The organism is Streptomyces sp. NPDC050211 (assembly GCF_040656035.1).
Classification (GTDB): Bacteria; Actinomycetota; Actinomycetes; order Streptomycetales; family Streptomycetaceae; genus Streptomyces.
Window position 1 is genome coordinate 1 of sequence record NZ_JBFALC010000021.1, and the last position, 57,671, is coordinate 57,671.

A 57,671-nucleotide genomic window follows, 5' to 3' on the forward strand; every position below is an offset into this window, starting at 1 on the left:
CTAATCCCCACCGAAGTGGTTCATCGTTCGACTTGCATGTGTTAAGCACGCCGCCAGCGTTCGTCCTGAGCCAGGATCAAACTCTCCGTGAATGTTTTCCCGGTCATCCGGGTCGACACCACGAGAGCGGAACCGTCGGGCGGAATAAGCCCGACCGTTCACAGCGTCCTCGCTGTGTTTTTCTTCAAAGGAACCTCGCCCCGACCGAACGGTCGGAGACGGGGTATCAACATATCTGGCGTTGATTTTTGGCACGCTGTTGAGTTCTCAAGGAACGGACGCTTCCTTTGTACTCACCCTCGCGGGCTTTCCTCCGGGCTTCCCTTCGGTCTTGCGTTTCCGACTCTATCAGACCTTTTCTCGACCTGATCCCCAGTCAGCGGGGTTTGCCTTCCCGGCCGTTGGGCCGTTCCGACGTCTCAAACCTTAGCGGATCCTCTCGGCGATTCCCAATCGGGCCACCGAGTTCCCATTCGAATTGAAATCGGGCATGCCGAAATCAACCCTGACGGGAGATCGTGCTGATGGTTTGGTTTGCCGCTTTCGCGGCGGGAGGTGCTGTCGCAGAACCGTTACGGCTCCGCGGCAACCCGAAGAACATTACGGATCGGGGAGGGGGCTGTCAAGCGTCGCCTGTCAAGATCTTTAGTCGAGGTCCGTGAGACGGCCGCCGGCGTCGGGCTGGGCGTGCTCCACCCTGCGCAGAAGGCGGGTGAGCACTTCACCGAGGGTCGTGCGCTCCTCCGCGGACAGGTCCTGGAGGAGGTCCTCCTCGAAGACCGTCGCGAGGCGCATCGCCTCCAGCCACTTCTGGCGGCCCTCGGCGGTCAGCTCCACGATGACGCGGACGCGGTTGGACTCGTCGCGTTCGCGGGTGACCAGGCCCTCGGTGACCATGCGGTCGATCCGGTGGGTCATCGCGGCCGGGGTGAGGCCGAGTCGCTTGGCGAGGTCGCCGGGGCCCATGCGGTAGGGGGCGCCGGAGAGGACGAGGGCCTTGAGGACCTCCCACTCGGCGTTGCTGATGCCGAGGGCGGAGGTCTGGCGGCTGTAGGCGACGTTCATACGGCGGTTCAGGCGGGAGAGGGCCGAGACGATCTTCTCGACCTGGGGGTCGAGGTCCTGGAACTCGCGCTGGTAGGCGGCGATCTGTTCTTCGAGCGTCGGCTCGGTGACGCCAGGGGTCTCGGCCATGGGCGCAGTATCGCATGCGGCCTCTTTGCTTTGAAGTCCTTCGCTATGTAGTCTTTAGCTTCGAACTTTAGTCTTGAAGTCTTCACTCCTAACTAGTGAGAGAGGTGAACGTGACCAGGGCGATGGGCGCAGCGATGCGCCGGATCCACGTGGGCAACGCACTCAGCGCGTTCGGGCTCGGTTTCACCGTCCCCTACCTGTACGTCTATGTGGCGCAGGTGCGGGGGCTGGGGGCGATGACGGCGGGTCTCGTACTCGCCGTGTTCGCCGTGGCCGCGTTGGTCGTGCTGCCGTTCGCCGGGCGGGCCATCGTCCGGCGGGGTCCGCTGCCGGTGCTGCTCGCCGCCCTGATCACCGCCGCGGTCGGTGCGCTGAGCCTGGGGCTCGCCGGCAATGCCACCGCTGTCTTGCTGTCGGCGGCCGCTCTCGGGTCGGGGCAGGCCGTGATGCAGCCGGCGCTCGCGACGATGATCGTGGACTGCTCGTCGGCCGAGACCCGGTCGCGGGCGTTCGCCACGCAGTTCTTTCTGCAGAACCTGGGGCTGGGTGTCGGTGGCCTCATCGGCGGTCATCTCGTCGATGCCACGCGCGTCAGCTCGTTCACTCTGCTGTTCTCGATCGAGGCGGCGATGTTCCTGCTGCTGGTCGTCGTGATGGTGACCGTGCGGATGCCGCACTCGCCGCAGATCGGCCAGGCGCCTGCCGGGTCGGCCAAGGGCAGCTGGAAGCAGTTGCTGTCCAACCGGGCCATGGTGCAGCTGTGCGTGCTGGGCTTTGTGCTGTTCTTCGCGTGCTACGGACAGTTCGAGTCGGGGCTCAGTGCGTACGGGGTCGAGGCGGCCGGGATCTCGACGTCCGCGCTCGGGACCGCGCTGGCCGCGAACACCGGGATGATCGTGGTGGCGCAGTTCCTCGTGCTGAGGTTCGTGGAGCGGCAGAGGCGGTCTCGGGTGATCGCCGCCGTGGGGCTCATCTGGGCCGTGGCCTGGATCGCGGCCGGGTATGCGGGGCTGGGACATGGCAGTCAGGCCATGGCGACGGCCGCGTTCATCTCGACGTACGCGCTGTTCGGGCTGGGTGAGGCGATGTTGTCGCCGACGGTTGCCCCGCTGGTGGCCGATCTTGCGCCGAGTGGGCTGGCCGGGCAGTACAACTCCGCGTTCGCGCTGGTCAAGCAGTTGGCGTTGGCGGTCGGGCCTGCGGTGGGCGGGCCCATGGGGGCGTCGCTGCATGCGCCGTACATCGTGACCTTCCTGCTGTTCTCGCTGGGGATCACCTACCTCGCGGTGCGGTTGGGGCGGCAGCTGACGGACGTACAGGATCAGCCGTGGCTGGTGAAGAGCCGGGTTGTCGCTCGGGGTGGGGCGGCTGCGGAGCCGGTGTCCGCGGAGGCGTGACGATGCGTGGCCCGGCGTTGCTGCCAAGGGGTTGGTCGCGCAGCCCGGCGCTGACGGGGTGCCGCCTGCGCCCACCCGTGCCGCCCCAGGCGGCACGCATGCCCGCAGCTAGCGGGGCAGCGCGAACTCGCACCACACCGCCTTGCCGCCGCCGGGGGTTCTGCGCGAGCCCCAGTTCGAGGCGATCGTGGCGACGATGGCGATGCCTCGCCCGGACTCGTCGCCGGGTTCCGCTCGGCGGCGCCTGGGCAGATGGTCGTCTCCATCCGTGACCTCGATGATCAGGCGCCGATCGGTACGGCGGAGCCTCAACCGCATGGGTGGGATGCCGTGCTGGAGAGAGTTGGCGACCAGTTCGCTGGTCGCCAGGACGCCCAGGTCGTGCAGGTCGGGTGGGAAGCGCCAGCTCGTCAGGACTCCGGAGGCGAAGGCACGCGCGCGTGGGGCCGCTTCTACGCCGCCCAGGAGTTCCAGGGCCGCGTTGCGGAAGAGGTCGCTGTCGGGGCCGGTGCGGGACGGGTGCTGGAGGACCAGGACCGCGACGTCGTCGTCGTGGTCGGCGGTGACGCCTGCCGTGCGGACCAGGCGGTCGCAGACGACCTGGGGTGTGCCGGTCGCGCCGGCCAGGGCGCGCTCCAGGCTGGCGATGCCCTCGTCGAGGTCCTCGTTGCGCCGCTCCACCAGGCCGTCCGTGTAAAGGACGGCCGTCGAGCCCGGGCTGAGGGCGACCGTGCCCGACGTGTGCATCCAGCCGCCGGTCCCCAGGGGCGGTCCGGTGGGCTCGTCCGCCCGGACGACCTGGCCGTTCTCGTCGCGGATGAGGATCGGCAGATGGCCGGCCGAGGCGTACACCAGCCGTCCCTCGTTCGGATCGTGGATGGCGTACACGCAGGTGGCGATCTGGTTGGCGTCGATCTCGGTGGCGAGGCCGTCGAGGAGCTGGAGGATCTCGTGCGGCGGGAGGTCGAGGCGGGCGTACGCGCGGACGGCCGTACGGAGTTGGCCCATGACCGCGGCCGCGCGCACGCCTCTGCCCATGACGTCGCCGATGACGAGGGCCGTGCGGCCGCCGCCGAGGGTGATCACGTCGTACCAGTCGCCGCCCACCGCGGCTTCCGTGCCGCCCGGCTGGTAGGTCGCGGCGACGCGCAGGTCGTCGGGCTGTTCGAGGACCTGGGGCAGGAGGGAGCGCTGGAGGGTGACGGCGGTTTCGCGCTGGCGGCGTTCGCTGGCGCGGAGGCGTTCGGCGGCTTCGGCGTGGTCGGTGACGTCGGTGGCGAAGATCAGTACGCCGCCGTCCTCGGTGTCCGTGACCGGGGTGCAGGCGAAGGTGTAGGAGCGGCCGTCGGGGGCCTTGCGGGACTTGACCGTGCGGGGCTTGCCGCTGCGCAGGACCTGGTCGAGGAGCGGGAACAGGCCGAGTTCGTCGAGTTCCGGGAGGGCCTCGCGGGCCGGGTCGCCGAGGGGGCGGGGGCCGAAGGCCGTCATGTAGGCGTCGTTGACGTAGGCGAGGCGGTGGTCGGGGCCGTGGACGAGGGCGACGAGGGCCGGGACGCGGTCGAGGACCTCGCGGACCGGCAGTTCGTCGACGGCGGGCACGGACAGCGCCTCGTCGGTGAGCTGCTCGGCGCGGGCGGCGGGCACGGAGCTCTCGCCCCGCCGGTCCGGGGGGACCGCGTCGGTCCGCGCTGCGGCGCGGCGCTGCGTTCCGGGGAGCCGGGCGCTCCAGCGCGTGAAGTTCACGAATCCTTGCCTCGTGTAGTCGTCTTCGGCCAGCTCCGGACCCGGCCGGGGGTCTGGGGGGTGGCACCCCGGGGTTGCAGCACTGTGGGTGAGCCTCGTGGGTTCGAAGGGCGAGCAGGTGCTCGTCCGTGGGGGCGGGACCAGTCTGGCAGGGTGGCCGGCCGGGCCGACATCCGTCAGACGCCGGGCCTGGCGGTGGAGTTCCCGGGTTCGGTCAGGTCGACCCCTTCGGGTCGTCCGAGGGCTTACCTGATGACTTTCCACCGGCCGCGAGTTCGAACTCCGCTCGGGGATGTTCGAGCGATCCGAGGGAGACGATCTCCCGCTTGAAGAGCCCCGACAGTGTCCACTCGGCCAGTACGCGGGCCTTGCGGTTGACGGTCGGGACCCTGCTGAGGTGGTAGACGCGGTGCATGAACCAGGCAGGGTAGCCCTTCAGCTTGCGTCCGTAGACGTGTGCGACGCCTTTGTGGAGTCCCAGGGAGGCGACCGAACCCGCATATTTGTGCGCGTAGGTCTCCAGCGGCTCGCCACGCAGTGAATGCGCGATGTTGTCGCCGAGAACCTTGGCCTGGCGCAGGGCGTGCTGGGCGTTGGGGGCGCACTCCTTGCCGGGTTCGCCGGCGGAGACATCGGGGACCGCGGCCGCGTCTCCCGCTGCCCACGCGTGCGTGGTGCCCTCGATCGTCAGCTCGGCGGTGGCTTTCAGCCGTCCGCGGCCGTTGAGGGGGAGGTCGGTGGCGGCGAGGATCGGGTGGGGTTTGACGCCGGCCGTCCAGACGACCGTACGCGTCGGGAAGCGCTGTCCGTCGCTGAGTACGGCGATCCGGCCCTCGCAGGATTCGAGGCGGGTCTGCAGCAGCACCTGGATGTTGCGGCGGCGCAGCTGGGTGACGGTGTAGCGGCCCATCTCCTCGCCGACCTCGGGCAGGATGCGGTCCGAGGCCTCGACGAGGATCCACTTCATGTCCTCGGGCTTGATGTTGCGGTAGTAGCGCGCGGCGTAGCGGGCCATGTCCTCGAGTTCGCCGAGCGCCTCGACTCCGGCGTATCCGCCCCCGACGAAGACGAAGGTGAGGGCCGCGTCGCGGATCGCGGGGTCGCGGGTGGAGGAGGCGATGTCCATCTGCTCGATGACGTGGTTGCGCAGGCCGATGGCTTCCTCGACGGTCTTGAAGCCGATGCCGTGGTCGGCGAGGCCGGGGATGGGGAGCGTGCGCGAGATCGAGCCGGGCGCGAGGACCAGTTCGTCGTACGACAGCTGCTGCGGGCCCGTGCCCTCCTCCTCGGTGGCGAGGGTGGTGAGCGTCGCGGTGCGTTTGGCGTGGTCGATGGCCGTGGCCTCGCCGATGATGACGTGGCACTGGTCGAGGACGCGGCGCAGCGGTACGACGACATGGCGGGGGGAGATGTTGCCCGCGGCGGCTTCGGGGAGGAACGGCTGGTACGTCATGTACGGGTCGGGGGTGACAACGGTGATCTCGGCGTCGCCCTGACTCAGTTCCCGTTTCAGCTTCCGTTGGAGCCGCAGGGCGGTGTACATCCCGACGTAGCCGCCGCCGACAACGAGAATGCGCGCACGTTCCTTCACCATCCCATGACGCACCCGGCGCTTGCGTTTGTCCACAGGCTCGGCAATTTGTGTGACCGGGCGCCGGGGACGCCCTTAGTTGGCCGAATTGCCGGAGTGCGGGAAATCTTCGCAGGTCAGCGGGTGCGGGAGGGGTGGGGGGTAGGGGCGGAATCAGGACGTATACGACCCGTACTCCGATCGGGGGGCGCTCCGTGCGGAACCTGCCCCTTCTGAATTGACTCCCGCTCAACTATGTTCGTGTGTCAACGGGGTGTAGGGGGATGCGCCTTCGGGTCGGCCAGAGGGCGGGCCCGTGATCCGGGTTTGTTCCCAGCGCCTCGCGTCCAATGGCGGGGAGAGTCTCCGGGGGGAGACGTCATTAACCGGGGGAACACGTATGCACATTCAGGACAATCATTGGTCGTCTGCTTCCGCCATCGCACCCGGCGGTGCGATGGGCATGGCGGCAGGCAATGGACGCGCGGACGGAGGGCGGTCGACACCGCTGCGCGTGGACGCACAGCGCAATCTGGAGCACGTACTGCGTGCGGCCCGTGAGGTCTTCGGCGAGCTGGGGTACGGCGCGCCGATGGAGGACGTGGCGCGGCGCGCGCGGGTCGGTGTCGGCACGGTGTACCGGCGCTTCCCGAGCAAGGACGTCCTGGTGCGGCGGATAGCCGAGGAGGAGACCTCCCGGCTGACCGACCAGGCACGGGCCGCGCTCGGTCAGGAGGACGAGCCCTGGTCGGCGCTGTCGCGCTTCCTGCGGACGTCCGTGGCGTCCGGTGCCGGGCGGCTGCTGCCGCCGCAGGTGCTGCGCGTCGGGGTCGCCGACGACGGCTCCGGCCTCGACGAGGCCCGGGTGCCGCAGCAGCGCAGCCAGCCGGGGGCCGGAGAGCTGCGGCTGGTCCAGGAGGAGACGTCGGCGGTCCCCGCGGACGACGCGGGCGCGGCGGCACTGCTCGAGGTCGTGGGGCAACTCGTGGAGCGGGCGCGCGCGGCAGGCGAGCTGCGGGCCGATGTGTCGGTGTCGGACGTCCTGCTGGTGATCGCGACGGCGGCGCCCTCGCTGCCGGATGCGGCGCAGCAGGCGGCGGCCTCGGCACGGCTGCTGGACATTCTGCTGGAGGGGCTGCGGTCGCGTCCGGTGTGAGCGCGGGCGCCTGCTGACCTGATCGACGAGGTGATGGTGATGCCGGGCGGGGGTGGCGCGCTGCTGCCCCTGCTCGGGCGTCCACGGAGAGTGCAACTCCTGCCCATGGGACGTCCGTTGATGCTTCCCCGTTTGGGTGATGGCTAGTACTCCCTCGCGGCAAGTCGCCACGGACGAGTGGAAGGGCCGTACTGCCGGGTCCTGACCAAAAGCCAATATGGCACCCTGGCCCGTGTTCGGGACGGGTTGGGCAGGCGGCGGGGGCTTTCCGCGATGAGCGTTGACGGGCGGGACGAGTCACTCGGTGACGGCGAGGCGGAGCCCAGTGGGCTGACGTCGCCGCAGGTGCCGAGCCAGGGCGGGCGGGCGAGTGTGCCGCCGGTCGGAGACCCCCCGGAAGGCGGTGTTCCGGCGCAGCGCGACTGGCGTGCGGGCGAGTGGCGCGAGGACGGCGTCCTGCCGCCGCCGATCGACTTGCCGCCCTCCGACGCCGACCTGATCGAGCGGATGCGCTCGGGCGACGACACGGCGTACGAGGAGCTGTACCGGCGCCATGCGGACGCGGTGCGCCGGTACGCGCGCACCTGCTGCCGGGACGCCCACACCGCGGACGACCTCACCGCCGAGGTCTTCGCCCGCATGCTGCAGGCGGTGCGGGGCGGCTCCGGGCCCGAGCACGCCGTACGGGCGTATCTGCTCACCTCTGTCCGCCGGGTCGCTGCGAACTGGACGAAGTCGGCGAAGCGGGAGCAACTGGTCGACGATTTCGCGGTGTTCGCCACGCAGGCCGCGCGGGCGTCCGAGGTGTCCGATGACGACACCCTGGACCTGGGCGCCGATGTGCGCGCGATGCACGAGGCCGAGCAGTCCATGGCGATGCAGGCCTTCCGGTCGCTGCCGGAGCGCTGGCAGGCCGTGCTGTGGCACACCGAGGTCGAGGACGAGTCGCCGAGCGAGGTCGCTACCCTCTTCGGGCTGGACGCCAACGGCACGCGCGTGCTCGCCAGCCGCGCCCGCGAGGGCCTCAAGCAGGCCTACCTCCAGGCCCACGTCAGCGCCACCCTCGCCACCGACGAGGAGTGCGCCCGCCATGCCGACCGGCTCGGCGCCTACGCCCGCGGCGGCCTGCGCACCCGGGCCGAACGGGGCCTGCGCAAGCACCTGGAGGAGTGCGCCAAGTGCCGGCTGGCCGCGGGCCAGATCAAGGAAGTCGCCGGTGGCATCCCCGCCGTCGTACCGGTCGCGGTCATCGGTTGGTTCGGCGCCGCGGGCTACGCCAAGGCGGCCGCGCTCATCGCCGGAGGCACCGGAGCGGGCGCAGCAGGAGTCGCCGGTGCGGCCTCGGCGGCGAGCGGCGGTTCGTCCGGCGGGTCGGGGGCCGGTGGCGGTGCGGCGGCCTCCGAAGGGCTGGGCGCGCCGGTCAAGGCCGGTATCGCGGCCGGTGTGGTCGCGGTGGCCGCCGCCGCGGTGGCGCTGGCACTGATCGGCGACGACGATCCGGCCAAGAAGCCGGTGGCCAAGCCGCCCGTGTCCTCGCCGGCGCTGCAGCCCGGGGCGGAGACACCGGCACCCCCGAAGCGGGAACCCGCGCCGAATCCCCCGATGATCGCGTTCGACCCGCCCACCACCCCGACCTCGACCCCCAAGCCCACACCTACGCCGACCCCGACCCCCACATCGACGCCCACCCCGAGCCCGACGCCCAAGCCCACCCCCACGCCCACTCCCACCCCGACGCCGACACCCCCAGCGCCCCCGCCCCCGGCTGACTACCAGTGGAGTGAGCTGGCCTACGACGTCAGCGGCGACGGCACCGAGCCGGAGATGCGGCTCGGCGAGAGCAGTTGGGTGTGGCAGCGGTACGGCATCTCGATCGCCGACAAGCGGTACGCACACGGCGTGACCGTGCACGGCAGGTCCTCCGTGACGATCGACCTCAACCGTGAGTGCACGTCCTACGACGCACAGGTCGGCGTCGACGACCTGGCGCTGGGGCTCGGCAAGGTCTACTTCTCCGTCCACGCCGACGGAGTCCAGCTGTGGAGGTCCGGCCTGATCAAGGGCGGCGACCAGGCGGTCCCGGTCCATGTCGATCTCACCGGACGCAAGACCGTACGGCTGGTGGTCGAGCCGCACAGCCACTTCGACAACCTCATGCTGGCGGACTGGGCGGAGTCGAAGTTCGCCTGTGCGTAGGGCTTACGGCGCCTGCCCGGCCGGGTGGCTGAGCACCGCATCGGCGAGTTCGTCCTGCACATCACCGGGAGTGAGGACGGTTCCCTTGGCACGCTCGGCCGCGTACCGGTCGGCGCCCAGGGCGGTGCGGGCGACGGCCTCGGTCCGCTCGGCCACCGTGCGCCCCGGCAGGGGACGGGGGTGGCCCTCCCGCCACTCCTCGGAGGCGGCGAGCAGGCGGACGGCGCGGGCGTGGTCGCCGAGCTCGGCCACGAGATGCGCCGCGCTTTCGGCGAGCTCTGCCGTGACCCATTCGGCGCACCGCCACTCCACAGCCTGGCGCAGGGTGTCCGCGAGGATCGGCAGTCCGTGCTGCGGGCCGGACTCGGCGGCCGTGACCAGGGCCTCGAGCGCGTTCAGCGCCACCGTGAACTGGGGCGGTGGAGTGCCGTGCTCCGTCTCCACGCGGGTCGCCTCGCACAACTCACGCGCGCGTGCGAGATCGTGCTCCTCCAGGGCCATGTGGGCCCGCAGCATCAGGACGAACGCCCGGGCGTCCGCCACTCCGTACCGGTCGGCGGCGGCGCTCGCCTCGTCCAGCGAGACCAGGGCGGCGGCGCGGTCGCCCGAGCGGTAGGCGATCTCGGCGAGCCGGGCCAGGAGGAACGGCGACTCGGCGTAGGCGCCCACCTCGTAGGCCAGCCGCAAGCCCTCGGCGTACTCCTTCTCGGCATCCTCGAAACGGCTGCGCGCCATGGCCGCCTCGCCGCTCGCGCTGCACACCTGGGCTCTGATCCAGCGGTCACCGACGCGCCCGCTGAGCATCCGCACTTCCGCCAGGTCGTCGTCGAAACCCTCGAGCCGACCGGGTGCGTCGACGACCATGTGCGCACGGAACATCAGCAGCACGGCGAGCTCCCAGTCGCCGCCGTATACACGGCAGTTGGCGACCGCCCGGTCCATGCTGGCCCGGGCGTCCACGGAGTTCCGCAGGTAGAAGGCGGTCAGGGGCCAGGCCAGCCCCGGCATCCGGGCAGCCTCCGGACCGCCCGGCTCGTAGAAGGCCCGCACGCGCGCGATGTACTCCCGGTACCGCGGATCCTCCACCGCCCGCTTCGGCTCGGCCTCGGTCATCAGGAAGAGATACATCATCCTGAGATCCATCCGCAGGGCACGCAGCGGATGCCGGGCCTCTCCGTCAGGGTCGGCGAGGAAGGCCTCGACGGGGTCAGGAGCGCCGAGGGGCAAAGCGGCGCGCTCTTCGCGGACGCGGCCCGAGTCGCGCCTCGGGCGATGGGCGCGATCGCGGTGAACGCCCGGCTCGCCCGGATCGCGGTGATGGCGGTGATCGGCCGAGTCCCCGCCGACCCGATCGGCCGGCCCACTGTCGGACCGATCTACCGGCCCCCTGCCGGAACGGCCCGCTGGCCCGCTGCCGGACCGACCCGCCGGCTCCCCGTTGCTCGAGCGACCCACCGGACCGTCCCCGCCCACCACATTCACATCCGGATCCGCATCCGCATCCAGGCCCAAGCCCAGGCCCGAATCCAGAGCCGCGCCCAGGCGCAGCACGCGCTCGATCCACTCCGCGCCCTCGCGGCGATAGTTGCGCAGGAACCAGAACCAGCCCAGGGCGAGGGCGAGGGCACCGGCCTCTGCCTCCTCCCCTGCCACAAGGCCGCGGTGAAGGGCCGCGCGGATGTTGTCCAGCTCGGTCTCCAGGCGGGAGATCCAAGGGAGTTGACCGGCGGAACGGAGCAGGGGCTCGGCCTGCTCGACGAGGGCGCGCGCCCATGCGCGGTGCCGGCGCTCGGCAGCCATGCGGGCCCCATGGACCTCGGCGGCGCGCTCGACGGCGTACTCGTGGATCGTCTCCAGCAGGCGATACCGCATGCCGTCGCCGCCGTCGCGCTCGCAAGGGGCCGCCACGATCAGGGACTTGTCGACGAGGGCCCCGACTAGGTCCGAGACGGGACCGGTGCACACGGCCTCCGCCGCCGAGAGGTCCCAGCCGCCCGCGAACACGGACACCTCGCGCAGCACCGTCCGCTCCCGCTCGTCGAGCAGTTCCCAGGACCAGTCGACGACTGCGCGCAGGGTCTGCTGGCGGGGCAGGACGGTGCGGCTTCCGGAGGTGAGCAGGCGGAAGCGGTCGTCGAGACGGTCGGCGATCTGCCGAGGCGTGAGCAGCCGCAGCCGGGCGGCGGCCAGCTCGATGGCGAGCGGCAGCCCGTCGAGACGACGGCAGATCTCCGCCACCGCCTCCGTGTCCTGGAGCACGGCGGCCGCGTCGGGACGGACGGCGGCGGCGCGCTCCGCGAAGAGGCGATGCGCCTGGTCGGGGACGAGAGGTTCGACCGGGCGCACCGACTCGCCGGGTACGCCCAGGGGTTCACGGCTGGTGGCGAGGATCGTGAGCCCCGGGCAGCGGGTCAGCAGCGTTTCGGCGAGGTCGGCGGCGGCGCCGATGACATGTTCGCAGTTGTCAAGAATCAGGAGCTGACTGCGCGAGGCGCAGTGCTCTACGAGCAGGGCGACCGGGTCGTCCTGCGGGGTCGCCAGCTCGGTGGTCATGAGCACGGTCTCGCGCAGACCGAGCGCGCTGACCACCGCGCCTGGCACCGCCTCCGGCCGCTCGAGCGGGGCCAGCTCGACCAGCCATGCCTGCGGGCACCCGGCGGCGGCTTCCTCGGCGAGGCGGGTCTTTCCAGAGCCGCCCGGTCCGGTGAGAGTGACGAGTCGGGCCCTGTGCAATTCGGAACGGATGGCGTCGAGTTCGGGTTCCCGGCCCACGAAAGAGGTAAGGCGTGGACGGAGGTTGCCCTTGCGGGGGGCCGGGGCCGGGGCCGTCGGCTGATCGAGCAACGCCTGGTGCAGGGCGCGGAGTTCCGGGCCGGGATCGGTGCCGAGGCCTTCGGCGAGGGCGCGGCGTGCCGTCTCGTATGCGGCGAGGGCGTCCGCGGACCGGCCCGTGTCGCGTAGGGCGCGGATGAGGAGGGCGTGCAGCGGTTCGTCGTACGGGTGCGCCGCGGTCAGTTCCGTCAGCTCCGGTACGGCGTCCTGAGCCTGCCCGAGCCGCAGCCGTGCCTCGGCGTGGGCGCGGGTCGCCTCCATGCGCAGGGCCTCCGGGCGGGCTGCGGCGGTCCGGTCCGGGAGGTCGGCGAGGGCGGGGCCGCGCCACAGGGCGAGGGCGTCGTCGAGGTCGCTGGCAGCGGGGCTCGGATCGTCACGGTCGAGTGCGGCCGTGCCCTGTCGTACGAGCCGCTCGAAGACGTACAGATCTACGTCGTTCTGCGTTGCCGTGAGGCGGTAGCCGCCGGGGTGGGAGGTGATGGCGTTCTTGCCGACGGTGCGGCGGAGACGGGCGACGAGGGCCTGGAGGGCGGCCGGGGCGTCCTGTGGTGGGTCGGCCGCCCATACGTCGTCGATCAGGGTGTCGGGGGTGATGATGCGGCCGGGGCGTAGGGCGAGGGCGGTCAGCAGGGCGCGGAGGCGGGGGCCGCCGATGGATACGGGTTTCCCGTCATCGTCTTCCGCCAGCGCAACGCCCAGAATTCTGTACCGCACCGGGCCATTGTCGCCGGGACTGCTGTGAGGGGCACGGACTTTGTGGCGCCGGGGTTGTCGCGTCACTGGAGCCGGTGCTGATACCGACGCTCGGGATTCGTCGCACCCGGCGCGGTGGCTGAGGCGGGGGTGGGTCGCGCAGCCCGGCGCTGACGGGGTGCCGCCTGCGCCCACCCGTGCCGCCCCAGGCGGCACGCATGCCCGCAGCTTGGGCGGGACAGCCGCCCGCAGCCGCCCACGCACCCGGACAGCCCGACGTACTGCCGCGTATGCGACCACGCACCCGCAGTCGCCCGCGGCGGGAAGGGGACGCGGTGGGGGTGTCCGCCCGCAGCGGTTGTCGCGTCAACACGGGTGCCTCCATCAGAGACCGAGCCGCGACGTTCCGAGGACGGGCACCCCCGCCGCGGCCCCGACCCCACCACGTACCGAAGGCGCTACGCGCACCCCCACACAGCCGCAGCCCCGCCGGGAGGCATCCCACCCACTCACGCCTGCCGAGCCGCGGCCCCAGCCCCCAGCGCCCGCCCCTGAGGCGTGATTCCAGCCGGTACCGCACGCGTGCGTGCGGGGGTTCCGGTCCAGCAGGTTCCCCGACGGGCGAGCAGGCGGCGGAGCCACAGCTCCAGGGAGACCAGGTCGGCGAGGCCGTCCAAGGGCAAGGGCTCGCCCTCGGCCGCCGCACGGATGGCCTTGCGGACGACGCGGGCCTCGACCAGGCCGGCCTCGGCGAGGAGGGGCGTACCGAAGACGGACATCAGGGTGTCAGCGGAGACCCGCAGCCCCATGCGGGCGGCGGCAGCCGAGGAGGCGTGCGAGGGGGCGCCCCAGCCCGGCGGAAGATCGGTGACGCCCGCGCCTTCCAGCACCGTACGGAGAATCGCGGCCCGCGCACCGGGCCGTACCCGCAGAGCCTCGGGAAGGGCGCGGCAGGCGCGGACGACCTGGTTGTCGAGGAACGGCGCGTGCAGCCGCTGGAAGCGGATCTCCGCGGCCTGCTCCAGGACCCGGAGGTTCGTGGCCTGACGGGAGAGCGCGGCACGCGCGCGGTAGTCACCGGGACGCTGCCCGGGCCCGACGCCCGAGCGATTCGTCGCCCCTTGCAGGAGAACCGATACTTCAGCGAGCGCCTCCCCGGTCAGCCACCGAGCGGCAGGCCCCGGTCTGCCCCAGGTGAGCGCGGCGAGGGACGCCCCCACCGCACCTCCGGGCTCGTCGAAGCGCCGCCGCAGCAGCCGCTCGGCGAGGCTCTCCAGCCCCGCCCCGTACGGCGTACGGGCCAGCCGCCGGGCGGCGCCGTACACGCGCGCGGGGACCAGCACGGACCCCCCGTCCGCCTTCGCCAGCGCAGCGACCGGCCGCACCAGATACCGCCGCTTACGGTCCATCAGCAGATCGGCGAGCCGCGCCGGATGCGCGTCCAGGACCTGCCGGGCGCCGTACCCGGTGAAGTGGTCCGCGCTGCCGGAGGCGAGCCGCGCGCGATGCCGGGCCGCCGTCACCAGACAGGGACCGGGCTCATCCGTCAACGGCCCGTCCAGATCGGCGTACGGCAGCGTCTCCTCGCCCCCGGCCACCACCACATGGTGCAGCCGGGGATTCGCCGCCAGCGCCCCCGCCCGCTCCAGCTCGGCCTCCCGGCCGCCCACCGCCAGGTCGTTGAAGGTCACGGCCAGCAGCCGCTCCCCCGCCCCCGTCCCGTGCCCGAGCACGGTCCCCGGCATCCCCGGCAGCCCGGCGGCCAGCAGCGCCAGCGTCCCCGACGCCGGCCCTCCGGACAGATCCGCCCCGATCCCCGGAACCGGCATCCCGCGCGCGGCACGCCGTTCGGCGGGCCCCATCCCCGGCACCGGGCCGGGGTCTATGTCGGCGCCGGGCACATGCCGGGGCGCGGACAGACGCGCGCGTACGGCCTCGATGAGCGCGTCGCGCACCGCGTCGACCGCGCGGTCCGGGTCGGCCGAGGGTGCGGCGACGGCGAGGGAGGCGACCTGCTCGTACCCGGCGATCTCCCGCGCCCCGGCGCGCAGGATCAGCGCATGCCCCGGCGGAATACGCCGTACGCCGTCATAAGGGGTGGAGTCGTGCAGCGCGGCCGGCACATCGGGGGCCGCCAACAGCGCCGCCAGATGCCCGAAATCAAGGTTGGCCTCGATGAGATCAGCCAGCGGCAGGGCGGCCGTGGCGTACGCCGTACCGCCCGCCCAGGGCGTGTAGAACACGGGCCTGGCGCCCGCGAGATCGCCGCAGACCATGATGCGCCGCCCGACCTGGACAACGGCCGTGTAGCTGCCCGGCCAGGCCGTCAGATGCCGAAGTGCCCCTCCGCGCGCGGCGAACAGCCCGACCCGCAGCTCCTCGTCCGTCGCTCCACAGGTGCCGAGCACCGCGATCCGGTTCTGCGGATCGGCCTTCACCACCCGCACCTCGTCCGGGCGCCAGTCGCCGACCGCCCACAGCGGATCGGGGTCGCCCCACAGGAGTTGGGAACCCACCGGGTGCAGCGTCTCGCCCTCGTAACCGGTCGCGCCGGCCGAGCCGGGCTCGACGGCACCCGCGGCGGTGCTGCTCCATCCCACCAACCACCGCATCGACGCCTCCACATGCTGTGGACAACCAGTGCACCGTACGAACCGGTGCACCATGCTGCCATGAAGGACGCGCCCCAGTAGGGCGGCGGTACCGCTTGTGCTCGGGAAACGCGCCTCTGAGGAGATACCCGGAATCGCGCGAACACCCGCACGGGAGAAGGCATCTGCGACGCGAATGCGCCCCCGATACGCTCCCCCAGAACACCGGATGCGCCCTCAACTCCCATGGTGGGAGCGGTAATCACCCACAGAGCGAGGGGTCGATTTTCGGCCAAATCGCCGACGCGGGGACACGCGTGCACACGCTCCGTACATGCCCTGCCCAGCACCGGGCGGGCGCACAGTCCGGGAGGCGGAGTTCGCCTCCCGGACCGGTCCGCCGCCCGCGGGGATGTAGGCGGCGGTGTCCCCCAGCCCGCTGGATCCAGTACAGCGGGCCGACCCACGCACCGTTCATGGAACCGCTCCCCCGATGGCCGGAGAAGAGCGCACGGGCGGGCGCACAGCCACACAGCGGGAGCACATCACAACAGTCCGTACCTGAACCGCACTTCAGTACGGACCACAATCCCGCCATCCGGAAGAATGCCCCTTAACGCTTGGGATGCGGCGAACTACGCTGGGTTTACGAATGCCGCGTGGTTATGCCAGCGCGGCAGCCGTCTGTGTCGAGGGGTGGCGCATGTCCAGGGAGCAACGCGGGCCGAACGAAAAACTCGGCACCGTTCTCGCCCTCGCGGGAATCAGCAACGCAGGACTCGCGCGACGCGTCAACGATCTTGGCGCTCAACGCGGGTTGACTCTTCGCTACGACAAGACGTCGGTGGCGCGCTGGGTGTCGAAGGGCATGGTGCCGCAGGGCGCGGCGCCGCACCTCATCGCCGCCGCCATCGGCCAGAAGCTCGGCCGCCCGGTGCCACTCCACGAGATAGGCCTGGCGGACGCGGATCCCGCGCCAGAGGTGGGCCTCGCCTTCCCCAGAGACGTCGGACAGGCCGTGAAGTCGGCGACCGAGCTGTATCGTCTCGACCTCGCCGGGCGCCGGGCCGGCTCCGGCGGCATCTGGCAGTCGCTGGCCGGGTCGTTCGCAGTCAGCGCATACGCAACGCCCGCCTCACGGTGGCTGATAACCCCGGCCGACAGCTCGGTGGCACGCGACGCGAGCCCGGTCGAGGGCTCCGGGTCACCGCTCAAAGTCGGCCACAGCGATGTGCTGAAGCTGCGGGAGGCCGCGGAGGACGCCAGGCGCTGGGACTCCAAGTACGGGGGCGGCGACTGGCGTTCGTCGATGGTGCCGGAGTGTTTACGGGTGGAGGCGGCGCCGCTGCTGCTCGGCTCGTACTCGGACGAGGTCGGCAGGGCGCTGTTCGGGGCCAGCGCCGAACTCACCCGCCTCGCCGGGTGGATGGCCTTCGACACGGGCCAGCAGGAGGCCGCACAGCGGTACTACATCCAGGCCCTGCGGCTCGCCCGCGCGGCAGCGGACGTCCCCCTCGGGGGGTACGTATTGGCGTCCATGTCGCTCCAGGCGACGTACCGCGGCTTCGGCGACGAGGGCGTCGATCTCGCGCAGGCCGCACTGGAGCGCAACCGCGGCCTCGCCACGGCCCGCACCATGAGCTTCTTCCGCCTGGTGGAGGCACGCGCGCACGCACGCGCGGGTGACGCGCAGGCCGCCGGGGCGGCCCTGAAGGCCGCCGAGGGATGGCTGGAGCGGTCCCGGGAGGGGGACAACGATCCGTCCTGGCTCGGCTTCTACTCGTACGACCGTTTCGCCGCGGACGCGGCGGAGTGCTACCGCGATCTGAAGGCACCGCGACAGGTACGCCGCTTCACCGAGCAGGCGCTGTCGAAGCCGACGGAGGAGTTCGTACGGTCGCATGGGCTGCGGCTGGTGGTGTCGGCGGTCGCCGAGCTGGAGTCGGGCAATCTCGATGCCGCGTGTGAGCAGGGCGTACGGGCGGTGGAGGTGGCGGGGCGCATCTCCTCGGCCCGTACCACCGAGTATGTGAAGGATCTTCTGCATCGGCTGGAGCCGTATGGGGACGAGCCGCGGGTGGTGGAGCTTCGGGAGCGGGCTCGGCCGCTGCTGATGGCTCCGGCGTAAGTGCCGCCCGGACGCTCCGGTCACCTGCGTTTGAAGTGACTGTCAGTGGCGCAGTGCACTATCGATAGCGGGAGGTGGTGCAGTGCGGCGCGGGAGCGGTTACGACTGTGACGTGCTCGTGGTCGGCGGTGGGATCGTCGGGCTGTCGACGGCGTATGCGATCACGCGGGCCGCGCCGGGGACACGGGTGACGGTGCTGGAGAAGGAGGGGGGACCGGCCCGGCACCAGACGGGGCGCAACAGCGGCGTCATCCACAGCGGGATCTACTACAAGCCGGGCTCGCTCAAGGCGCGGTACGCGGTGCGGGGCGCGGCCGAGATGGTGAAGTTCTGCGCGGAGTACGGCATCGCGCACGCCGTCACCGGCAAGCTCATCGTCGCCACCGACCGCGAGGAGCTCCCCCGGCTGCACGCGCTCGTGCAGCGCGGCCGGGAGAACTGCATTCCGGTGCGCGAGCTGGGCCCCGCACAGGTCACGGAGTACGAGCCGGAGGTGCGCTCGGTCGCCGCGATACACGTCGGGACGACCGGCGTCTGCGACTTCGTGGGTGTCGCCCGGCTGCTGGCCGAGGCGTCCGGGGCGGAGATCCGGTACGGCGCGGAGGTCGTCCAGGTGGACCGGCGCCCGGCGCTCGGCGTGGCCATACGGACGCGGGACGGGGCGGTCGTACGGGGGCGGGTGCTGGTCAACTGCGCCGGGCTGTACTGCGACGAGGTGGCGCGGCTGACCGGGGACGAGCCGGGGATGCGGATCGTGCCGTTCCGTGGGGAGTACTTCTCGCTGGCGCGGCCCGAGCTGGTGCGGGGGCTGGTGTATCCCGTGCCGGATCCGGCGTTTCCGTTCCTCGGGGTGCATCTCACGCGCGGGATCGACGGGGGTGTGCACATCGGGCCGAATGCGGTGCCCGCGCTGGCCCGTGAGGGGTACGGGTGGGGGACCGTGCGGGTGCGGGAGCTCGGTGGGGTGCTGGCCTGGCCGGGGGTGTGGCGGATGGCTGGGCGGCACTGGCGGTATGGGGCCGGGGAGCTGCGGCGGTCGGTGTCGAAGGAGGCGTTCGCACAGGCCGTGCGGAGGCTGGTGCCGGCGGTGACGCGGGACGATCTGGTGCCGGCTGCGGCGGGGGTGCGGGCGCAGGCGGTGTTGCGGGACGGGACGCTGGTGGATGACTTCATGATCCGGGAGGGGGAGCGGGCGGTACATGTACTGAATGCGCCTTCGCCTGCGGCTACGGCTTCGCTGCCGATCGGGCGGGAGGTGGCTCGGCGGGCGTTGGCTGTGCTGGGTGGGGTGTAGCGGTGCGTGGGTTGCTGCGGGGGGGCTGGGGCGCGCGGAGGGCGTTGGCTGTGCTGGGCGGGGTGCAGCTGTGCGCGGGGTTGCTGCCGGGGGGTGGGTCGCGCAGCCCGGCGCTGGCGGGGTGCCGCCTGCGCCCACCCGTGCCGCCCTAGGCGGCACGAATGCCCGCAGCTTGGCGGGACGGTGCGGCCGCCTGCTGGGTGGGCGCCGCCCTCGCGGCACGAATGCCCGCAGCTTGGTGGCCCGTGCCGCCGCGCCAGGCGGCACGGCGTCCCGCAGCTTGGCGGGACGGCCGCCTGCCGCCTGCTGGGTGGGCGGCGCCGCGCGGCACGCATGCCGCAGCCAAGGCAAGGCGCAGCCAAGGCAAGGCGCAGCCCCGTAAAGCAGCCCAGTAAAATTGACCCCACTGTGTCTGAGACTCACCATGCCCCCGAAGCCGATCACTCAGTCGGCATGTCCATTCGTCACCGCCGTGCCAAGGGGGAGCCGCGGTTTCCCGATGGGCCGAAGGCTGATCCGGCCGGGTCGCATTTTGAGCGGCGGATTCGGAGTTTTCAGCCGCGGCGGAGCAGGGTGACGGCGGGGCAGGCGGATGCGTTGCAGCGGCTGTGGCCCCAGTGGGGGCTGGATATCGACGGGCAGCGGGTCGTCGACCTGACCGAGCTGTTCGGGAACGCGAACCCGGTCGTGCTGGAGATCGGGTTCGGGATGGGGGAGGCGACCGCTCAGATGGCGGCGGCGGACCCCGGGACCAACATCCTCGCCGTCGACGTGCACACCCCCGGCCAGGGCAATCTGCTCAACCTGGCCGACCAGCACGGCCTGTCCAACATCCGCGTGGGCAACGGCGACGCGATCATCCTGCTCCGCGAGATGCTCGCCCCCGACTCCCTCGACGGGCTGCGCGTCTTCTTCCCCGACCCCTGGCCCAAGAAGCGGCACCACAAGCGACGGCTGATCCAGCCGGAGTTCCTCAGCCTCGCCGCGACCCGGCTGAAGCCGGGGGCGACCGTGCACTGTGCGACGGACTGGGAGCCGTACGCCGAACAGATGCTCGAGGTGCTGAGCGCGCATCCGGACTTCGAGAACACGCAGCCCGACGGCGGTTTCGCGCCGCGTCCCGACTTCCGGCCGCTCACCCGTTTCGAGGGCCAGGGGCTGGACAAGGGACATGTCGTGAACGACCTGCTCTTCCGTCGCGTACTGCACGAAGGTCCCCAGTAACCTTCCTTCGTTAGGGTCGAAGCCGTGGCCACCAGCCCCCCGTTCCCCCCACACACCGGTGACGCCGGTGGTGCACGGCGGCACGCGCACTGGTGGCAGAAGCGGTGGGTGCGGTACGGCGCCCTGATCACGCTCCTCGCGCTGTCCGGGCTCGTCATCCTCGCCCTGGTCCGCGAGCAGACCGGCACGGAGGGGTTCCTGGTCGGGCTCGGTCTTTCGGTGTTCCCCGTGCCGCTGCTGATAGCCGCCTTCCGCTGGCTCGACCGGGTCGAACCCGGCCCCTGGCGCAATCTCCTCTTCGCCTTCGCCTGGGGCGCCTGCGCGGCGGCGCTGATAGCGATCGTCGCCAACAGCTTCGCGACCAGATGGATAGCGACGGCGACCGCGGATCCGTCCAGCGCGGACACCCTCGGGGCGACGGTGATAGCGCCGATCGTGGAGGAGTCCGCCAAGGCGGCGGCCGTACTGCTCGTCTTCCTCTTCCGGCGACGCGACTTCACCGGGATCGTCGACGGGGTGGTGATAGCGGGGGTCACCGCGACCGGCTTCGCGTTCACCGAGAACATTCTCTACCTCGGTACGGCCTTCGGGACCGACCAGCTCACCGGTGACCGCGGCATCGCCTCCGTGACCGCGGCGACGTTCTTCGTCCGCATCATCATGTCGCCGTTCGCCCACCCGCTCTTCACCGTCCTCACCGGCATCGGCTTCGGTGTCGCCGCGCTCTCGGCGGACCGGCAGCATGTCCGGCGCGTGCTCGTGCCGTTGTCCGGGCTGCTGCTGGCGATGGGCATGCACGCGATGTGGAACGGCTCGTCGAGCTTCGGCGAGTACGGGTTCTTCGCCGTGTACGCCGTCTTCATGGTGCCCGCGTTCGGGCTGCTGACCTGGCTGGTGATCTGGACTCGGCAGCGGGAGCTGAGGACCGTACGGGCCGAGCTGCCCGCGTATGTCGCCGCGGGCTGGCTGGGGCCGGCCGCGCCCTTTGTGCTCGGGTCGATGCGGGCGCGGCGGCTGGCCCGGGAGTACGCCCGTCGTCACTTCGGCAGGCCGGCGGGGCGGGCGGTGGCGCAGTACGAGGCGTACGCGACGTCGCTGGCGTTTCTGCGGCATCGGGGGCGGCGGGGGCGGGCCGGGGCCGACTTCGTCGTACGGGAGCGGGAGTTGCTGCATGAGCTGTGGCAGCGGCGGGGGGTTGCGGGGCCGGCGCTGGAGCATGCGGCGCGGGTGGCTGCGCCGCCTTTGCCGGTGTACGGGGGGTATGGGAATGCGGTGCCCTACCCGTATCCGGCGTACAACCCGTATCGGACCTAGCCGGCGTTGCGAGTGGCCCGGCGTGGGGGCTGGGCGGGGGTGGGTCGCGCAGCCCGGCGCTGACGGGGTGCCGCCTGCGCCCACCCGTGCCGCCCCAGGCGGCACGAATGCCCGCAGCTGAGCGGGACGGCGGCCCGCAGCTTGACGGCCCACGCCACCGCCTGCCGGGTGGGCACCGCCCCAGGCGGCACGCATGCCCGCAGCTTGGCGGGACGGATGGCCGCAGCTAAGGGGCGACGGCCGACCTGACGCCCCCGCCCCGCAGCTGAGCTACCTCAGGGGTTCAGCCCCTTGCTTCGCAGCCAGGCCATCGGGTCGATGCCGCTGTCGGAGCCGCCGGTGTGGACCTCGAGGTGGAGGTGGGCGCCGGTGACGTTGCCGGTGGCGCCGACGCGGCCGATGACGTCGCCGGTGGCGACCTTCTGGCCGACGCTGACGCTGAGCGAGGACTGGTGGGCGTACCAGAGCTCGGTGCCGTCATCGAGGGTGAGGACGGTCTTGTAGCCGTAGGAGCCGTCCCAGCCGGCCTCGGTGATCGTGCCGCTGTGGATGGCCTTGATGAGCGTGCCCGTGGGGGCGGCGAAGTCGAGGCCGGTGTGGTAGCCGGAGGACCAGAGGGAACCGGCCTGACCGAAGGTCGAGGTGATGGTGTACGAGGAGGTCGGCAGCGCGAACTGCTTGGCCAGCTGGGCGAGCCGCTCGGCCTCCGCCTTGGCCGCGGCCTCCTCCTCCGCCTTCTTCTTCGCGGCGGCGGCCTTGGCCTTGGCCTCCTGCTCCGCCTTGGCGGCCGCTTCGGCGGCCTCCTTCTGCGCGGCGGCCTGCACGGCCTGCGCGGCCTTGCTGTCGACCTGGTCCTGCTGCCGCTCGGCCTGGGCGATGATCCGGGAGCGCAGCGCCTCACCGGCGTCGGCGGCGGACTGCTCGCTTTCCGTGGCGGCCACGCTGACACTGCTGAGCGCGGTCGCGGTGTCCGCCGAGTCCTCGGCGGAGTCGTCCGAGATGATCGAGCCCACGGACGGCAGGTCGGGCAGGGAGATGGACACCGGCGGCTTGCCGGTGTTGGCGCTGGCCATGCCGCCCGCGCCGACGGCGGCTATGACACCGACGCCGAGAACCGTGGAGCTACGGGCGAATGCACCGTTGCGCTGCTTGCTGACGCGGTGCCGGCCGCGTACGGGACGAATGGACTCCTCGGTGGGGTTCCACTCCTCCAGCGGGCCCTCGTCGTCGGTGCGGAAGCCGCTGTACACAAAGGTGTCGGGCTCGCGCTGACTCGGCACGAAGGGGGCCTCGGGGGCAGGCCGGTTGGACGCCACGTAGGCGTACTCCTTTCCTTCCTTCTCGCCTACCGGGTTAGCTGACGGGTTCGGAGCAGGAAGGTCTCCTACGCGCGTATACCTACCGTGCTTCCACGGTGGCATCCGCGCGATTCACCCCAAGGTGGTGGTTCCCCGGTTCCCTTGCGGAATTCGGCGCGTGCGCACGGAGCCGACTCTTGTGACGGCTGGGACGACCGCGCTGCGTTATCGAACGTTAATAGACGCGGGGGCCGGATTCCAAGCGGTTCCGCTTGATCGTTAACGTTTTTGCGCAGGACGTACAGGCCATGACCGGTGAAAATCGGGCGAGTTGACCACGGCGCAGCAGCAACTCGGCAGTCACACCAGTTCTGACGTTGCGTCAGTTGTTACCGGAACTAGACCGTCCACTCACGCCGGGTGACAACGATCAAGCCCGCGGCGGGCGCGCTCGATGATCTCGTCCTCCGTGAGCGGCACATCGTGGTGACTGAGGCAGATCGGCACCTCGATCTTGCTGAATCCGGTCCCCTCGGTCGCGGCGTTGAACGTGCCGCGCTGGAGACCGGCGAGGTTGTCGAGGACCGCGTTCCGCGCCTCCGCCATGGTCTCGACGGCGTTGATCTGAGCGGGCACGGTGAGGCGGCCGATGAACTGGTTCACCGTGTTGCCCAGCGCCTGGTTGTGGATCCCCCTGGGCGTCTGCGAGGCGAGGACCATCCCGAGTCCGTACTTGCGTATCTGACGGATGAGTTCAACGGTGCTTTCGGTACTCGGATTCGCCGCACCGGACGGTACGAAGTTCTGCGCCTCGTCCATCACCAGCAGCCCGCCCAGGGCACGGTCGCCGACCGGGTGCGCCCGGAACCATGAGAACAAGGTCGCCTGGAGGCGGCGGACGAATTGGGCCGGTCCGTCGCCGGACAGGCCGACGAAGCTGATCACCGAGATACGTGCGGTCTTCCCCGGCGACGGGATCAGGAGCATCCCGGGATCGGCGGGTGCGCCGGACTCCCCGAACAGCGGGTCGGTCTCCATCGCTGCTTCGAGCGTGTCCGCCATCTGAACCGCGAAGCGCCTGGTCCTGCTGTTGACGATGTCGGGCGGGGGCTCGGCGAGCAGCTCGACGAAGTCGGCCAAGGTCTTGCCGCCGTCGCGCGCGTACTGTTCGAGGGCGCGTTTGAGGACCCCCAGCTGCTGGGTCGCGCGAGCACTGCTGCCCCGTATGCCGGCATGCGGCGCGAGTGATGTCACGGTCGACCTGACCAGACGCGGGAAGTCGTCCTCGTCGTCAAGGACCGGACCGAAGTCGGGGAGCGGGTAGAAGGAGATCGGGCGTCCACGGTTCAGGCCCGGCGTCCACACCACCACCTCGACATCCGCGAAATAGCGTCGGGCCTCGCGCTCTTGCTCGTCCGCCCAGCGATCCGGCGTGCGCGGCCAGGGGTCGCCGAGCCGTGCGAGGTCGTCGTTCGGATCCAGCACGATCGCCGAGACACCACGCAGGGCACATTGCTCCACGAGTCGCTTGATCAGGACCGTCTTGCCCGATCCCGCCGCCCCCACCACCGCGGTGTGCATCCGGAGCCGTTCCATGGGAACCGCGAACGGACGGCGGCCCCGGACCGTGGTGCCGATGACGATCTCGGTACGAGCCGGCTCGGCGTCCTCCGGCATGTCCGCCGCGTCCGCCCCGGATCCGGTGTCCGTGGCCGTGATGCCGAGTTGCTGCCGCAGATCGGCCAGCACCGGCGCGAAGATCTCTGTGCGGGAGGCGGGGCGTTCCTGCCGCAGCCAGTCGGCCAGGCCTGACGCACGGTCGTCGAGCATGGCCCGGAGAGCGGCCAGGGTCCGGAGATCGGCGGCGCCGATCGGTAACGACACCCCGCCCCGCGCCTCGAAGTCGTCCTTGATCTCCTTGGTCTTGGCACCGCTCGGATACGGCATGTTCCGCAGCAGGATCAGACGGCGGCTCGTCAGATGGGCCGCCAGGCCGGCCTCCACAGCCGCGTTGCGTATCCGGGTCTGGGCGGCGCGAGGGTTGTCCGTGGCGATCGCCCGTAAGGACCAGTGGACTTCGTTTTCGCTGGCCTCGTCGACGACATGACGCAGCCGGGCATGCAGCGCCGCCTTGCGGCCGAAGTCCGTCTCGATGAGGAACCGTGTCTCGTCCACACCGAGTTCCTTGACCAGGCTCCGCAGTCCCGCGCCCAGCAGAGCGGGCATCAGGTCATCCTCGGACGCGGCGTTGAGCGGCCCGAGATCATCGGCCTCGGCACGGAGCTTCTCGAAGGACTCGGTCAAGGCGTCCAGGTTGCCGGCCTTCGCGGGCGTGGGCTGTGCGGCTCCCCTGGGCTCTTCGCCCGTCAAGGAGGTCAGTTCGGAGACTGTGCCGGTCTGCTCACACTCGTCGAGGTGCTTCTCGACGCGCTTGAGCAGCCGCCGTGCCGTGTAACGGTGGGGGGCTTCGGCCAGCGCGGCCGGGCTGATCGGCCAGGTCGGGTAGGGCGGGGTGAACCCCTCGGCCTCGTAGCCTTGGCGAAATCGGCTACTGATGATGGCCGCGGCGGTGGCCTCGTCGGGAATCGCTCCGAGTGTCGGCAGAACCTCGAACCGGTCCAGGGCGGACCGGACCGCCGACCGGGAAATCAGCCCCCAGGTGTCCTGGAGACACGCCACGACCATCAGGGTCCGGCGGGTTTCCTCCCGCAGTTCCATCAAGCCGGCCGCGATGTCGCTGCTCAGCCGCTGCGCGGCCCGGCTCCCCCCGGACGCGGACGACGTCAGCGCGGACGTCTCCGACGCGGACACCAGGTTGTCCAGCTGGTCGAAGGCGAAGACCAGCGGTCCGACGAGGGCGAACAGGCGCGTGAGATCGCGGAGCAGGAGTTGGGCCGGTCGCCGGCGCGGCGACATCCCCCAGGCGGCACGCCGGTCCGGATCGTCGTCGTCAAGTGCGAGGTACGCCTGGCCGATCCCCGCGGAATCGCGTGTGGAGGCGATGAGCGCCAGCGCACGGGCCGTATCGGCGGCCTCGTTGCCGACCTGCCGGTCGATTCTCCGGATGCCTTGAACGAACGCGTCGACATGGGCGCGCGTCAACTCCCGCTCACCGATGATGGCGTTGTGGGTCTCCGTGTCGAGGCCGGCCTGGCGCGAAAGCCCGTCGAGGAGGCGAACCAGCTGCAACTGGTCGCCCTCGTCCTTCCGGTACAGACTGTCGACGAGACTGTTGGTGGCGCCCTCCCAGAAGTCCCGGCCGGTCACGAGCTTGATGTAGAAGAAGAAGCCGCCGCGCTCCTGGATCTCGTGACGGGTCCAGCCGAGCAGATGCGTCTTGCCTGATCCGCGCTCGCCGCACACCACCGCCGCGACCGGCGAATGGGCGCGCTCGACAGCGCTCATCGCCCTTTCCAGCCGCCGGTACACCTCCCGATGAAGGCCGTCGACGTGGTACGGGGTCACCGGCGTCCAGACCTCGTCCTGCGTCGGCGCGGTGCTGATGTGGATGGCCTTCAGGGCCGCGATCTCCCTGTTCACGCCGGCCCGATCCGCAGCAGGTGCCGGGGTTCGCCGCCGATGTCGACGGCGGCCTTGCGGTCCTGGTCGCTGAGTGCGCGCTGGTTGAGTTCGGCCATCAGCTGTACGTCGGGCTGCTCGATCATCCGGTCGAGTTCGGCGTCGACGACCCCCCGTGGCATGTCTTCGAGCCATGGGCGCAGCGCCGACAGCTTGACCCAGCTGCCTGGTTCGCGGCGAACGGTGAGTTCCGTGTACACCGCGCGGATCCAGCCCTCGACGTCGGGCTTGAAGAACTCGCCGAATTTGGTGCCCGAACTCGCCAGGTACTGTCCGACGCTGTCCAGCACCGCATAGAGCACACCGGCCGGGAACTTCGCTCCGTCCGGACGTCCGGCCACCAGGGCGGACTCACACCAGGTCCTGCCCGCGGGCGTGAGCTGGTGCGTGTTGACCGCACCGCGTTTCCTGGTCGCGATCCGCTCGACGTCCTGATTCGCTCGTCGGCGTATCTCCGCGCTGACCTCTAGTCCGGCGAGATCGCGCAGTTCGCGGTTGGTCACCGGTCGTGCGACCACCATCAGGGCGAACAGCGATGCATGATCGCGTACGGTCAACTCCGTCGGCACAGTACCCCTCCTCGATGAGCCGAAAGCCGTTCAGATGTCGAGCCCTGGCCCGGGCACCAGTTCCACCCGGCCGGTCGCGCTGGACAACTCGCCCGTCACGGTGACCTCCTGCTGCTCCCGATGCACGGTGATCGCCCGGTCGTACGAGGCCTGGTCCGGAAGCCGCACCCAGACGGCCCGCCGGACCAGTTCGGCGTGTTCGGTGCGCAACTCGCCGCGGACCTTGATCCGCCACCGGTCGTTGCCGGCCGCGTCGTCGTGCAGCCCCTCGACCACGCCGGAGAGCGTCGCGGCACCGGTGGCGTTGAGGACACGAAGCCGGTTGGCCGCCGCCGACAGAAGCGATCCCGAGGTCTCGGGGAATGCGACGACGTGTGACAGTGCGTCGAGTGGCTGCGAGCGCGCCCACCGGAAGGTGATCTCGAACGGCTCGCTCCGCTCGGAGCCGGAAAGCTCGCTGAGCGCCTTGCACAGATCCGCCGAGACGCCGGCCGTGACGGTTTCGTCGAAGGCCGCGGGCTCGTCCGCCGCTACGGCCGCCTGGGCCGCGCTCACCGCTTCATGCATCTGAACCAGCACGGTCCGGCCGGCGATCTGCTCTCCACTCGGGGCCTGAGCCGTCGTATCCGCCGGCACCCGGGTCTCCACGATGTAGCTTCCGGCCTTGGACGGGCCGAGCTCGGCCGCACGCAGGAGGTCACCCACCACGCCCGGTGCCCGGCCGGCGAAGGAGAAGTGCGGACCCTGCACGACGGTGCGCGTCGCCGCACTCAGGAGGTTGCGGACACCCACCACGGCCTGCGCACCTAAGAGGAGCGACGTGTAACCCGGGTCGTGCCCCGCGGGAAACGTCCGGAAATACTGCTTGTCCAGCTGCGGTCGGGCGATCTCCAGGGCGATGTCGCCCGCCGGCCGGTCCTCCAGCGCGGACAGACAGCGCAGGATCTCCCGGACCCGACGCTCGTTGTCCCCCATACCGTCGCGACCAGGCACCAACACCTCGTAGTCGCCTGCGTGTTGCCACACACTCGCCCCGCGCCAGCCTTGCGGGTCCCGCTCCCAGCCCGTCTCGGCCAGATAGCCGGCGATGTCAGCGACCTTCAGCGGAATCGTCATCTCGGTTCCCCTACCAGTCCGACTGGGTCTCGGTGAGCCGGCGCAGCGAAGAGGCGGTGAGCACGTTCGCTGTCGGAACCCGGACCGGACGTATTCGCTCACGATCTGGGTCCTTGATCGGCTCCTCGGAACGAAGCGAGACGAAGTAGCCCAAGTGACGGAGCATGACGCCCTCGGTCGTCATGGCCGCGTACTCCTCCTTGTCCGCGGGGACGCAGATGACGAACAGGAAGCGGGGAACGGTGAAGTCGGGGCCTGCGAGCCTGTTGAACTGCCACTCATTGAGCCCGCGGTAGTTCAGATGACCGGACGATCCGGACGGCTTCGACCATGTCTTGATCTGAGCTTCGATGGTGGGTGACTGCCTCCGTCCGTACCGACCGGTGGCACGGAATCCGAGATCGATCCCATCCGCGTCGAGATCGTCCTGCGAAACGATCAACCCTGCCGCGGAGGCGAGCACACGGACGTAGTCTTCGCCGAATTTGCCCTGATGCTGCCGGGCATCGAGCATCTAAAGCCCCCCTACTGTGGCGCACAGTAGTCAGGAGCTTACGAGAAGCTTCAAAGGCTGTCAGGGTCAAAAAGTGGACCTTTGGACAGTCCCGAAAATGGTCCCGGACACAGCAAAGAGGCATCTTCGAACGTAATGTCGAAGATGCCTCTTGAACTGCATATTTGGTAGCGGGGACAGGATTTGAACCTGCGACCTCTGGGTTATGAGCCCAGCGAGCTACCGAGCTGCTCCACCCCGCGTCGTTGTGTTCACTAGTCTACGCCATCCGCGGGACACTCATGACCACACGTTGATTCACCCTGCGGGTTTGCCCGCGTGGGTGAGGGTCTCCCAGGCGACGAAGAGCCCGTCGGTACCGGCCGGGCGGGTCCACTCGGCGAGTCTGCGGGCGGCGGGGACGGTGACGTGAAGCCGGTCTTCCAGGTGATTCAGTACGACTTCCAGGTCGGGCCCCATGGTTCTGGAGACCTTGCCGCCGCACAGCCAGGCAGGCGCGGGCTCGCCCAGCTGGTGCCGGGCGTGGAGGGACAGGGCGGCCTTGAGCCGGTCCTTGACCTCGCCGTACAGGTCGACGCCCTGGTGCCAGGCCGTCTCGGCGATGTGGGCGGTGGCGGCGAGGGAGTGGCCGACGTGCTCGAAGTCACGGCAGGTCTCCTGGGTGACGCCGTCCTTGTAGGTCGACTGCTGGAACCAGTACGACCGCAGTCGCTGCGGGGAGTCCATGCCGGAGCCGGGCGCGGTGAGCGGGTGGCGGCCGTCCTTGCGCAGGTAGAAGTAGGCGGGGACGCGGTCGCGGAAGCGCTGCAGGGCGTGGTTGAAGGTCTGGTGGTCGTCGAGGAAGACGGCGATCCCGATGGCCGCGTCGGTCGAGGCGAGATCCCGGTTTCCGTTGACGTCCAGGACGCGGCGGGTGACCCGGGGGAGGTAGACGGTGCGGAGCATGGTCGCGAAGCGCTGTACGCGGTCGGCGGGCCAGTCCGCGCCGGGTGTGTGCCGCACGATCTCGGCGGCCCGTGCCCAGGTCGACCCGGCCCAGGCCGCCTGGAGTCCGGCGTTCTGCCCGGTGTGCCGCTTCAGCTTCGCCGACCAGCCGTCCATGATCTCCCGGGCTTTGACGGCGTGCTGCCGCTTGCCGGTGACCGTGAACAGCAGGGCCTGGGTGTAGGCGGCGATGGCGTCCGTACGCTCCTGGATGCAGCCCCGGCCGGCCATGGCACCGGCCGGGCAGTTCACGGACTTGTACGGCTCGGCCCGGTATTTGTACGCCCCGTATCTGCTGTCCCGCATGTCGAGGAACGCCTTGAGCCACGGCTGCCTGCCCGCCAGGACGTTCTCTCGTACGGCGTCCAGCTGGGCCTTGCCGACGAGGACGCCGGGGTGGGTGAACTCGGCGTCCGACGGGAGGGCGCGGGCCATGGAGCGCGAACCGTCGGCCGTCCCGCAGGAGGCGAGGAGCGCCGCGACCAGGGGCGGGATCAGCAAAGCCGTCGTCCGTCTGCGCACCGACCCCATCGCCGCCTCCGTGCCGTGATCCACACCCGCTCATTCGCAGCGTGCCTGGTACGGCGACGGGGCGCAGGATCTGATGGGCCGAAGGGGAGTTGAGGCCGGTCCGTCAGGCCGACAGATGACGGTTCGGCGCCTTCGCGCGCTCCTCGTACTCCGGCAGGACGACGACGTCCACACCGGCCGCTTCCAGCATCCCGCTGCCGTCGGCGGCCACCACGAAGGTGTCCGGCTCACGCCATGCCGTCACCACGCGCCGTACTCCGGCGTCCAGGATCAACCGCGCACACGGCGCGGGGCGGGATGCGCGGTGGGCGCACGGTTCCAGGCTGCTGTAGACCGTGGCGGTGGCCAGCCGGGGGTCGGTCGGGTCGAGCTTCGCCAGCGCGGCCTCCTCCGCGTGGACGACCAGGTCGCCGCCCTCGCGGGAGTGGCCCCGCGCCAGCTCGGTCCCGTCGGCCGCGACCACGACCGCTCCCACGCTGAACGCGGTCGGCGAGGGAGGGCACTGCGCGGCCAGTTCGCAGGCCAGGGCGAGCCAGTGGTGGTCGGCTGCGGAGTCCAGGCGGCCGGCGCCGGGTGCGGTGGGCTCGTAGCGCATGAGCACGACGTCCTCGATCCGCCGTGTCTCCAGCAGGCGGAGGCGGCCGCCCTGGTATCCGCCGGGGCCGAACAGCCGCGGCGCCTTCGGGTCGCCCACGAACAGCGGCGCCAGGACCAGCTGCACCTCGTCGGCCAGCCCCCGCTGGAGCAGCTGGGTGTGGATGAGGCCGCCGCCCTCGACCATCAAGCGCCGCACGCCGCGCACCTCGTGCAGGTGCTCCAGCAGCCGGCGCCAGTCCAGTTCCGGGCCCAGCGGGACCACGTCGGCGTCGACCGGCGTCGCGTGCAGGCGCTGGGCGCCCCGGTCCGTCGTATAGACGACCTTCTCGCCTCCCGTGTGCCAGAACTTCGCCGCCGGGTCCAGGTCGCCGGAACCGCTGACCGTTACCTTCAGGGGGTAGGCGGGCTTGCCCGCGGCCTCCCGTGCCGCTCGGCGCTCGGGGGAGTTCACCAGGAGGCGGGGGTTGTCGGCGCGGATGGTGCCGGCGCCGACGAGGATGGCGTCGACGGAGGCCCGTACCTCGTCGACGCGGTCGAAGTCGGCCGGGCTGGACAGGAGCAGGCGGTCGGGGCCGGTGTCGTCCAGGTAGCCGTCGAGGGAGACGGCGGCGGACAGCAGGACGTAGGGGAAGGGCATCTGCGTACTCCACCTCGGCGACGGGCGGGCTTGGTTCAAGTTTGAAACAAACCTACACTGGATGCATGACGACCCGCTGGCTCACCCCCGAGGAGCAGCGCGCCTGGCGCGCGTACATCGGCGCCGTCCTCCTGGTGGAGGATGCGCTCGACCGGCAACTCCAGCAGGAAGCCGGCATGCCGCACATGTATTACTCCATCCTCTCCACCCTGTCCGAGGCCCCGGAGCGCAAGCTGCGCATGACCGACCTCGCGGCGCGACTGAAGATCACCCGCAGCAGGCTGACGTATGCCGTGACGCGCCTGGAGAAGGACGGGCTGGTGCGCCGCGAGAACTGCCGCTGGGACAAGCGCGGCAGCATCGCGGCGCTGACCGACGAGGGGATGACGGTCCTGGAGCGGGCGGCGCCGGGGCATGTGGAGACCGTACGGGCGCTGCTCTTCGACCGGCTGACTCCGGAGCAGGTCGGGCAGATGGAGGAGATCTTCGGCAAGATCGCCGAGGGGTTCGAGGGGGACGCGGCGCAGGCGGCGCCCGATGACGTGCCGTGGCGGCGGCGGTCGGCCAAACCCTGTTGATGACGCGGGTCACAAATCCGTTGCTTCAAAATTGAAGCATGGGGTAGTGTCCGACACCGAGGAGCTGCTTCAAATCTGAAGCAGATGTGCCCGAGGACCGGAGTACCCGCATGCCCGACTTCCCCGCCGCCACCCAGCGCTCCCGCGTCCGCGTGCCGCTGCGCTTCGGAGACGGCTACAGCGTCGATGCCGAACTGGTCACCTTCCACGGACTGGCCGACAGTCAGGAGCACGTGGCCGTCGTCCTCGGCGACCCGGGGCCCGTCCCCTTGGTGCGTCTGCACTCCGAGTGCCTCACCGGCGATGTCTTCGGCTCGGCCCGCTGCGACTGCGGCCCGCAGCTGCGCGAGGCCGTCGAGCGCATCGCCGACCGAGGCGGCGTCCTGCTCTACCTCCGCCAGGAAGGCCGCGGCATCGGCCTCTACAACAAGCTCGACGCGTACGCCCTTCAGGACCAGGGCCTCGACACCTACGCGGCGAACACCGCACTGGGCCTGCCCGAGGACGCCCGCGACTACACGGCGGCCGCGCAGATGCTGGCCACCCTCGGCATCGGCGAGCTCGACCTGCTCTCCAACAACCCCGACAAGGCGGGCCAGTTGCGCGACCTCGGCATCAGCGTCCGCGACCGCGTGCCGACCGGTGTGTTCACCACCGCCCACAACGTCCGCTACCTGCGGGCGAAGGTGCTCCAGACCCAGCACACCCTGCCGCTGGGCGAACTGACGGAGCGTACGGCGGGCTGACGGCACTACTGGGGGAGCCTTCCGGGCGCCCTTCTCGGATGACGTCCGCGCCGGGCACTATCGACTCCATGTCCATCGCCGGCATCCCCGAACTCCCCGATATCCCCTCTATCCCCGAGGTGACGTCAGGACAGGACGCCCCAGCGGCGGGCCCGTTCCTGACGATGGGGTCCGACTCCGTGCCGGAGCCGGACCGGTTCAGCTGGTGGGCCGAGGTCGTCGACGAGCTGATGCCGGTGTCGATCAGCAGCGCGCACGCGCCCCGCTTCGAGGGCCGGCTGGAAGCCGTGGGGATGCTGCCGCGCAGCCAGGTCACGACCTTCACGTTCTCCCCGATGACCGCCCGCCGTTCGCTGGCGCAGATCCGCCGCCAGGATCCCGAGGACTACTTCATGATCCTCGTCGGGGGCCGCAGCTCCATAAGGCTGGAACAGTCCAGGAACGTCGCCTGCCTCGGCTCCGGCGAAATGACCCTGTACTCGAGTTCCCGCCCGCTGATCAGCGATTTCCAGGACCCCGAGCAGCAGTGCCGGATGACGGTGCTGCGGCTGCCGCGTACCGTGCTGCCCCTCGCCGACGGCCGGGCGGACCGGCTGCTGGCCGAGCCGCTGCCCACCGGCACCGGTTCCGCGGCGCTGCTCGCCCCGTATCTGACGGGCCTTCCGGACGCCGCCCGCAGCTGCGGACCGGCGGAGCTGGCCCGGCTCGGCTCCGTCGCCGTCGACCTGGCCGCGTCCTTGCTGGCCGCGCGGCTCGGCGAGCAGGACGCGCTGCCCGTCGAGACCCGCAAGGCCGCGCTGCTCGCCCGGATCAACGCCTTCATCGACCACAACCTGGCCGACCCGTGGCTGCGCCCGGCGGCCATCGCCGCCCACCACCACATCTCCGTACGCACCCTGCACACCTTGTTCCGCGACGCACCGGAACCCGTGGCCGCCACGGTCCGGCGCCGCCGCCTGCAGCGCAGCCACGCCGATCTGACCGACCCCGCCCTCCGCCACCGCACCATCGGCGAGACGGCGGCCCGCTGGGGATTCCGCAACCCGGCCGACTTCAGCCGGGCCTTCCGCGCGGCCTACGGAGTCTCCCCGAGTGAGGCCCGGGAACGTGCACAGAATGCCAAGGATCTCGGCACGGGCTGCTAAAGACGCGACTGACCAGCACAGGCGACAGTTGGATCACAGCATCCCAGTGACTTCAGGACCGGATCCGGACCCCATCGAGCACACCCTCGGTGCGGGGGAGGACCGCGGGGGGACCTGGAGGCACTGGGGTGCTTCTTGGGGGTGCCGAACGATCCCTCACGGGGCAGCACTGATCCCCCGCCTACCTGCCGTAGGCGGGGTTCAGCTCGCGCCGAGAACGACCTGCGTCGTTCAGAGGCGGAGCAGGCGCTGGGTGATCTCCCGGTACTGCCTCAGCGCGAGGTGGAGCTCGGCGGATTCCTTTTCGGCGTCCTGGCCTTCGGGGTCCTGGTCCTGCCAGCCCGCGCGGAGGGAACGCCGAAGTTCGGCGAGGACCTCCACGAGCTGGGCGGTGGCCTCGTCGAAGGCGCCCTCGGCTTCCTCCAGCGACTCACGCGGAGCGTCGGGGAACGTGTTGACGGCCCGCCCGAGGCGCCGGACGATCTTGTCCCGCTCGTCCGCCGGGAACAGCGGTGCCGGGCCGGGCGCGCGGCGCCCCGCGGCGCCACGGGGCTGGTCCGCGGACTGTTGGGCGCGTGTCTGGTCGTACATCATCAAGTGCCGCTTTCCTCTGTGTTGTACCGGATTTCCTTCAGCGGCATGGCTCTGAGCCGTGCCGCCAGTCAACGTCCGGCGTGGGCCCGTGTCAACGCGATACCGCCGGCGAGCAGACGCGGTTGTTACACGGGCAGGAGTACGGTGAGAACCCGAGGGCCTTTCACATAGCGGAATTCGGACCGGCTCCGGGCCGTCATCTCATGGTCCGGTGAGTCCACCAGACCACATTCCCTTCCACAGCCCGTCACGCGTCCTCAGGGCAGCCCGTGACCCCGGCCGCGCCATCCGCACCAGCCGAGGAGCCACGCATGCCCCGCAGCCCGACCACGCCCACGCCCACGACGGCCACACCGTCGGCCCCCGCCCCGCCCCAGAGCTACGACGGTACGTCCCCCTTCCCGCCGGACGGACCGGCGCCCCCGCGCGACGGCGGCGAACGGCTGTACGTCACGGTGACGGCAGTGATCGTCGTCCTGCCGTTCCTGGCGATCGGCCTCGCCGGCTGGCTGCTGTGGGGCAGCCTCATCCATCCCGCCGACATCGTGCTCGCACTCGTCCTCTACACGGTCACGGGTCTCGGCGTCACCGTCGGCTTCCACCGCGGTCTCACCCACGGCGGCTACCGGGCCGTCCGCCCCGTGCGCATCGCGCTGGCGGTGGCCGGGTCGTTGAGCTTCCAGGGCGACGTGATCACCTGGGTCGCCACCCACCGCCGCCATCACGCCTTCACCGACCGGCCGGGGGACCCACACTCGCCGTACCGCTACGGCACGCATCTGCGCGGCCAGTTGCGCGGACTGCTGCACGCGCATGTCGGCTGGCTGTTCCGCAACGACCGTACGCCGCCGGAGCGTTACGCCCCCGACCTGCTGGCCGACCGCGACATCCGCCGTGTCGCCCGCGCCTTCCCGGCGCTGTGCGTCCTCACGCTAGCTCTGCCCTTCACCGCGGGCTGGCTCATCGGAGGTACGTGGCTGCACGGCATAACCGCCTTGCTCTGGGCGGGACTTGTGCGCATCGCGCTGCTCCACCACGTCACCTGGAGCGTGAACTCCCTCTGCCACATGATCGGTGACCGCCCGTTCCGCACCCGGCGCCATGACCGGGCCACCAACCTGTGGCCGCTCGCCCTGCTCTCGTTCGGCGAGAGCTGGCACAACCTCCACCACGCCGACCCCACCAGCGCCCGCCACGGCGTCGACCGGGGCCAGCTCGACCCGTCGGCCGCCGTCATCCGCCTCCTCGAACGCCTCGGCTGGGTGCACGACGTGCGCTGGCCCACTCCGGCCCGCGTCGCCGCCCGCCGCACCTGACACCGAGCACTCGCCTCCTCCGCCGCACGGCGATCGACAGGAGCTTCCGTGACCACCGCCATGCAACCCCCGCTTCCCTCCCAGCCCCTCCTGCGCCTGCGCCTGGCACCCCACGGCCGCATGCCCCGCCCCATCGACGGAGCGTGGTGGCCCCGTTCGTACGACCTGCTCGCCGAACTCCCCTGGCTGCTCGCCGGGTTGCCGCGCGCGTGGGGCCACATCACCAGCGTCACCGTCAACGGGGCGACATGGTCCGCGGTGCCCGGCCGGATGCTCGTTTCCAACCAGGTCGTACGACTGCGCCGGACCCCCACGGCATCCGCCGCCCACACCATCGTCCTGCTCTCACCCGGCCAGGGACGCTGGGACCTGCTGGTCGTACCGCCCGACACGACCGAGGAGGCCGCGGAACCCCTCATGGCAGCCGCGGCGGACGCTCTTGATCAAACGCCGTGAGCCCCAGTCCAGATGTGGTCTGGACTGGGGCTCTGTCGTAGGCCCTGTGGGACTCGAACCCACAACCAATGGATTAAAAGTCCACTGCTCTGCCAATTGAGCTAAGGGCCCAGGCGATGTTGCCTCCCCGAGCATAGCCGGACACGGCCGGGACTCCGATCGGGTATCGGGGTCCCGGCCGTGCCGCACCGGCACAGCGGGCCAGGAGTGTCCAGGGGTGTTACGGATCGACCGGTTCGGGCGTGCCCGTGCGGGACGCCTCGCGGGCGATGGTCCGTTCGTGGTCGGGGTTGAGGAACCAGTGCCGGGCCGAGGCCAGCCACCAGGTCGCGGCGAAGCCGAGGACGACGAGGACGGCGACCGGGGCGTAGTTGAAGGTCTCCGAGGTGACCGGGGAGACCTGCGGCAGCATGAACAGGACCGTGATCACGGCGACCCACGCCACCGCCACCACCCCGATCGGCCGCGACCAGCGCCCCAGGTGCCAGGGCCCGCGCTCGAAGTCCTCGCCCTTCCGCAGCCGCAGCAGCGTCGGGATGACGTAGGCGATGTACAGGCCGATCACGGCGATCGACGTCACCGCCGCGTAGGCCGTGACATTGATCAGATACGGCAGCCCGAGCACCAGCGCGCCCAGCGCCGCCAGCCACACGGCCGCCACGGGGGTGCGGGTGCGCGGGCTCACCGTGTGCCAGACGTGGGAGAAGGGCAGCGCGCCGTCCCGGGAGAACGCGTAGATCATCCGGCTGTTGGCCGTCACCGACGCCATCCCGCAGAACAGCTGGGCCCCGATCACGACCAGGAGCAGCAGCTTGCCCGCCGTCGCGCCCAGCGCGTCGAGCAGGATCTGCGCGGGCGGTGCGCCGGTCGGGGACGTGAGGGCACCCTCGTAGGACTGGATGGCGAAGGTGAAGCCCAGGAGCAGGACGAATCCGGCTATCCATGACGTCCAGATCGACTGGACGATCCCCTTCGGGCCCGCCGTCGACGCGTCGTGTGTCTCCTCTGTCATGTGGGCGGAGGCGTCGTAGCCGGTGAAGGTGTACTGGGCCATGAGCAGGCCGAGCGCGACGACGTACACGCTGCTGCCCCAGCCCGTGTTGTTCACGAACTCGCCGAACACGAAGGACGCGGACTGGTGCTGGTCCGGGGTGAAGGTGAGCGCGCCGACGATCACCGCCACGCCGAGCACGTGCCACCACACGCTCACGCTGTTGAGCAGGCCCACCACCCGCACCCCGAAGGTGTTCAGCAGGCCGTGCAGCACCAGGATCCCCGCGAAGAGGAGGACCGTGCGGCCCGGCGTCACCTCGAAGTCAAACTGCAGGTTCAGGTACGCGCCCAGGAAGGACGCCGCCCCGAAGTCGATGCCCGCGGTCACCGCGACCTGGCCGAGCACGTTGAACCAGCCCGTGAACCAGGCCCACGCGGCGGCCGTGCGCGGGGGTGCGAGCCGGTGGGCCCAGAAGTACAGGCCCGCCGACGTCGGATACGCCGAGCAGATCTCGGCCATCGCCAGGCCCACGAACAGCGTCATCAGTCCGACCGCGACCCAGCCCCAGGTGATCACGGCGGGACCGCCGGTGTTCATGCCGAACAGATACAGCGTCAGACATCCCGACAGGACCGAGATGATCGTGAAGGAGACCGCGTAGTTGGAGAACGCCGACATGCGGCGGGCAAGGACCTGCGTGTAGCCGAGCTGGGCCAATCGCTCTTCGTCAGACAGCCCACTCACTTTGGCGTCATCTGTCATGCCCCCAGCGATTCCCTCGCCGGGGGCATGACACACGTCACAACTTGGCTAGAAATTGGCCCTCTCCCGACCACCGACCAACCGACTAGAAGAGGCCCTTGTAGCCCTGCCACCCGGTCGCGATCTTCACCCGGGTCGCGAACGACCCCTTGCCGGTCCCGGTCTGGCGGTACAGATTCCCGGCCGTGTCTCGCATGACCAGGTCGTTCTTGCCGTCGCCGGTGATGTCCCCGACACCGACGACCGTGTTGTACGAGGCCCCCCAGCCGGCGAAGACCTTCACCCGCTCCTTGACCTGGCCCGCCCCGGTGCCGTCGTAGCGCCACAGCGTCCCGGACCCGTCCAGCGCCAGGACGTCACCGAAGCCGTCGCCGTTCAGGTCACCGGCACCGACGATCTTCTTGTAGCCCGACCACGTGCGGATCTTGACGCCCGCCTTCAGCTTCCCGGCGCCGTCGTTGGCGAACAGGTAGACATCACCGGTCGACGCCTTGCGCGCCAGCAGGTCGGTACGGCCGTCGCCGGTCAGGTCGCCGGGTGCGGTGAGGACGTTGTACGCGTTCCAGCCGGTGCCGAGGGAGGTGTGGCTGTTCGAGGGGGTGTACGAGATCCCGCACCGCCCCGTGTACCGGCGCAGTTCGCCGCTGGGCGTGCGGATGAGCATCTCGGCGCATCGGTCGGTGCCCATGTCGCCGAAGGGGACGGCGAGCGTGCCGGCCGGCCAGCCGGAGGCGGAGGTCTTGAAACCGAAGGTGCCCTTGCCCTCGGTGTGGTGCAGGGTCAGGCCGCCCGCCGAGTTGAGCGTGACCAACTCGCCGTAGCCGAGGCCGCCCTGGTCGTGGTGACCGGGCAGACCGCCGGTGAGCCCGAACGCTCCGCTCGTCGTGTACATCCCGCCGCCTTCGGTCGCCGTGGCGGTCAGCGTCCAGGTGTAGCGCCCGTTGTACGCGTAGGCCCCCGAGTCCGTCTTTCCGGTCCAGCCGACCTCCGCCTCGGTACCTGCGCCAGTCCTCGTGTACATGGCACGGCCCTGGACGTCCTTGACCTTGAAGGTCCAGGTGGCGGGCTTGTTGAGCTGCCAGGTGCTGTTCCAGAAGTCGTTCTTGGCGCCGACCGAGGCGTCGTCCACCTCGGACTCGATCTTCAGCAGCGGCTGGGACGGCACCCCGCTCTGCACGATGTGCACGGACGCGTCCGCGTCCACGTACGCGATGTCCCCGCCGAACTTGTCCACGGCCCAGGTCTGCCGCCGCTGGTCGGCAGTCGTCCCGGCCGGCAGGTCGACGATCGCGCGCGGGGCGGCCGCCGTACCGGTGTGGAAGTCGGTCAGCAACAGCTTGCCTGCGGTCCGGTCGTGCCGGACGAGGTACCCGTCTCCGACGAGCGCGGGCCCGGACGGCACGGTGATCTTCTTCTTCGCCGAACGGTCGTATACCCCCGCCGCTCCGGTGGCGCCGCAGTTCCAGTAGACCCAACGGCCCACCACCTGAAGCTCCTTGACCGTGCAGGGCGCGCCGGTGGCGATCGTCTCGACGGTCCTCTTCTGCTCCAGGTCGTACGCGGTGACCGCACCGGCGCCGGAGCCCGGTGTGTACAGCCGAGTGCCCCACACGGAGGCGGCGGTGATGGAGCGGGTCTTCCGCACATGCTGAACGAGGTACGTCTGTTGGGAATCGATGTACTGCTTGCCGGTCGAGGCCGCGTTGTAGACGAAGTAGCGGCCGGTGACGTCCACGAACCGGCCGCCGGTCACGCCGGGTTCGTCGGCATAGTGGTAGCCATCGGGGCCCGTCCAGACCTGCGCATACTCCTTGCCGTCGGCGTCGACGAAGAAGTAGCCGACGTTGCCGTTCCCGGCCGCTCGTAGCGGCACACACCTGCCGGCATCGCACGCCTCCCGCTTGATGTGCTGGCCGTGCGCAAAGGTACCGGCGTAGCCGCGGGTCTCCCGCTCGCCGGCCGTCGAACCGTCCGCGGAGATCTGCCGGTTGGTGACGTAGGGATCGCCGTTCGGGGCACTCTCCACGGTGGTGAGGACACCCCCCGCGTAGTCCATGCCCCACACCCCCTCGGTCTGGAGCGGCATCGGAGTGGTGTCCGCGGCAGCCGGGCCTGTGCCCAGAGCGGTCAGGGCCACGAGAGTGAGTGCGATCCGGGCATGCCGGGTCAAGGTCCCTCCCCAGGGAAGTCAGAAAAGGCGCGGCGGCAGGCCTCGTCGAATTCCCCCTCGGCCACGTTCCGCCACGCAAGCCAAAGGATGCTAACAACCGCACACACGTCCCGGTAGCGGATTGTTGAAACGCGGAAGGGCCCGCACGACCGAAGTCGTACGGGCCCTTCTCACGTCAATCAGCGTCAGCCGTTGCGCTTCCAGCGCGGCTTGTCGTCGCGGCGGCCGAAGGAGCCGGTGCCGGTGCCGGTGCTGCCGCCGCGGTGGTCGTCACGGCGGCCGTAGGGGCGCTCGTGGCCGCCGGAGCGGAAGCCCGGGCGGTCGCCCTGGCGGTCGCGGTTGAAGGGGCGGTCGCTGCCGCGGTGACCACCGCGGTCGTCACGGCGCTCGAAGGAACGGCCGGCCGGGCGGTCGGTCGGACGGTCGGCAGGGCGGTCGTCGCGACGGAAACCACCACGGTCGTTGTCACGACGCTCGAAGGAACGACCACCACGGTCATCACGACGGTCATCGCGACGGAAGCCACCGCGGTCATTGTCACGACGCTCGAACGAACGACCACCACGGTCGGCAGGGCGGTCGTCACGACGGAAGCCGCCACGGTCGTTGTCACGACGCTCGAACGAACGACCACCACGGTCATCACGACGGTCATCGCGACGGAAACCACCACGGTCATTGTCACGACGCTCGAAGGAACGACCACCACGGTCATCACGACGGTCGTCACGGCGGAAGCCGCCACGGTCGTTGTCACGACGGTCATCGCGACGGAAACCACCACGGTCGTTGTCCCGGCGCTCACGACGCTCGTACGGCGCCGGAGCCTCGGCCCGGTCCACATCCTGGGCGACCGGCTGCTCGGGCACGGACGCCTCAAGCGTGGCCTCCACGACCGCGGCCTGCGCCTCGGCGACAGCGGTCTCCGGGTCCTCGCCGCGCTCGCGGGCGGCCCGGGCGACCAGGCGGTCGGCCTCCTCGCGCAGCTCGGTCGCGCGTCGCTGCGCCCGCTCCAGCTGCTTGGCGAGGTGGGCGACCTCACGCTCGGCCTGCTGCGCGGCGTTGCCCGCGGACTCGGCCTGGACCTCGGTCATCGAACGGGCGCCGGTGATCTCGGCGACCTCGGGCTCGAACGCCGTACCGGAGTTGATGATGTGACGGCCGGCGTCGACGCCCGCGTCCTCCATCAGCCGGAAGATCTGGCGGCGCTGGTGCGGGAGCGAGAGGGAGACGACCGTGCCGGTGCGGCCGGCTCGGGCGGTACGGCCCGCGCGGTGCAGGTAATCCTTGTGGTCACCGGCGGGGTCGACGTTCAGGACGAGGTCGATGCCGTCGACGTGGATACCGCGGGCGGCGACGTCGGTGGCGACGAGCGCGTTGACGTAACCGTCCTTGAAGTCGGCCAGCGTCCGCGTCCGCGCGCCCTGCGTCATACCGCCGTGCAGCGCGTCGGCCTTCACGCCCGCGTCACGGAGCTGCTCGGCGATACGGTCGGCGCCCAGCTGCGTACGGACGAAGATGATCGTGCGGCCCTTGCGGGAGGCGATCGCGGCGGTGACCGGCGCCTTGTCCTTGGGCTTCACGACGAGGATGTGGTGGGACATCGTCGTGACGTTGCCCTGGGCGCTGTCGACCTCGTGCGTGACCGGGTTGGTCAGGTAGCGCTTGACCAGCGTGGAGATCTCGTTCTCCATCGTGGCCGAGAACAGCATGCGCTGGCCGCCGCCCGGGATCTGGTCGAGCAGCTCGGTGACCTCGGGCAGGAAGCCCAGGTCGGACATCTGGTCGGCCTCGTCGAGGACCGCGACCTGGACGTTCTCCAGGGAGCAGGCGCCGCGGTTGATGATGTCGCGCAGCCGGCCCGGGGTGGCGACGAGGACGTCGACGCCGCGCTCCAGGGCGTAGATCTGGTTGCCCATCGACGTACCGCCGCAGACGACCTTCATCTTCAGGCCGAGCACGTCGCCGTACGGCTGGAGGGCGTCCGCGACCTGCATCGCGAGCTCACGCGTCGGCGTGAGGATGATGCCGCGGGGCTTCTTCTTCTCGGTGTGGCCGCCGGAGAGCTGCGTGAGCATCGGCAGACCGAAGGAGAGGGTCTTGCCGGAGCCGGTGCGGCCACGGCCGAGGATGTCCTTGCCGGCCAGGGCGTCCGGGATGGTCGCGGCCTGGATCGGGAAGGGGCTGGTCACGCCGTTCTGCGCGAGCTTGCGCACGACGCCCTCGGGGAGACCGAGGTCCGCGAAGGTGAGCTCGGGGGCCTGCTCGGGGGCCTCTACGGTCTCGTCCCCGTTCTCGGGCACGACGACGTGATCAGTACTGGAAATGGACATGCGAATGCGAAACCTTCCGGAGTCTCGTCGGCACGCGCCCGTCAACTCCGTGATTTCGCAATACGACCGCCTCTATGCGGTCAGCCACGGCAAGGGAGAGAACGCGCCACACGGCGCGCTCTTCTATGGCGCCGGGCAAATGATTCAAACGATCTATAACCATACGCACCCACCGGCCCCCCTGGCAAACCGCATCCCGGAGAGACAGGTCACACCCTCACGCCGGTGACCCCGCGGTCGGCGCCGGCTCCCGCTGGGCCAGCTGCGGTGCCGTCTCCCCATGCGCCGAGGAGGACGGCTCGGCGACGGTCGGATCCGGCGAGGCGGTCGGCGACGGCGGCGTGGGCGTCGGCTCCGGCGCGACCGTCCGCGTAGGCGTCGGCTGCGGCTTGGTCGGCATGGGCTCGCCCGCCCCGCCCGTCCCGCCGGGCCCACCCGGACGCACCGGCGCCGAAGGAGCCCCGCTCCCGGGCGCGGAAGCCGAGGCCGAAGGCCCTTCGGACTTCTCCCCCGGCTTGCCCTTGCCCTCGCCGTCCTGCTTCTTCCCGCCGCCCTTCCCGTCCCGCTTGCCGCCCGTCGCCGCCCCGTACCCGGAGCCACCGCCCGACACGGCCGATCCCCCGTCGGGCGCCTCCCCACCCCGCTGACCGGCGGAATGGGACGGCTTGGCGCTTCCGTCCGGCCCGTCGTCACCCACGCTCATACAGCCGGCGGCAGCGGCGACGGCCACGACCGTGGCGGCCAGGCGAACGGGTACGTACAAGGGGCGCACGGGCAGCCACCTCCGGGGAGGGCGAAGAAGTCAACCTGCCCAACTCCCGCCGCCCACAAGAGGACACGCGCCAGACGACACGTGACGCGTCACACCGGACGAACGACGCCTCAGCCGTACCCCAGCGCATGCAGCCGGGCGTCGTCGATCCCGAAGTGATGCGCGATCTCATGCACCACCGTCACCTCGGTCTCCTCCACGACCTCCGCCCGCGACTCGCACATCCGCAGCGTCGGCCCCCGGTAGATCGTGATCCGGTCCGGCAGCACCCCGGCGTACCACTCCCCGCGATCGGTCAGCGGAGTCCCCTCGTACAGGCCGAGCAGCTCGGGATCGTCCACGGGCGGTTCGTCCTCGACGAACACCGCGACGTTGTCCATCAGCCGCGTCAGCTCCGGCGGGATACGGTCCAGCGCCTCGGCGACCAGTTCCTCGAACTCCTCGCGTGTCATCTCCAGCACAGGGCCATTGTCCGGTACGGAACGGTCGTAGGAGAGTCACTGCGACGGTATGAGAGTCACCGCCGCCCCGCATATCCGCTGCCGGACTTGGGCATACGGGACCAATGGCCGCCCGCGTCCCCAACGTCGCCGCCCTGAACCGCGTACGCCGGGCATCGCGTGCGCTCACCCGCCGCTACCGTTCCCGCCGCCCGCACCCCGCCGTCGAACTCGTCCCCCAGCCGCACCCCTGGACCCGCGCCCTGGGGCTGGTCGCGGTCGTGCTGCTGGGCGCCTGGCTGGGGCTGCTGATCGTCGGGAACGTCCGGGTTCCCGTCGGGCCCATGGACACCACCATGACCCTGCGCCCCTCACTCGCCGGCGGCACGAAGATCAACGTCTCACCGCTCGGCGCGCTGCAACTGGACAGCCACATCGCCCCGGTCCGCCTGGACGTGAACGTCGACCAGCTCGACCCGGTCCGCTCCCAGGCCCTCGTCGACCACCCCGAACGCCTCTCCGGCCTCCAGGACGAAGTCGGCGAGGACGTCGGCCGCGGCACGCTCGACCTCGCCGTACGCTCCTGTGTCGCCGTCGTCGCCGGCGCCACCGCCCTCGGCCTCGCGGTCTACCGCCGCCCCCGCCGCGCCCTCGCGGCCGGCGGCCTCGCCCTCACCCTCCTCGCCGCGTCCGGCGGCACGGCCTTCGCCACCTGGAACCCGAACTCGGTCCTCGAGCCCAAGTTCTCCGGCCTGCTCTCCTCCGCACCCTCCCTGGTCGGCGACGCACGCAGCATCGTCACCGAATTCGATGTCTATCAGAAGGAGTTGGCGCGTCTCGTCACCAACGTGACGAAGCTGTACGACGCCACGTCCACGCTCCCGGCCTACCAGCCCGACCCGACCACGATCCGGGTCCTGCACGTCTCGGACATCCACCTCAACCCGGCGAGCTGGAAGATCATCGCCTCGCTGGTCAAGCAGTACGAGGTGAACGTGATCGTCGACTCCGGCGACACGATGGACCACGGCACGGCCGCCGAGAACGGCTTCCTGGACCCGATCGAGGACCTGGGCGCCCCGTACGTCTGGGTCCGGGGCAACCACGACTCCATGATCACCCAGCGCTATCTGGAGCGTATGAAGAACGTCCACGTCCTCGACGACGGCAGCGCAGTGTCCGTCGCGGGCCTGCGCTTCGCGGGCATCGGCGATCCCCAGTTCACCCCCGACCGCACGAACGAGATCGGCGCCGAGCAGTCGCAGGAACTGGCGGGCGCCCGGCTGGCCTCCGCCCTGCGCGACCAGAAGGCCGCCGGGAAGCCGGTCGACGTGGCCGTGGCCCATGAGCCGTCCGCGGCCCGCGAGACGGACGGCCAGGTGCCGCTGGTCCTGGCGGGCCACCTCCACCACTCCGAGATGGAGGTCATGCCGTTCGGCACCCGTCTGCGCATCGAGGGCTCCACGGGCGGCAGCGGCCTGCGCGCGATCGAGGGCAAGTACCCCGACCCGATCGAGACGTCGATCCTCTACTTCGACCGGGACACCCGCCGCCTCCAGGCTTGGGACGAGATCAGGCTGGGCGGCCTGGGCCTGACGACGGCGGAGGTGGCCCGCCACCTGCCGGAGGAGAACCAGCCGGGAGCCGCCCCGTCACCCACCCCGACCCCGTCTCCGTCGCCCTCCCCCACTCCCACCCCCGCGACCACGTCCCCGTAAACCGTTTTGGCGATACCTCTCGCCATCCCATATGCTTCTCACGTCCCCGACGCGCTGAGAGGCGCCCAGGCGGGCCGATAGCCCTCATCGTCTAGCGGCCTAGGACGCCGCCCTTTCAAGGCGGTAGCACGGGTTCGAATCCCGTTGGGGGCACGCAACACCGTGTGCGACACTGTCGTACGCATCGCTTGGTCCTGTGGAGCAGTTTGGAGTGCTCGCCACCCTGTCAAGGTGGAGGCCGCGGGTTCAAATCCCGTCAGGACCGCTGAGGTTTCTTTTGGAACCTCGCGGCTGGGTAGCTCAGTTGGTACGAGCGATCGCCTGAAAAGCGATAGGTCGCCGGTTCGACCCCGGCCCCAGCCACAGCCCAAGGGCCCGCTCAGCGAGCGGGCCCTTGATCATTTTTCCGGAAACAAAAGCGTTCGCCACGGATTTCCCCGGGATGAGATCCTGGACGGCGTATGTCTACGCACCCCGCCACCGGCGCCCCCGCCCTCGGCGCCCTCGCCCCCCGTCTGGCCGAACTGTCGCTGCGCGACGCGCACCGGCTCGGCCGGCGGCTCGAAGGTGCCCGCAAGATCCGCAAGCCGGAGGCCCGGGCCGCCGTTCTCGCCGAGATCGAGGCCGAGGTCGCCAAGGCCGAACAGCGGATGGGCGAGCGACGGGCCCGGGTACCCGCCGTCACCTACCCCCCGCAGCTGCCCGTCAGCCAGAAGCGCGACGACATCGCCGACGCCATCCGCGACCACCAGGTCGTGATCGTCGCCGGTGAGACCGGCTCCGGGAAGACCACGCAGATCCCGAAGATCTGCGTGGAGCTCGGCCGGGGCGTGCGCGGCATGATCGGGCACACGCAGCCCCGGCGGATCGCCGCGCGTACCGTCGCCGAGCGGGTGGCGGAGGAGCTGGACACCCCGCTCGGCGAGGCCGTCGGCTGGAAGGTGCGGTTCACCGACCAGGTCAACCCGGACGCCACCTTCATCAAACTGATGACCGACGGCATCCTGCTCGCCGAGATCCAGACCGACCGCGAGCTGCGCGCCTACGACACGATCATCATCGACGAGGCCCACGAGCGGTCCCTCAACATCGACTTCCTGCTCGGGTATCTCGCGCAGTTGCTGCCGAAGCGGCCCGACCTCAAGGTCGTCATCACCTCGGCCACCATCGACCCCGAGCGCTTCTCCCGGCACTTCGGCGACGCCCCGATCATCGAGGTCAGCGGGCGTACGTATCCCGTCGAGGTGCGTTACCGGCCGCTCCTGGAGGAAGACGGCGACGACTCCGACCGCGACCAGATCACCGCGATCTGTGATGCCGTCGAGGAGCTTCAGGGGGAAGGCAAGGGCGACATCCTCGTCTTCCTCTCGGGAGAGAGGGAGATCCGCGACACCGCAGACGCGCTCGTGAAGAAGAACTACCGGTTCACGGAGGTCCTCCCCCTCTACGCCCGGCTCTCCCACGCGGAGCAGCATCGCGTCTTCCAGCCCCACACCGGCCGCAGGATCGTTCTGGCGACCAACGTCGCCGAGACCTCCCTCACCGTCCCGGGCATCAAGTACGTCATCGACCCCGGCTTCGCCCGCATCAGCCGGTACAGCCATCGCACGAAGGTGCAGCGGCTCCCCATCGAGCCGATCTCCCAGGCCAGCGCCAACCAGCGCAAGGGCCGCTGCGGCCGTACGTCCGACGGCATCTGCATCCGCCTCTACAGCGAGGAGGACTTCGAGGCCCGTCCGGAGTTCACGGACGCGGAGATCCTGCGTACGAACCTCGCGTCCGTCATCCTGCAGATGACCGCCGCCGGCCTCGGCGAGATCGAGAAGTTCCCCTTCATCGACCCGCCGGACCACCGCAACATCCGCGACGGCGTCCAACTCCTCCAGGAACTGGGCGCGTTGGACCCCACCCAGAAGGACTCGCGCAAGCGCCTCACCGACACCGGCCGCAAGCTCGCCCAGCTGCCCGTCGACCCCCGGCTGGCCCGGATGGTCCTGGAGGCCGACAAGAACGGCTGTGTCCGCGAGGTCATGGTCATAGCCGCCGCCCTGTCCATCCAGGACCCGCGCGAGCGCCCGGCCGACAAGCAGACGCAGGCCGACCAGCAGCACGCCCGCTTCAAGGACGAGACCAGCGACTTCCTCGCCTATCTCAACCTGTGGCGGTACATCCGCGAGCAGCAGAAGGAACGCGGCTCGTCGTCCTTCCGCCGGATGTGCAAGCAGGAGTACCTGAACTTCCTGCGCATCCGCGAATGGCAGGACATCTATACGCAGTTGAGAACGGTCGCGAAGCAGATGGGCATCCATCTGAACGAGGAGGACGCGCCCGAGCAGCGGGTCCACGTCTCCCTCCTCGCGGGGCTCCTCTCCCACATCGGCATGAAGGACGTGAAGGACGGCGCGAAGAACGAGTACCTGGGCGCCCGGAGCGCCAAGTTCGCGATCTTCCCCGGCTCCGCCCTCTTCAAGAAGCCCCCGCGCTTCGTGATGTCCGCCGAACTGGTGGAGACCAGCCGCCTCTGGGCCCGCGTCAACGCCCGCATCGAGCCCGAGTGGGTCGAACCCCTCGCCGAGCACCTGCTCAAGCGGACGTACAGCGAACCGCACTGGGAGAAGGACCAGGCCGCGGTGATGGCGTACGAGAAGGTCACGCTCTACGGCGTCCCGATCATCGCCGACCGCAAGGTCAACTACGGCCGGATCGACCCGGAGGCGTCCCGCGAGCTGTTCATCCGCAACGCGCTCGTCGAGGGCGACTGGCGCACGCACCACAAGTTCTTCGCCGACAACCGCAAGCTCCTCAGCGAGGTCGAGGAGCTGGAGCATCGCGCCCGGCGCCGGAACATCCTCGTCGACGACGAGACGCTCTTCGACTTCTACGACCAGAAGGTCCCCGAACACGTCGTCTCCGGCGCCCACTTCGACTCCTGGTGGAAGCACAAGCGGCATGAGCAGCCCGACTTCCTCGACTTCGAGCGCGAGATGCTCATCCGGGAGTCCGCGGAGGCGGTCACCAAGGACGACTATCCGGACTCCTGGCGGCAGGGAAACCTGAAGTTCCGGGTGACGTACCAGTTCGAGCCGGGCGCGGACGCCGACGGTGTGACCGTCCACATCCCGCTCCAGGTCCTGAACCAGGTCACGGACGAGGGCTTCGACTGGCAGATCCCGGGATTGCGGGAGGAAGTCGTCACCGAACTCATCCGCTCCCTCCCGAAGCCGATCCGCCGCAACTACGTGCCGGCGCCGAACTTCGCGAAGCGCTTCCTCGACACGGCGGTCCCGCTCCAGGAACCCCTCACCACCACCATGGCCCGCGAGCTGAAGCGCATGGTGGGCGTTCCCTTCACCGCGGACGACTTCGACTGGTCCAAGGTCCCCGACCACCTCCGGATCACCTTCCGGATCGTCGACGAGCGGCGCCGCAAGCTGGCCGAGGACAAGGACCTGGAGACCCTGAAGCTCCAGCTGAAGCCGAAGGCGAGGAAAGCCCTCTCGCAAGCCGCGGCGGCCACCGCCGAACGCCAGGGCGGCGAGTCCCTGGAGCGCAAGGGCCTGACCGAGTGGACGATCGGCTCCCTCACCCGCGTCTTCGAGACCCGGCGGGCGGGGCAGCCCGTGAAGGCGTACCCGGCGCTGGTCGACGACGGCGACACCGTCTCCGTGCGCCTCTTCGACACGGAGGCGGAGCAGCAGCAGGCCATGTGGAAGGGCACGCGGCGGCTGATCCTCCGCAACATCCCGGTGAACCCGGCGAAGTTCGCGTCCGAGAAGCTGACGAACGCCCAGAAGCTCGCCCTGTCCGCCAATCCGCACGGCTCCATCCAGGCCCTGTTCGACGACTGCGCGATGGCCGCGGCGGACAAGCTGATCGGCGACTTCGGCGGGCCGGTCTGGGACGAGGAGTCGTACCGGAAGCTGTACGACAAGGTCCGCGCCGAGATCGTCGACACGACGGTCCGTACGGTGGATCAGGTGCAGCAGGTCCTCGCCGCGTGGCAGGCCTGTGAGCGCCGTCTGAAGGCCGTACGGAGCCCCGCGCTGCTGCCGAACCTGGCGGACGTACGGGCGCAGCTGGACGGCCTCGTGAAGCCGGGCTTCGTGACGGAGGCGGGGACGCGGCGGCTGCCGGATCTGATGCGGTACCTGGTGGCCGCGGACCGTCGGCTCCAGCAGATGCCGACGAACGTCCAGCGGGACACCACGCGCATGGAGAAGGTCCACGAGATGCGGGACGAGTACGCGTGGCTGCTGGAGCAGATGCCGCAGGGCCGGCCGGTGCCCTCGTCCGTCCTGGACATCCGCTGGATGATCGAGGAGCTCCGGGTCAGCTACTTCGCCCACGCGCTCGGCACGGCGTATCCCGTCTCCGACAAGCGCATCGTGAAGGCGATCGACGCGGCTGCACCGTAACCGGCCCCGCACCCTAAGTGAGTTCGACCAGGCGGCGCCCCTCCTGTACAGTCTCTTCTCGCAGCACAACGCACCACCAAGTGCCGCGAAACCAGGTCCTGTGGAGCAGTTTGGAGTGCTCGCCACCCTGTCAAGGTGGAGGCCGCGGGTTCAAATCCCGTCAGGACCGCAGCAACAGCAAAGCCCGGGTCTTCGGACCCGGGCTTTGCCGTGCTCCCGTCCTGCTTTCCGGCGCCCCCCTGACGCCGTCTTGACGGCGTCTCCGTCGCTCGGTACTCAGAGAGCAAGGGCGCTTCCCGGGCGGTTCTGTGGAGGTGGGGTATGGCGGCATCGGCGAGGCATGAGACGCGGGCGTTGCTTCGTGCGCATCTGGCGGCCGCCTCGTCGTATCGCCATCTGACGCGCCACTGCCCGATCTGCCACCACCTGTTGCGGCTGGCCATGGACACGGCCCCACGGACCGCCCGGGATCCTCAGGAGGCCGTGGAGGACGAGAGCCCCTCGCCCGCGTGACGAACGCCCGGCTCAACGACGGTCCCGTGGTGGGACGATGGAACGTGCGGCGCCCAATAGCGCACAGGAGACAGGGGCGACAAGGACCCTGGCATGTGACGGGTGTCACCGGATGAGTTTTTCAAACCCCGGTTCTTACCCAGCTCCTACAACTGTTCAATTTAATATGTGCAATTGCACCTGCCTGAGGCATCCCCCAGAGCCCGCACACAGGAGATCCGACACCCCTCCCCAGACTCCGACAAGGCCACTCACAGAGGCGGCCGGACCAGCCACGACAGGGCACAAAAAAGATCGCGCTGGACCCGGCGGAGTCCAGCGCGATCGACGACGCACCCTGTGATGTGCTTCATAAGCTCTGTGGAGCTCGGGCGTGGGTTCCGTTGGGGCAGAACCCGCGTCGTGTGGAGCTAGGTTTCCGAACGCCTCGGCCAGTGGGGGACCAGCCGGTTTGCCCGGTTTATTCAGTTGTTCAGGCTTCGCTGCGCTGCTGCGGAATGCCCGCGAGCAGAGCACGGACCTCCGCCTCGCGGTAGCGGCGGTGCCCGCCGAGCGTGCGGATCGATGTAAGCTTCCCGGCCTTCGCCCACCGCGTGACCGTCTTAGGGTCCACACGGAACATGGTGGCGACCTCAGCCGGGGTCAGCAGCGGCTCGGCATCAGGGGTGCGAGCGGTCATGAGCGGCCTCCTCGGGAGAACCGAACCTTCTCGGTTCTTTCCTCTAAATTCTGCACCTTGACCCGCGTTGCCCGAAATGGCGGACGCGGGTCGAGTCGGTTATAGGACGAACGGCTTGTCCTCGGCACTACAACTACACCATCTGTCCAGCCGCGTCGGCCAAACCGATGGAATTGCCCCCCAGGTGTTCATCGGCGACGGAAGCCGATGGACCATGCCATAGCGGACAGTCACGCCGCTGTGACGATCAGTCACAGGACGATCAGGAGTCACAAGACCCCCCAAAGCAGGCAATGCTGAGATTCCGCCCATAGTGGAGCACAGTCGGACGGAGGAGTCCTCCCCGGACTCCTTGTCCTATTTTGACATGAGGAGGGGCAAGGGAGGCAAGGGCCGCGTACGTGCGGTCCGTCACGCTTGAGACATAAGCCCGGATCGGGACCAACGCCCCATGTTGACGAAACCTCAGGAACCTCAGGACGAGGACGAAACCCCAAAACGGGCGTCAGGTCAAACGTCAGTTCCCCGACCGCAGGTCAGGCGTCATATCGCCGAACGACGATCAAACTCCGGATGTCAGTTCGCCGACCGCCGGTCCCGCACCGACCGCCACCGCTCCACGAGCCGGCCGTACGCCTCGCCCGCCGCCTCGCCGTCCCCCTGCCGCAGCGCCGCGATCCCCTCGGCCACGTCGGCGGCCGAGTGGTCGTCCTCCAGCTCGCCGGGCGGCAGGGTGTGCACCAGGCCGCCGTAGTCCAGCTCGACCAGCGAGCGGGGATGGAACTCCTCCAGCCAGCGCCCCACGTCCAGCAGGCCGTCGATCAGCGGCCCCTCGTCGATGGTGTCCTTCAGGGTCCTGAGCGCCCGCGCCACCCGCCGCCGGGCCTGCACCATCGGCGTGCGGTAGCGCAGCATCGGCGGAGCCTCGCCGGAGCCCTTGTCGAAACGCCGCTCCTCGTCCGCGACCAGCACGAACCAGTGCAGCGGCACCTGCCAGGTCGAGGTGCGGATCCATGGCCGGGCGTCGGGGTTGCGGGCCAGCCAGCGCTCGTAGTCCTGGGCCGCCTGGCGCCGTACGACGGGCGGCAGGACCGCGTCCAGGACGGGCGGCGGCAGCTCCTCGGCGAGATCTCCGAGCGCCTGCCAGCCGCGCAGCCGGGTGCGCCAGGGGCAGACGCAGACCACCCCGTCTACCTCCAGCACGAAGGCGTCTCGGCTCTCGTGCACCGGCACCGGGACGGGCGGCGTGGGCAGCAAGTCGGCCAGCGCGCGGCGGAGTTCGTCCTGGTACGTGGGACGGTCGGGGCGCCGGGCGTACCGCGTCCAGTGGTCGCGCTCCCGCTCCGGGAAGGCGGCCAGCGGTTCGTACACACGCAGATAGGTCGCGTACGGGACGATCACCGAGGACACCTTGGGCACGCCTGCTCCCTCCCCCGCCCTCTGCCAGGAAAACCTGCGAAACCCGCTCACAAACGTGCGGGAAAACTATGCAAATCGTCGCACGGGCGTACTCCGGGAGTAGGTGATCCTGAGCACGTCGCGGTCGGCGGGGCGTACAGGCTCTAATCTCGTGCTAGCTGCCCCCGCCACCCTTACGGGAGCTCGTCCCAACCGCCGCTACTTACCCAGGAGTCACCACCGTGACCGACGTAACCGACGGCGTCCTGCACACCCTGTTCCATTCGGACCAGGGGGGTCATGAGCAAGTCGTGCTCTGCCAGGACCGAGCCAGCGGCCTCAAGGCCGTCATCGCCATCCACTCCACCGCCCTGGGCCCCGCGCTCGGCGGTACGCGCTTCTACCCGTACGCCAGCGAGGAGGCGGCCGTCGCCGACGCGCTCAACCTCTCGCGCGGGATGTCGTACAAGAACGCCATGGCCGGGCTCGACCACGGCGGCGGCAAGGCCGTGATCATCGGTGACCCCGAGCGCGACAAGACCGAGGAGCTGCTGCTCGCCTACGGGCGTTTCGTGGCCTCGCTCGGCGGCCGGTACGTCACCGCGTGCGACGTCGGCACGTACGTCGCCGACATGGACGTCGTCCACCGCGCCTGCCGCTGGACCACCGGCCGCTCACCCGAGAACGGCGGCGCCGGCGACTCCTCCGTCCTCACCGCGTACGGCGTCTACCAGGGCATGCGGGCCAGCGCCCAACATCTGTGGGGCGACCCCTCGCTGCGGGCCAGGCGGATCGGCATCGCAGGCGTCGGCAAGGTCGGCCGCCACCTGGTGGAGCACCTGGTCGCGGAGGGCGCCGAGGTCTTCGTGACCGACGTGCGCGAGGAGGCCGTACAGCAGATGACCGAGCGGTACGACACCGTGCGGGCCGTCCCGGACACCGAGGCGCTGATCCGCGTCGACGGGCTCGGCATCTACGCCCCCTGCGCGCTGGGCGGCGCGCTCAACGACGACACCGTGCCGGTGCTCACCGCCGAGATCGTGTGCGGCGCCGCCAACAACCAGCTGGCCCACCCGGGCGTCGAGAAGGACCTGGCCGACCGCCACATCCTGTACGCGCCCGACTATGTGGTGAACGCGGGCGGTGTCATCCAGGTCGCCGACGAACTGCACGGCTTCGACTTCGAGCGGTGCAAGGCGAAGGCGGCGCAGATCTACGACACCACGCTGGCAATATTCGCACGTGCGAAGGCGGATGGCATTCCGCCGGCCGCCGCGGCCGACCGGATCGCCGAGCAGCGAATGCACGAAGCGGCGGCGGCGCGCGGACGCTGAGTGCGCCCGGGCCGGTCCGGGAGGTTTGGCCGGTACCCGTCGGTGGGCACTTAGAGAGAACTCTCACTTCCATCGGCGGGTCGACCGCCAGGAAGTGGTTAAAATCGCGGTTGACCAGCGAGGACGGGGCGCCTCAAAGGTCCTGTGCACACGCGGCTGCTGCGGGCGACGTACCGTATGGGCGCGGGCTCAGGTACCGTGGAAGCCCTACGGACCGGCCTCTCCACGGAGAGTCCGTTCCAGATCATGAACGCGTGTCGAGACTCTGGGGCCGTCGAGCCCCGTCACCGAGGGGGTCGAGCCATGGGGCGCGGCCGGGCCAAGGCCAAGCAGACGAAGGTCGCCCGCCAGCTGAAGTACAACAGCGGCGGGACTGACCTGTCGCGTCTGGCCAGCGAGCTGGGCGCTTCGACTTCGAACCAGCCGCCGAACGGCGAGCCGTTCGAGGACGACGAAGACGACGACGACCCGTACGCGCAGTACGCGGATCTCTACAACGACGACGAGGACGAAGAGGACGACGAGTCCGGTCCCACGTCGCAACAACAACGCCGCGGCGCTTGACTGTCGAGCAGTGCCTGACCCGGTCCTGAGCGGTTACCCGTAGGACCGGGTTTTGCGCTGCCTTCGCAGGCGCCGACCCGGGGCCTGGTCAGGGTGCATACGCGCCGACCAGCTCCGCACCCGTGGCGTGGTCGCCGCGGTCCGTGATCTCGCCGGCCACCCATGCCTCGACACCGCGGTCGGCCAGGGTCGCCAGGGCCACGTCCGACGCTTCCTCCGGGACGATCGCGATCATGCCCACGCCCATGTTGAGGGTCTTCTCCAGCTCCAGCAGCTCGACGTCGCCGGTCCTGCCGACGAGGTCGAACACCGGTGCCGGGGTCCAGGTGGAGCGGTCGACGATCGCGTGCAGCTCGTCCGGGATGACGCGGGCGAGGTTGGCCGCCAGTCCACCGCCGGTGACATGGCTGAACGCGTGCACATCCGTCGTCCGGGTCAGCGCCAGGCAGTCCAGCGAGTAGATCTTGGTGGGCTCAAGCAGCTCCTCGCCGAGGGTGCGGCCGAACTCGGCGATCTGGGTGTCCAGCGCCATGCCCGCGCGTTCCAGCAGGACATGCCGTACGAGCGAGTACCCGTTCGAGTGAAGGCCGGAGGCCGCCATGGCGATCACCGTGTCACCCGTACGGATACGATCCGGGCCGAGCAGCCGGTCGGCCTCCACCACGCCCGTGCCGGCGCCGGCGACGTCGAAGTCGTCCGGGCCGAGCAGGCCGGGGTGCTCGGCGGTCTCGCCGCCGACCAGAGCGGTGCCGGCGAGGACGCAGCCCTCGGCGATGCCCTTCACGATGGCGGCCACCCGCTCGGGGTGGACCTTGCCGACGCAGATGTAGTCGGTCATGAACAGCGGCTCGGCGCCGCACACCACGATGTCGTCCATCACCATGGCGACCAGGTCGTGGCCGATGGTGTCGTAGACGCCCATCTGGCGCGCGATGTCGACCTTGGTGCCGACGCCGTCGGTGGCGGACGCGAGCAGCGGACGCTCGTAGCGCTTGAGGGCGGACGCGTCGAAGAGGCCGGCGAAACCGCCGAGGCCGCCGAGGACCTCGGGGCGCTGCGTCTTCTTCACCCACTCCTTCATCAGCTCGACGGCGCGGTCGCCCGCTTCGATGTCGACGCCGGCAGCCGCGTAGGAAGCACCGGAAGCAGCATGAGTCTCAGACATTGCCTGGGATCTTTCGGGTTGGTTTCTACGTGGCTTACGGGCGACGGATCGCGTCGGCCGCGGCCGTGGCGGCGGGCCCTGCGGCCAGCTCGGTCTCCAGGAGCTGCTTGCCGAGCAGCTCGGGGTCCGGGAGCTCCATCGGGTACTCGCCGTCGAAGCAGGCGCGGCAGAGGTTCGGCTTGGCGATGGTGGTCGCCTCGATCATGCCGTCGAGGGAGATGTACGCCAGGGAGTCGGCGCCCAGCGAGGTGCCGATCTCGTCGATGGTCATGCCGTTGGCGATGAGCTCGGCGCGGGTGGCGAAGTCGATACCGAAGAAGCACGGCCACTTCACGGGCGGCGAGGAGATCCGGATGTGGACCTCGGCGGCGCCCGCCTCGCGGAGCATGCGGACCAGGGCCCGCTGGGTGTTGCCGCGCACGATCGAGTCGTCGACGACGACCAGGCGCTTGCCCTTGATGACTTCCTTCAGCGGATTCAGCTTCAGCCGGATGCCGAGCTGGCGGATCGTCTGGGAGGGCTGGATGAACGTACGGCCGACGTAGGCGTTCTTCACAAGACCGGCACCGAAGGGGATGCCGGACGCTTCCGCGTAGCCGATGGCGGCCGGGGTGCCGGACTCCGGGGTCGGTATGACGAGGTCGGCGTCGACCGGCGCTTCCTTCGCGAGGCGGCGGCCCATCTCGACCCGGCTGAGGTACACGTTCCGGCCGGCGATGTCGGTGTCCGGGCGGGCGAGGTAGACGTACTCGAAGACGCAGCCCTTGGGCTTCGCTTCCGCGAATCGGGACGTTCGCAGGCCGTTCTCGTCGATGGCGACGAACTCGCCCGGCTCGATCTCGCGTACGTAGGCCGCGCCGCAGATGTCGAGGGCGGCGGACTCGGAGGCGACCACCCAGCCGCGCTCCAGGCGGCCGAGGACCAGCGGGCGGATGCCCTGCGGGTCGCGGGCGGCGTAGAGCGTGTTCTCGTCCATGAAGACGAGGGAGAAGGCGCCGAGCACCTGCGGGAGGACCGAGTGGGCGGCCTCCTCGATGGTCAGCGGCTTGCCGTCCTCGTCGACCTGGGCGGCGAGCAGCGCCGTGAGCAGGTCGGTGTCGTTGGTGGCCGCGACGCGCGGAGTGCGGCCCTCCTGCTTGGGCAGGTCGGCGACCATCTCGGCGAGCTGGGCCGTGTTGACCAGGTTGCCGTTGTGGCCGAGCGCGATGGAGCCGTGCGCGGTTGCGCGGAAGGTCGGCTGGGCGTTCTCCCACACGGAAGCGCCGGTGGTCGAGTAGCGGGCGTGACCGACCGCGATGTGACCCTGGAGCGAACCGAGCGAGGTCTCGTCGAAGACCTGGGAGACCAGGCCCATGTCCTTGAAGACGAGGATCTGGGAGCCGTTGCTGACCGCGATCCCCGCGGATTCCTGACCCCGATGCTGGAGGGCGTAGAGCCCGAAGTAAGTGAGCTTGGCGACCTCTTCGCCCGGAGCCCAGACACCGAAGACGCCGCAAGCGTCCTGGGGGCCTTTCTCACCGGGGAGCAGATCATGATTGAGTCGACCGTCACCACGTGGCACGCCACCGAGTGTAGGCGAGATCGACCACTGGTCCGAATTCGTGAAGAGTGGGCTTGCTTACTTCGCCCGCGCCACGAGGCCCTCGCCGGAGGCCGCGGTGATCGTCAGGGACTTGTGTTTCTGCTGGTAGGAGACCTTGCCGGCGAGGATTTCGGTCAGTTCCCGCTCGGTCTTCATGACGGGCCCCGAGCACACCATGCGGGTGGTCGCGAGAGGGCCGATCTCGATGGTGCCGTCCTTGACGGTGGCCTTGGCGTTGAAGGTGTTGCAGCCGATGCTGCCGGTGACGGTGTTGTTCTTGGTGAGGGTGAGGTGGGCCTTCGCCTTTTCGGGCAGGGACACGGCGGTCGAGTCGTCACTCTTCCCCGACAGCAGGGTGTCGATCGTCCACCGGGTGCCCTTGAGCGCGGGGGCGGTCTCGGCGGCGCCCTCGCGGAGGGTGATGCGGTCGCCCTTGCCGCTGGTCAGGGTGAGGGTCTTGGTGCCGTCGCGCTCTTCCATGGCGGCCTTGAGGTTGCCCTCGAAGACGCTGACGAACTTCTCCTCGAACTCCCCGACGGCTCCCTCGCAGCCGATCATCGTCATCGCGAGGTCGGAGACCTTCACGGTGTCGCCCTCGATGTCGACGTCGGCACCGAAGTGGTTGCAGCCCACCGTGCCGCCGGACTCGCCCCCGCCGACGTCGGGCTCGGCCGCGCCGGGCTTGAAGGTGATGTGGGCGTCCTCGAGATCGAAGGAGTCGCCCTTGGGCAGGTCGTACTTCTTGCCGTCGACGGTCACGCTCTGGGGCAGCCAGGAGGTGTCCGCGATGGTGGAGATGTCCTTGGTGGTGTCGCCCTCGCCGCCGACCGCGCCGCGGCC

At 70.1% G+C, this 57,671-nt stretch carries 40 protein-coding genes, 6 tRNA genes, 1 rRNA gene and 1 riboswitch (1 of these 48 running past the window's edge); of the genes, 21 read left to right on the forward strand and 26 right to left on the reverse strand.

Going from position 1 to position 57,671, the window contains the following annotated elements; translation table 11 throughout:
* Positions 1–92: ribosomal RNA gene (locus AB0I98_RS21660) — 16S ribosomal RNA — on the reverse strand; the annotation flags it as partial.
* A 553-nt stretch (positions 93–645) separates the two neighbouring features.
* Entirely contained in the window at positions 646–1,194 is a 549-nt protein-coding gene (locus AB0I98_RS21665; protein WP_362944118.1) for a MarR family transcriptional regulator, read from the reverse strand.
* Between the two features lie 122 nt (positions 1,195–1,316).
* Here AB0I98_RS21665 and AB0I98_RS21670 point away from each other — a divergent pair, with 122 nt between their 5' ends.
* The gene (locus AB0I98_RS21670; RefSeq protein ID WP_362944285.1) at positions 1,317–2,591 is read left to right on the forward strand and encodes an MFS transporter; all 1,275 of its coding nucleotides are present in this window, start codon (positions 1,317–1,319) and stop codon (positions 2,589–2,591) included.
* Positions 2,592–2,699: 108 nt separating this feature from the next.
* Here the strand turns inward: AB0I98_RS21670 and AB0I98_RS21675 are convergent, their stop codons facing one another.
* On the reverse strand, positions 2,700–4,334 hold the full coding sequence (locus AB0I98_RS21675; RefSeq protein ID WP_362944120.1) for a SpoIIE family protein phosphatase: 1,635 nt from the start codon (positions 4,332–4,334) through the stop codon (positions 2,700–2,702).
* Between the two features lie 214 nt (positions 4,335–4,548).
* A complete protein-coding gene (locus AB0I98_RS21680; protein WP_362944122.1) occupies positions 4,549–5,928 on the reverse strand; it encodes an NAD(P)/FAD-dependent oxidoreductase in 1,380 nt (459 codons plus the stop codon).
* Positions 5,929–6,304: 376 nt separating this feature from the next.
* On the opposite strand from AB0I98_RS21680, the gene AB0I98_RS21685 reads away from it, so the two are divergent.
* Together AB0I98_RS21685 and AB0I98_RS21690 are read left to right on the forward strand one after the other, a co-directional pair.
* Positions 6,305–7,060 (forward strand): helix-turn-helix domain-containing protein, encoded by a 756-nt coding sequence (locus AB0I98_RS21685; RefSeq protein ID WP_362944123.1) that lies wholly within the window; start codon positions 6,305–6,307, stop codon positions 7,058–7,060.
* A gap of 273 nt (positions 7,061–7,333) precedes the next feature.
* Positions 7,334–9,256: a sigma-70 family RNA polymerase sigma factor gene (locus tag AB0I98_RS21690; protein ID WP_362944125.1), complete on the forward strand. Its 1,923-nt coding sequence runs from the start codon at positions 7,334–7,336 to the stop codon at positions 9,254–9,256.
* 3 nt (positions 9,257–9,259) lie between these two features.
* Here AB0I98_RS21690 and AB0I98_RS21695 read toward each other — a convergent pair whose 3' ends face one another.
* Positions 9,260–12,802, reverse strand: coding sequence for a BTAD domain-containing putative transcriptional regulator (locus AB0I98_RS21695; RefSeq protein ID WP_362944127.1), 3,543 nt, complete (start codon positions 12,800–12,802; stop codon positions 9,260–9,262).
* A 488-nt stretch (positions 12,803–13,290) separates the two neighbouring features.
* Positions 13,291–15,393: an asparagine synthase-related protein gene (locus AB0I98_RS21700; RefSeq protein ID WP_362944129.1), complete on the reverse strand. Its 2,103-nt coding sequence runs from the start codon at positions 15,391–15,393 to the stop codon at positions 13,291–13,293.
* Between the two features lie 682 nt (positions 15,394–16,075).
* Between AB0I98_RS21700 and AB0I98_RS21705 the strand changes: the two genes are divergently transcribed.
* The 4 genes from AB0I98_RS21705 to AB0I98_RS21720 all read left to right on the forward strand — a co-directional run bounded on the left by AB0I98_RS21705 (position 16,076) and on the right by AB0I98_RS21720 (position 21,332).
* The gene (locus tag AB0I98_RS21705) at positions 16,076–17,500 is read left to right on the forward strand and encodes an MFS transporter (RefSeq protein WP_362944131.1); all 1,425 of its coding nucleotides are present in this window, start codon (positions 16,076–16,078) and stop codon (positions 17,498–17,500) included.
* An 82-nt stretch (positions 17,501–17,582) separates the two neighbouring features.
* Complete coding sequence (gene lhgO / locus AB0I98_RS21710; protein ID WP_362944133.1) at positions 17,583–18,794, forward strand: L-2-hydroxyglutarate oxidase; 1,212 nt, start codon at positions 17,583–17,585, stop codon at positions 18,792–18,794.
* 453 nt (positions 18,795–19,247) lie between these two features.
* A complete protein-coding gene (gene trmB, locus AB0I98_RS21715) occupies positions 19,248–20,018 on the forward strand; it encodes a tRNA (guanosine(46)-N7)-methyltransferase TrmB (protein ID WP_362944135.1) in 771 nt (256 codons plus the stop codon).
* A gap of 24 nt (positions 20,019–20,042) precedes the next feature.
* A complete protein-coding gene (locus AB0I98_RS21720; RefSeq protein WP_362944137.1) occupies positions 20,043–21,332 on the forward strand; it encodes a PrsW family intramembrane metalloprotease in 1,290 nt (429 codons plus the stop codon).
* 275 nt (positions 21,333–21,607) lie between these two features.
* Here the strand turns inward: AB0I98_RS21720 and AB0I98_RS21725 are convergent, their stop codons facing one another.
* From AB0I98_RS21725 to AB0I98_RS21760, 8 genes are all read right to left on the reverse strand, one after another.
* Positions 21,608–22,648 (reverse strand): M23 family metallopeptidase, encoded by a 1,041-nt coding sequence (locus AB0I98_RS21725; RefSeq protein WP_362944139.1) that lies wholly within the window; start codon positions 22,646–22,648, stop codon positions 21,608–21,610.
* 11 nt (positions 22,649–22,659) lie between these two features.
* A riboswitch (cyclic di-AMP (ydaO/yuaA leader) is annotated at positions 22,660–22,817 on the reverse strand.
* Positions 22,818–23,041: 224 nt separating this feature from the next.
* On the reverse strand, positions 23,042–26,170 hold the full coding sequence (locus AB0I98_RS21730; protein WP_362944141.1) for a DUF87 domain-containing protein: 3,129 nt from the start codon (positions 26,168–26,170) through the stop codon (positions 23,042–23,044).
* Entirely contained in the window at positions 26,167–26,778 is a 612-nt protein-coding gene (locus AB0I98_RS21735; RefSeq protein WP_362944143.1) for a hypothetical protein, read from the reverse strand. Before AB0I98_RS21735 ends, AB0I98_RS21730 begins: the two co-directional genes overlap by 4 nt.
* 30 nt (positions 26,779–26,808) lie before the next feature.
* A complete protein-coding gene (locus tag AB0I98_RS21740) occupies positions 26,809–27,894 on the reverse strand; it encodes a hypothetical protein (RefSeq protein ID WP_362944145.1) in 1,086 nt (361 codons plus the stop codon).
* A 10-nt stretch (positions 27,895–27,904) separates the two neighbouring features.
* On the reverse strand, positions 27,905–28,408 hold the full coding sequence (locus tag AB0I98_RS21745; RefSeq protein ID WP_362944146.1) for a DUF4365 domain-containing protein: 504 nt from the start codon (positions 28,406–28,408) through the stop codon (positions 27,905–27,907).
* A 165-nt stretch (positions 28,409–28,573) separates the two neighbouring features.
* A tRNA-Met gene (locus tag AB0I98_RS21750) sits at positions 28,574–28,650 on the reverse strand.
* A gap of 55 nt (positions 28,651–28,705) precedes the next feature.
* The gene (locus AB0I98_RS21755; RefSeq protein WP_362944148.1) at positions 28,706–29,947 is read right to left on the reverse strand and encodes an alginate lyase family protein; all 1,242 of its coding nucleotides are present in this window, start codon (positions 29,945–29,947) and stop codon (positions 28,706–28,708) included.
* 79 nt (positions 29,948–30,026) lie between these two features.
* Positions 30,027–31,157: a dihydrofolate reductase family protein gene (locus tag AB0I98_RS21760; RefSeq protein WP_362944150.1), complete on the reverse strand. Its 1,131-nt coding sequence runs from the start codon at positions 31,155–31,157 to the stop codon at positions 30,027–30,029.
* Positions 31,158–31,222: 65 nt separating this feature from the next.
* On the opposite strand from AB0I98_RS21760, the gene AB0I98_RS21765 reads away from it, so the two are divergent.
* From AB0I98_RS21765 to AB0I98_RS21775, 3 genes are all read left to right on the forward strand, one after another.
* Entirely contained in the window at positions 31,223–31,735 is a 513-nt protein-coding gene (locus AB0I98_RS21765) for a MarR family transcriptional regulator (RefSeq protein WP_362944152.1), read from the forward strand.
* A 110-nt stretch (positions 31,736–31,845) separates the two neighbouring features.
* Positions 31,846–32,481 (forward strand): GTP cyclohydrolase II, encoded by a 636-nt coding sequence (gene ribA / locus AB0I98_RS21770; protein ID WP_362944154.1) that lies wholly within the window; start codon positions 31,846–31,848, stop codon positions 32,479–32,481.
* 68 nt (positions 32,482–32,549) lie between these two features.
* Complete coding sequence (locus tag AB0I98_RS21775) at positions 32,550–33,626, forward strand: helix-turn-helix domain-containing protein (protein ID WP_362944156.1); 1,077 nt, start codon at positions 32,550–32,552, stop codon at positions 33,624–33,626.
* A gap of 231 nt (positions 33,627–33,857) precedes the next feature.
* On the opposite strand, the gene AB0I98_RS21780 is transcribed toward AB0I98_RS21775, so the two are convergent.
* The gene (locus AB0I98_RS21780) at positions 33,858–34,220 is read right to left on the reverse strand and encodes a hypothetical protein (protein ID WP_362944157.1); all 363 of its coding nucleotides are present in this window, start codon (positions 34,218–34,220) and stop codon (positions 33,858–33,860) included.
* A 311-nt stretch (positions 34,221–34,531) separates the two neighbouring features.
* On the opposite strand from AB0I98_RS21780, the gene AB0I98_RS21785 reads away from it, so the two are divergent.
* Both AB0I98_RS21785 and AB0I98_RS21790 read left to right on the forward strand, forming a co-directional pair.
* A complete protein-coding gene (locus tag AB0I98_RS21785) occupies positions 34,532–35,536 on the forward strand; it encodes an acyl-CoA desaturase (RefSeq protein ID WP_362944159.1) in 1,005 nt (334 codons plus the stop codon).
* 48 nt (positions 35,537–35,584) lie between these two features.
* Positions 35,585–35,992 carry a DUF5994 family protein gene (locus AB0I98_RS21790; protein ID WP_328361833.1) on the forward strand — a complete coding sequence of 136 codons (408 nt, stop codon included), beginning with the start codon at positions 35,585–35,587 and terminating at the stop codon, positions 35,990–35,992.
* A gap of 38 nt (positions 35,993–36,030) precedes the next feature.
* On the opposite strand, the gene AB0I98_RS21795 is transcribed toward AB0I98_RS21790, so the two are convergent.
* The 6 genes from AB0I98_RS21795 to AB0I98_RS21820 form a co-directional block, all read right to left on the reverse strand.
* A tRNA-Lys gene (locus AB0I98_RS21795) sits at positions 36,031–36,103 on the reverse strand.
* A 109-nt stretch (positions 36,104–36,212) separates the two neighbouring features.
* Positions 36,213–37,748, reverse strand: a complete 1,536-nt coding sequence (locus AB0I98_RS21800; RefSeq protein WP_362944161.1) for an amino acid permease — start codon at positions 37,746–37,748, stop codon at positions 36,213–36,215.
* 85 nt (positions 37,749–37,833) lie between these two features.
* Positions 37,834–39,918: a VCBS repeat-containing protein gene (locus tag AB0I98_RS21805; RefSeq protein ID WP_362944163.1), complete on the reverse strand. Its 2,085-nt coding sequence runs from the start codon at positions 39,916–39,918 to the stop codon at positions 37,834–37,836.
* Positions 39,919–40,103: 185 nt separating this feature from the next.
* The gene (locus tag AB0I98_RS21810) at positions 40,104–42,251 is read right to left on the reverse strand and encodes a DEAD/DEAH box helicase (protein WP_362944165.1); all 2,148 of its coding nucleotides are present in this window, start codon (positions 42,249–42,251) and stop codon (positions 40,104–40,106) included.
* 217 nt (positions 42,252–42,468) lie between these two features.
* On the reverse strand, positions 42,469–43,023 hold the full coding sequence (locus AB0I98_RS21815) for a hypothetical protein (protein WP_362944167.1): 555 nt from the start codon (positions 43,021–43,023) through the stop codon (positions 42,469–42,471).
* A gap of 110 nt (positions 43,024–43,133) precedes the next feature.
* Complete coding sequence (locus AB0I98_RS21820; RefSeq protein ID WP_362944169.1) at positions 43,134–43,484, reverse strand: metallopeptidase family protein; 351 nt, start codon at positions 43,482–43,484, stop codon at positions 43,134–43,136.
* 104 nt (positions 43,485–43,588) lie between these two features.
* Between AB0I98_RS21820 and AB0I98_RS21825 the strand changes: the two genes are divergently transcribed.
* The 7 genes from AB0I98_RS21825 to AB0I98_RS21855 all read left to right on the forward strand — a co-directional run bounded on the left by AB0I98_RS21825 (position 43,589) and on the right by AB0I98_RS21855 (position 50,109).
* Positions 43,589–45,181 (forward strand): metallophosphoesterase, encoded by a 1,593-nt coding sequence (locus tag AB0I98_RS21825; protein WP_362944171.1) that lies wholly within the window; start codon positions 43,589–43,591, stop codon positions 45,179–45,181.
* An 80-nt stretch (positions 45,182–45,261) separates the two neighbouring features.
* Positions 45,262–45,334: transfer RNA gene (locus AB0I98_RS21830), tRNA-Glu, on the forward strand.
* 37 nt (positions 45,335–45,371) lie between these two features.
* Positions 45,372–45,446, forward strand: a tRNA-Asp gene (locus AB0I98_RS21835).
* A gap of 24 nt (positions 45,447–45,470) precedes the next feature.
* A tRNA-Phe gene (locus AB0I98_RS21840) sits at positions 45,471–45,544 on the forward strand.
* Positions 45,545–45,642: 98 nt separating this feature from the next.
* Positions 45,643–49,596: an ATP-dependent RNA helicase HrpA gene (gene hrpA / locus AB0I98_RS21845; protein WP_362944173.1), complete on the forward strand. Its 3,954-nt coding sequence runs from the start codon at positions 45,643–45,645 to the stop codon at positions 49,594–49,596.
* Positions 49,597–49,690: 94 nt separating this feature from the next.
* A tRNA-Asp gene (locus tag AB0I98_RS21850) sits at positions 49,691–49,765 on the forward strand.
* A gap of 152 nt (positions 49,766–49,917) precedes the next feature.
* Positions 49,918–50,109, forward strand: coding sequence for a DUF6274 family protein (locus tag AB0I98_RS21855; protein ID WP_362944175.1), 192 nt, complete (start codon positions 49,918–49,920; stop codon positions 50,107–50,109).
* Positions 50,110–50,581: 472 nt separating this feature from the next.
* Here the strand turns inward: AB0I98_RS21855 and bldC are convergent, their stop codons facing one another.
* Together bldC and AB0I98_RS21865 are read right to left on the reverse strand one after the other, a co-directional pair.
* Positions 50,582–50,788 carry a developmental transcriptional regulator BldC gene (gene bldC / locus AB0I98_RS21860; protein ID WP_003949541.1) on the reverse strand — a complete coding sequence of 69 codons (207 nt, stop codon included), beginning with the start codon at positions 50,786–50,788 and terminating at the stop codon, positions 50,582–50,584.
* A gap of 576 nt (positions 50,789–51,364) precedes the next feature.
* A complete protein-coding gene (locus AB0I98_RS21865; RefSeq protein ID WP_362944177.1) occupies positions 51,365–52,207 on the reverse strand; it encodes a hypothetical protein in 843 nt (280 codons plus the stop codon).
* Positions 52,208–52,428: 221 nt separating this feature from the next.
* Between AB0I98_RS21865 and AB0I98_RS21870 the strand changes: the two genes are divergently transcribed.
* Together AB0I98_RS21870 and AB0I98_RS21875 are read left to right on the forward strand one after the other, a co-directional pair.
* Entirely contained in the window at positions 52,429–53,520 is a 1,092-nt protein-coding gene (locus AB0I98_RS21870) for a Glu/Leu/Phe/Val dehydrogenase dimerization domain-containing protein (RefSeq protein WP_362944179.1), read from the forward strand.
* Between the two features lie 303 nt (positions 53,521–53,823).
* A complete protein-coding gene (locus AB0I98_RS21875; protein ID WP_362944180.1) occupies positions 53,824–54,084 on the forward strand; it encodes a DUF3073 domain-containing protein in 261 nt (86 codons plus the stop codon).
* Between the two features lie 88 nt (positions 54,085–54,172).
* Here the strand turns inward: AB0I98_RS21875 and purM are convergent, their stop codons facing one another.
* The 3 genes in view from purM to AB0I98_RS21890 are tightly spaced (at most 57 nt apart) and all read right to left on the reverse strand, a layout consistent with a single transcriptional unit that may run on beyond the window.
* A complete protein-coding gene (gene purM / locus AB0I98_RS21880) occupies positions 54,173–55,249 on the reverse strand; it encodes a phosphoribosylformylglycinamidine cyclo-ligase (RefSeq protein WP_362944182.1) in 1,077 nt (358 codons plus the stop codon).
* Positions 55,250–55,283: 34 nt separating this feature from the next.
* On the reverse strand, positions 55,284–56,810 hold the full coding sequence (gene purF, locus AB0I98_RS21885; protein ID WP_362944183.1) for an amidophosphoribosyltransferase: 1,527 nt from the start codon (positions 56,808–56,810) through the stop codon (positions 55,284–55,286).
* Positions 56,811–56,867: 57 nt separating this feature from the next.
* Positions 56,868–57,671 carry the 3' portion of an META domain-containing protein gene (locus AB0I98_RS21890; protein WP_362944185.1) on the reverse strand. The gene runs 90 nt beyond the window's last position, so 804 of the gene's 894 nt are visible here — the last part of the coding sequence; its start codon lies off the right edge, out of view; it ends in the stop codon at positions 56,868–56,870.

Bases quoted from the DNA above. Each gene is read 5' to 3' on its own strand.
- AB0I98_RS21765 (WP_362944152.1), top strand. From the start codon at position 31,223: ATGACGACCCGCTGGCTCACCCCCGAGGAGCAGCGCGCCTGGCGCGCG.
- AB0I98_RS21760 (WP_362944150.1), bottom strand. From the start codon at position 31,157: ATGCCCTTCCCCTACGTCCTGCTGTCCGCCGCCGTCTCCCTCGACGGC.
- AB0I98_RS21665 (WP_362944118.1), bottom strand. From the start codon at position 1,194: ATGGCCGAGACCCCTGGCGTCACCGAGCCGACGCTCGAAGAACAGATC.
- purM (WP_362944182.1), bottom strand. From the start codon at position 55,249: ATGTCTGAGACTCATGCTGCTTCCGGTGCTTCCTACGCGGCTGCCGGC.
- AB0I98_RS21825 (WP_362944171.1), top strand. From the start codon at position 43,589: ATGGCCGCCCGCGTCCCCAACGTCGCCGCCCTGAACCGCGTACGCCGG.
- bldC (WP_003949541.1), bottom strand. From the start codon at position 50,788: ATGACCGCTCGCACCCCTGATGCCGAGCCGCTGCTGACCCCGGCTGAG.
- AB0I98_RS21685 (WP_362944123.1), top strand. From the start codon at position 6,305: ATGCACATTCAGGACAATCATTGGTCGTCTGCTTCCGCCATCGCACCC.
- AB0I98_RS21740 (WP_362944145.1), bottom strand. From the start codon at position 27,894: ATGACGATTCCGCTGAAGGTCGCTGACATCGCCGGCTATCTGGCCGAG.
- AB0I98_RS21785 (WP_362944159.1), top strand. From the start codon at position 34,532: ATGCCCCGCAGCCCGACCACGCCCACGCCCACGACGGCCACACCGTCG.
- ribA (WP_362944154.1), top strand. From the start codon at position 31,846: ATGCCCGACTTCCCCGCCGCCACCCAGCGCTCCCGCGTCCGCGTGCCG.
- AB0I98_RS21875 (WP_362944180.1), top strand. From the start codon at position 53,824: ATGGGGCGCGGCCGGGCCAAGGCCAAGCAGACGAAGGTCGCCCGCCAG.
- AB0I98_RS21680 (WP_362944122.1), bottom strand. From the start codon at position 5,928: ATGGTGAAGGAACGTGCGCGCATTCTCGTTGTCGGCGGCGGCTACGTC.
- AB0I98_RS21775 (WP_362944156.1), top strand. From the start codon at position 32,550: ATGTCCATCGCCGGCATCCCCGAACTCCCCGATATCCCCTCTATCCCC.
- AB0I98_RS21780 (WP_362944157.1), bottom strand. From the start codon at position 34,220: ATGATGTACGACCAGACACGCGCCCAACAGTCCGCGGACCAGCCCCGT.
- AB0I98_RS21745 (WP_362944146.1), bottom strand. From the start codon at position 28,408: ATGCTCGATGCCCGGCAGCATCAGGGCAAATTCGGCGAAGACTACGTC.
- AB0I98_RS21700 (WP_362944129.1), bottom strand. From the start codon at position 15,393: ATGCGGTGGTTGGTGGGATGGAGCAGCACCGCCGCGGGTGCCGTCGAG.
- trmB (WP_362944135.1), top strand. From the start codon at position 19,248: ATGTCCATTCGTCACCGCCGTGCCAAGGGGGAGCCGCGGTTTCCCGAT.
- AB0I98_RS21705 (WP_362944131.1), top strand. From the start codon at position 16,076: ATGTCCAGGGAGCAACGCGGGCCGAACGAAAAACTCGGCACCGTTCTC.
- AB0I98_RS21690 (WP_362944125.1), top strand. From the start codon at position 7,334: ATGAGCGTTGACGGGCGGGACGAGTCACTCGGTGACGGCGAGGCGGAG.
- AB0I98_RS21670 (WP_362944285.1), top strand. From the start codon at position 1,317: ATGGGCGCAGCGATGCGCCGGATCCACGTGGGCAACGCACTCAGCGCG.
- hrpA (WP_362944173.1), top strand. From the start codon at position 45,643: ATGTCTACGCACCCCGCCACCGGCGCCCCCGCCCTCGGCGCCCTCGCC.
- AB0I98_RS21800 (WP_362944161.1), bottom strand. From the start codon at position 37,748: ATGACAGATGACGCCAAAGTGAGTGGGCTGTCTGACGAAGAGCGATTG.
- AB0I98_RS21855 (WP_362944175.1), top strand. From the start codon at position 49,918: ATGGCGGCATCGGCGAGGCATGAGACGCGGGCGTTGCTTCGTGCGCAT.
- AB0I98_RS21810 (WP_362944165.1), bottom strand. From the start codon at position 42,251: ATGTCCATTTCCAGTACTGATCACGTCGTCGTGCCCGAGAACGGGGAC.